This is a genomic window from Nocardia sp. NPDC046763, assembly GCF_040645495.1.
In the GTDB taxonomy this organism is placed as follows: Bacteria; Actinomycetota; Actinomycetes; order Mycobacteriales; family Mycobacteriaceae; genus Nocardia.
On the sequence record NZ_JBEYYI010000004.1, the window covers coordinates 53,316 to 110,986 of the forward strand.

56 protein-coding genes (2 of these 56 cut by a window edge) are annotated in these 57,671 nt (G+C 67.8%); 46 read left to right on the forward strand and 10 right to left on the reverse strand.

The window, feature by feature from the left end:
* The 32 genes from ABZ909_RS07730 to ABZ909_RS07885 form a co-directional block, all read left to right on the forward strand.
* On the forward strand, nt 1–191 hold the 3' portion of the coding sequence (locus tag ABZ909_RS07730; protein WP_356996924.1) for a hypothetical protein. It extends 595 nt beyond the left edge of the window; the window shows 191 of its 786 coding nt (coding positions 596–786); the start codon falls outside the window, past its left edge; it ends in the stop codon at nt 189–191.
* Between the two features lie 162 nt (nt 192–353).
* The gene (locus ABZ909_RS07735) at nt 354–1,148 is read left to right on the forward strand and encodes a site-specific DNA-methyltransferase (protein WP_356996925.1); all 795 of its coding nucleotides are present in this window, start codon (nt 354–356) and stop codon (nt 1,146–1,148) included.
* A gap of 210 nt (nt 1,149–1,358) precedes the next feature.
* The gene (locus ABZ909_RS07740; RefSeq protein ID WP_356996926.1) at nt 1,359–1,742 is read left to right on the forward strand and encodes a hypothetical protein; all 384 of its coding nucleotides are present in this window, start codon (nt 1,359–1,361) and stop codon (nt 1,740–1,742) included.
* Entirely contained in the window at nt 1,739–2,374 is a 636-nt protein-coding gene (locus tag ABZ909_RS07745; protein WP_356996927.1) for a hypothetical protein, read from the forward strand. Before ABZ909_RS07740 ends, ABZ909_RS07745 begins: the two co-directional genes overlap by 4 nt.
* A 23-nt stretch (nt 2,375–2,397) precedes the next feature.
* Nucleotides 2,398–2,718 carry a hypothetical protein gene (locus tag ABZ909_RS07750; protein ID WP_356996928.1) on the forward strand — a complete coding sequence of 107 codons (321 nt, stop codon included), beginning with the start codon at nt 2,398–2,400 and terminating at the stop codon, nt 2,716–2,718.
* A 150-nt stretch (nt 2,719–2,868) separates the two neighbouring features.
* Nucleotides 2,869–3,159 (forward strand): hypothetical protein, encoded by a 291-nt coding sequence (locus tag ABZ909_RS07755; protein ID WP_356996929.1) that lies wholly within the window; start codon nt 2,869–2,871, stop codon nt 3,157–3,159.
* Complete coding sequence (locus ABZ909_RS07760) at nt 3,071–4,591, forward strand: hypothetical protein (protein ID WP_356996930.1); 1,521 nt, start codon at nt 3,071–3,073, stop codon at nt 4,589–4,591. Before ABZ909_RS07755 ends, ABZ909_RS07760 begins: the two co-directional genes overlap by 89 nt.
* A gap of 17 nt (nt 4,592–4,608) precedes the next feature.
* Nucleotides 4,609–5,997: a DUF935 family protein gene (locus ABZ909_RS07765; protein WP_356996931.1), complete on the forward strand. Its 1,389-nt coding sequence runs from the start codon at nt 4,609–4,611 to the stop codon at nt 5,995–5,997.
* Nucleotides 5,994–7,214, forward strand: a complete 1,221-nt coding sequence (locus tag ABZ909_RS07770; RefSeq protein ID WP_356996932.1) for a head maturation protease, ClpP-related — start codon at nt 5,994–5,996, stop codon at nt 7,212–7,214. The genes ABZ909_RS07765 and ABZ909_RS07770 overlap by 4 nt, the downstream gene beginning before the upstream one ends.
* A 4-nt stretch (nt 7,215–7,218) precedes the next feature.
* Nucleotides 7,219–7,590, forward strand: a complete 372-nt coding sequence (locus ABZ909_RS07775) for a DUF2190 domain-containing protein (RefSeq protein WP_356996933.1) — start codon at nt 7,219–7,221, stop codon at nt 7,588–7,590.
* A gap of 128 nt (nt 7,591–7,718) precedes the next feature.
* Nucleotides 7,719–8,573, forward strand: a complete 855-nt coding sequence (locus ABZ909_RS07780; RefSeq protein ID WP_356997311.1) for a hypothetical protein — start codon at nt 7,719–7,721, stop codon at nt 8,571–8,573.
* Nucleotides 8,574–8,576: 3 nt separating this feature from the next.
* The gene (locus tag ABZ909_RS07785) at nt 8,577–8,924 is read left to right on the forward strand and encodes a hypothetical protein (RefSeq protein WP_356996934.1); all 348 of its coding nucleotides are present in this window, start codon (nt 8,577–8,579) and stop codon (nt 8,922–8,924) included.
* Nucleotides 8,925–8,927: 3 nt separating this feature from the next.
* Nucleotides 8,928–9,416, forward strand: coding sequence for a hypothetical protein (locus ABZ909_RS07790; RefSeq protein WP_356996935.1), 489 nt, complete (start codon nt 8,928–8,930; stop codon nt 9,414–9,416).
* Nucleotides 9,416–9,826: a hypothetical protein gene (locus ABZ909_RS07795; protein WP_356996936.1), complete on the forward strand. Its 411-nt coding sequence runs from the start codon at nt 9,416–9,418 to the stop codon at nt 9,824–9,826. The genes ABZ909_RS07790 and ABZ909_RS07795 overlap by 1 nt, the downstream gene beginning before the upstream one ends.
* A complete protein-coding gene (locus tag ABZ909_RS07800) occupies nt 9,826–10,197 on the forward strand; it encodes a hypothetical protein (RefSeq protein ID WP_356996937.1) in 372 nt (123 codons plus the stop codon). The genes ABZ909_RS07795 and ABZ909_RS07800 overlap by 1 nt, the downstream gene beginning before the upstream one ends.
* Before the next feature lie 4 nt (nt 10,198–10,201).
* The gene (locus ABZ909_RS07805) at nt 10,202–10,765 is read left to right on the forward strand and encodes a hypothetical protein (RefSeq protein WP_356996938.1); all 564 of its coding nucleotides are present in this window, start codon (nt 10,202–10,204) and stop codon (nt 10,763–10,765) included.
* A 9-nt stretch (nt 10,766–10,774) separates the two neighbouring features.
* Nucleotides 10,775–11,737 (forward strand): hypothetical protein, encoded by a 963-nt coding sequence (locus tag ABZ909_RS07810; protein ID WP_356996939.1) that lies wholly within the window; start codon nt 10,775–10,777, stop codon nt 11,735–11,737.
* A gap of 86 nt (nt 11,738–11,823) precedes the next feature.
* Nucleotides 11,824–12,258, forward strand: a complete 435-nt coding sequence (locus tag ABZ909_RS07815; protein ID WP_356996940.1) for a hypothetical protein — start codon at nt 11,824–11,826, stop codon at nt 12,256–12,258.
* 56 nt (nt 12,259–12,314) lie between these two features.
* Entirely contained in the window at nt 12,315–12,653 is a 339-nt protein-coding gene (locus ABZ909_RS07820) for a hypothetical protein (protein WP_356996941.1), read from the forward strand.
* Nucleotides 12,650–17,275 (forward strand): phage tail tape measure protein, encoded by a 4,626-nt coding sequence (locus tag ABZ909_RS07825; RefSeq protein ID WP_356996942.1) that lies wholly within the window; start codon nt 12,650–12,652, stop codon nt 17,273–17,275. The genes ABZ909_RS07820 and ABZ909_RS07825 overlap by 4 nt, the downstream gene beginning before the upstream one ends.
* Nucleotides 17,276–17,385: 110 nt before the next feature.
* Nucleotides 17,386–18,321, forward strand: coding sequence for a hypothetical protein (locus ABZ909_RS07830; RefSeq protein ID WP_356996943.1), 936 nt, complete (start codon nt 17,386–17,388; stop codon nt 18,319–18,321).
* Complete coding sequence (locus ABZ909_RS07835; protein ID WP_356996944.1) at nt 18,318–19,979, forward strand: hypothetical protein; 1,662 nt, start codon at nt 18,318–18,320, stop codon at nt 19,977–19,979. The genes ABZ909_RS07830 and ABZ909_RS07835 overlap by 4 nt, the downstream gene beginning before the upstream one ends.
* 103 nt (nt 19,980–20,082) lie before the next feature.
* Complete coding sequence (locus tag ABZ909_RS07840) at nt 20,083–20,907, forward strand: hypothetical protein (protein ID WP_356996945.1); 825 nt, start codon at nt 20,083–20,085, stop codon at nt 20,905–20,907.
* Nucleotides 20,907–21,767: a hypothetical protein gene (locus tag ABZ909_RS07845; protein WP_356996946.1), complete on the forward strand. Its 861-nt coding sequence runs from the start codon at nt 20,907–20,909 to the stop codon at nt 21,765–21,767. Before ABZ909_RS07840 ends, ABZ909_RS07845 begins: the two co-directional genes overlap by 1 nt.
* 29 nt (nt 21,768–21,796) lie before the next feature.
* Nucleotides 21,797–22,162, forward strand: coding sequence for a hypothetical protein (locus ABZ909_RS07850; protein ID WP_356996947.1), 366 nt, complete (start codon nt 21,797–21,799; stop codon nt 22,160–22,162).
* Complete coding sequence (locus ABZ909_RS07855; protein WP_356996948.1) at nt 22,159–23,037, forward strand: GH25 family lysozyme; 879 nt, start codon at nt 22,159–22,161, stop codon at nt 23,035–23,037. The genes ABZ909_RS07850 and ABZ909_RS07855 overlap by 4 nt, the downstream gene beginning before the upstream one ends.
* Nucleotides 23,034–23,303, forward strand: coding sequence for a hypothetical protein (locus ABZ909_RS07860; protein WP_356996949.1), 270 nt, complete (start codon nt 23,034–23,036; stop codon nt 23,301–23,303). Before ABZ909_RS07855 ends, ABZ909_RS07860 begins: the two co-directional genes overlap by 4 nt.
* Nucleotides 23,300–23,674: a hypothetical protein gene (locus ABZ909_RS07865; protein WP_356996950.1), complete on the forward strand. Its 375-nt coding sequence runs from the start codon at nt 23,300–23,302 to the stop codon at nt 23,672–23,674. The genes ABZ909_RS07860 and ABZ909_RS07865 overlap by 4 nt, the downstream gene beginning before the upstream one ends.
* A gap of 13 nt (nt 23,675–23,687) precedes the next feature.
* Complete coding sequence (locus ABZ909_RS07870; RefSeq protein ID WP_356996951.1) at nt 23,688–24,122, forward strand: hypothetical protein; 435 nt, start codon at nt 23,688–23,690, stop codon at nt 24,120–24,122.
* A gap of 44 nt (nt 24,123–24,166) precedes the next feature.
* Complete coding sequence (locus ABZ909_RS07875) at nt 24,167–24,436, forward strand: hypothetical protein (protein WP_356996952.1); 270 nt, start codon at nt 24,167–24,169, stop codon at nt 24,434–24,436.
* Between the two features lie 113 nt (nt 24,437–24,549).
* On the forward strand, nt 24,550–25,164 hold the full coding sequence (locus ABZ909_RS07880) for a hypothetical protein (protein WP_356996953.1): 615 nt from the start codon (nt 24,550–24,552) through the stop codon (nt 25,162–25,164).
* Nucleotides 25,165–25,220: 56 nt separating this feature from the next.
* Nucleotides 25,221–27,503 (forward strand): hypothetical protein, encoded by a 2,283-nt coding sequence (locus tag ABZ909_RS07885; RefSeq protein WP_356996954.1) that lies wholly within the window; start codon nt 25,221–25,223, stop codon nt 27,501–27,503.
* 183 nt (nt 27,504–27,686) lie between these two features.
* Here ABZ909_RS07885 and ABZ909_RS07890 read toward each other — a convergent pair whose 3' ends face one another.
* Together ABZ909_RS07890 and ABZ909_RS07895 are read right to left on the reverse strand one after the other, a co-directional pair.
* Nucleotides 27,687–28,154, reverse strand: a complete 468-nt coding sequence (locus ABZ909_RS07890; RefSeq protein WP_356996955.1) for a DUF732 domain-containing protein — start codon at nt 28,152–28,154, stop codon at nt 27,687–27,689.
* 382 nt (nt 28,155–28,536) lie between these two features.
* Nucleotides 28,537–29,004, reverse strand: coding sequence for a hypothetical protein (locus tag ABZ909_RS07895; protein WP_356996956.1), 468 nt, complete (start codon nt 29,002–29,004; stop codon nt 28,537–28,539).
* Nucleotides 29,005–29,231: 227 nt separating this feature from the next.
* On the opposite strand from ABZ909_RS07895, the gene ABZ909_RS07900 reads away from it, so the two are divergent.
* From ABZ909_RS07900 to ABZ909_RS07910, 3 genes are read left to right on the forward strand one after another with little or no spacing between them, the layout of a single operon-like run.
* A complete protein-coding gene (locus ABZ909_RS07900; RefSeq protein ID WP_356996957.1) occupies nt 29,232–29,570 on the forward strand; it encodes a hypothetical protein in 339 nt (112 codons plus the stop codon).
* On the forward strand, nt 29,542–30,066 hold the full coding sequence (locus ABZ909_RS07905; protein ID WP_356996958.1) for a DUF6879 family protein: 525 nt from the start codon (nt 29,542–29,544) through the stop codon (nt 30,064–30,066). Before ABZ909_RS07900 ends, ABZ909_RS07905 begins: the two co-directional genes overlap by 29 nt.
* A complete protein-coding gene (locus ABZ909_RS07910) occupies nt 30,063–30,908 on the forward strand; it encodes a helix-turn-helix transcriptional regulator (RefSeq protein ID WP_356996959.1) in 846 nt (281 codons plus the stop codon). The genes ABZ909_RS07905 and ABZ909_RS07910 overlap by 4 nt, the downstream gene beginning before the upstream one ends.
* Here the strand turns inward: ABZ909_RS07910 and ABZ909_RS07915 are convergent.
* From ABZ909_RS07915 to ABZ909_RS07930, 4 genes are all read right to left on the reverse strand, one after another.
* Nucleotides 30,902–31,132, reverse strand: coding sequence for a hypothetical protein (locus ABZ909_RS07915; RefSeq protein ID WP_356996960.1), 231 nt, complete (start codon nt 31,130–31,132; stop codon nt 30,902–30,904). The genes ABZ909_RS07910 and ABZ909_RS07915 overlap by 7 nt on opposite strands.
* A gap of 81 nt (nt 31,133–31,213) precedes the next feature.
* Complete coding sequence (locus ABZ909_RS07920) at nt 31,214–31,423, reverse strand: hypothetical protein (protein ID WP_356996961.1); 210 nt, start codon at nt 31,421–31,423, stop codon at nt 31,214–31,216.
* 992 nt (nt 31,424–32,415) lie between these two features.
* Nucleotides 32,416–33,180 carry a CPBP family intramembrane glutamic endopeptidase gene (locus tag ABZ909_RS07925; RefSeq protein WP_356996962.1) on the reverse strand — a complete coding sequence of 255 codons (765 nt, stop codon included), beginning with the start codon at nt 33,178–33,180 and terminating at the stop codon, nt 32,416–32,418.
* 46 nt (nt 33,181–33,226) lie between these two features.
* Entirely contained in the window at nt 33,227–34,177 is a 951-nt protein-coding gene (locus tag ABZ909_RS07930; RefSeq protein ID WP_356996963.1) for a pseudouridine synthase, read from the reverse strand.
* A gap of 79 nt (nt 34,178–34,256) precedes the next feature.
* Between ABZ909_RS07930 and ABZ909_RS07935 the strand changes: the two genes are divergently transcribed.
* Nucleotides 34,257–35,129 carry a DUF4190 domain-containing protein gene (locus tag ABZ909_RS07935; RefSeq protein WP_356996964.1) on the forward strand — a complete coding sequence of 291 codons (873 nt, stop codon included), beginning with the start codon at nt 34,257–34,259 and terminating at the stop codon, nt 35,127–35,129.
* 285 nt (nt 35,130–35,414) lie between these two features.
* Here ABZ909_RS07935 and ABZ909_RS07940 read toward each other — a convergent pair whose 3' ends face one another.
* A complete protein-coding gene (locus ABZ909_RS07940) occupies nt 35,415–35,879 on the reverse strand; it encodes a hypothetical protein (protein WP_356996965.1) in 465 nt (154 codons plus the stop codon).
* 136 nt (nt 35,880–36,015) lie between these two features.
* Here ABZ909_RS07940 and ABZ909_RS07945 point away from each other — a divergent pair, with 136 nt between their 5' ends.
* A complete protein-coding gene (locus ABZ909_RS07945; RefSeq protein WP_356996966.1) occupies nt 36,016–37,311 on the forward strand; it encodes a SidA/IucD/PvdA family monooxygenase in 1,296 nt (431 codons plus the stop codon).
* Here ABZ909_RS07945 and ABZ909_RS07950 read toward each other — a convergent pair.
* The gene (locus ABZ909_RS07950; protein WP_356996967.1) at nt 37,266–37,922 is read right to left on the reverse strand and encodes a GNAT family N-acetyltransferase; all 657 of its coding nucleotides are present in this window, start codon (nt 37,920–37,922) and stop codon (nt 37,266–37,268) included. The two genes, ABZ909_RS07945 and ABZ909_RS07950, sit on opposite strands and share 46 nt — an antisense overlap.
* A gap of 158 nt (nt 37,923–38,080) precedes the next feature.
* Here ABZ909_RS07950 and ABZ909_RS07955 point away from each other — a divergent pair, with 158 nt between their 5' ends.
* Genes ABZ909_RS07955 through ABZ909_RS07975 form a run of 5 tightly spaced genes read left to right on the forward strand, consistent with a single transcriptional unit; the run spans nt 38,081 to nt 53,079 of the window.
* A complete protein-coding gene (locus tag ABZ909_RS07955) occupies nt 38,081–38,836 on the forward strand; it encodes an alpha/beta fold hydrolase (protein ID WP_356996968.1) in 756 nt (251 codons plus the stop codon).
* A complete protein-coding gene (locus ABZ909_RS07960) occupies nt 38,833–40,149 on the forward strand; it encodes a polyketide synthase (protein WP_356996969.1) in 1,317 nt (438 codons plus the stop codon). The genes ABZ909_RS07955 and ABZ909_RS07960 overlap by 4 nt, the downstream gene beginning before the upstream one ends.
* Entirely contained in the window at nt 40,142–43,423 is a 3,282-nt protein-coding gene (locus ABZ909_RS07965; RefSeq protein ID WP_356996970.1) for an SDR family NAD(P)-dependent oxidoreductase, read from the forward strand. The genes ABZ909_RS07960 and ABZ909_RS07965 overlap by 8 nt, the downstream gene beginning before the upstream one ends.
* A 12-nt stretch (nt 43,424–43,435) precedes the next feature.
* Nucleotides 43,436–48,493, forward strand: a complete 5,058-nt coding sequence (locus ABZ909_RS07970; protein ID WP_356996971.1) for an amino acid adenylation domain-containing protein — start codon at nt 43,436–43,438, stop codon at nt 48,491–48,493.
* Nucleotides 48,490–53,079, forward strand: coding sequence for an amino acid adenylation domain-containing protein (locus ABZ909_RS07975; protein WP_356996972.1), 4,590 nt, complete (start codon nt 48,490–48,492; stop codon nt 53,077–53,079). The genes ABZ909_RS07970 and ABZ909_RS07975 overlap by 4 nt, the downstream gene beginning before the upstream one ends.
* 124 nt (nt 53,080–53,203) lie before the next feature.
* On the opposite strand, the gene ABZ909_RS07980 is transcribed toward ABZ909_RS07975, so the two are convergent.
* Entirely contained in the window at nt 53,204–54,298 is a 1,095-nt protein-coding gene (locus tag ABZ909_RS07980; protein WP_356996973.1) for an AMP-binding protein, read from the reverse strand.
* Nucleotides 54,299–54,488: 190 nt separating this feature from the next.
* Here ABZ909_RS07980 and ABZ909_RS07985 point away from each other — a divergent pair, with 190 nt between their 5' ends.
* The 4 genes from ABZ909_RS07985 to ABZ909_RS08000 all read left to right on the forward strand — a co-directional run bounded on the left by ABZ909_RS07985 (nt 54,489) and on the right by ABZ909_RS08000 (nt 57,559).
* Nucleotides 54,489–55,556, forward strand: coding sequence for an ABC transporter substrate-binding protein (locus ABZ909_RS07985; RefSeq protein ID WP_356996974.1), 1,068 nt, complete (start codon nt 54,489–54,491; stop codon nt 55,554–55,556).
* Nucleotides 55,553–56,929, forward strand: a complete 1,377-nt coding sequence (locus ABZ909_RS07990; RefSeq protein WP_356996975.1) for a SagB family peptide dehydrogenase — start codon at nt 55,553–55,555, stop codon at nt 56,927–56,929. Before ABZ909_RS07985 ends, ABZ909_RS07990 begins: the two co-directional genes overlap by 4 nt.
* A 127-nt stretch (nt 56,930–57,056) precedes the next feature.
* On the forward strand, nt 57,057–57,188 hold the full coding sequence (locus tag ABZ909_RS07995; RefSeq protein ID WP_356996976.1) for a hypothetical protein: 132 nt from the start codon (nt 57,057–57,059) through the stop codon (nt 57,186–57,188).
* 35 nt (nt 57,189–57,223) lie between these two features.
* Nucleotides 57,224–57,559, forward strand: coding sequence for an MmcQ/YjbR family DNA-binding protein (locus ABZ909_RS08000; RefSeq protein WP_356996977.1), 336 nt, complete (start codon nt 57,224–57,226; stop codon nt 57,557–57,559).
* Nucleotides 57,560–57,589: 30 nt separating this feature from the next.
* Here the strand turns inward: ABZ909_RS08000 and ABZ909_RS08005 are convergent, their stop codons facing one another.
* Nucleotides 57,590–57,671 carry the 3' end of a M13 family metallopeptidase gene (locus ABZ909_RS08005; protein ID WP_356996978.1) on the reverse strand. 1,973 nt of this gene lie beyond the right edge of the window, so the window shows 82 of its 2,055 coding nt (coding positions 1,974–2,055); its start codon lies beyond the right edge, outside the window; the stop codon is at nt 57,590–57,592.

The window sequence follows — 57,671 nt, forward strand, 5'->3', positions numbered from 1 at the left end:
TGACCTCGTCGCAACCAACGTCCCAGATCATGAACGATGGCGTCGTGATTACCAACCTCGCCAGACAGGTCACGACTGGCGCACTGAGCGTTACCCATGAGCAGGCCGACGATTTCGTGAATGCGGTCAGCGACAGCCTCGCAGCAATTCGTCAGGTCTTCAGCGAGCCGGTCAGCGACAGCCAGCGATGAGGCGGAGACGATCAGCAGCATGAACTCCGATAGGGGCGCCGCAGCACACTGATCTGCGAAAACGTCAAAGTCATGTATCGTGACACAGACAACCGCTGCTGACCGCACGCTCTTGGAGCCCGGTCAGCGGCGGTTTTTTCGTGCCACGAAAGGGGGTGTCGAATGCCATTCGACCCCATCGATCCGCTCGCCTTCACCACCCCGGAAGCCGCCATCGCCGGTGACCGCGTGATCCACGGCGAAGCCCTCAACACCATGCGTCAGCTCCCGGACGGTGCGTTCGACGCGCTGATCACAGATCCGCCGTACTGCTCCGGCGGCACCACAACCAGCGATCGGACGAGCCGGAGCGCCGTGCAGAAGTACGTCAGCTCGGATTCCAAGTCGGGCAAGGCGATGCCCGATTTCCCCGACCAGCGTGACCAGCGCAGCTTCACGATCTGGTCGTCTATCTGGCTCGGCGAAGCACTGCGCCTGGTCCGGCCCGGTGGCCAGGCGCTGGTGTTCACCGACTGGCGGCAACTTCCGGCGCTGTCGGATGCGATCCAGTGCGCTGGGTGGCGATGGCGTGGAATCGTGGTGTGGGCCAAGACAGGCGCGCGTCCGCAGCCTGGGTTCGCCAACGGCGCCGAGTACGTGTTGTGGGCCTCGCACGGCACCATTGACCGCGACCACAAGCCGCCATGCCTGCCCGGCGTCTACACCCTGGCCAGCCCCAGAGGTAAAGTGCGGCAACACATCACACAGAAGCCACTTGAGCTGATGCGTCACCTGGTGCGCACCGTCCCCGCCGATGGGTTGATCCTGGATCCGTTCGCCGGCAGCGGCACAACCGGTGCCGCTGCGCTCGCCGAGGGGAGGCGATTCCTCGGCATCGAGGGCACCTCCGCCTACGCACGCATCGCGGCCGAGCGGCTGGCAGGGCCGATGACCGCCGAGAATGGCACCTCCGTCTAATTCTGAGGTACGGTGGCACACGATCCCGCCGCTGACGACCCGACCCCGGAGTCGGATCGCGGCGGTTTTTTCATGCCCGGATATGGGCGTTCAGCCACTTATTCACCTCTGAAAGGGGTTGCTCATGCTCACCTCTCTGTCTGCCGCCGGGGGTGCCGCGCTCGCCGGTCTTGTGCCCGTCCTGACTGCCCTGTTCGCAACCCTGTTCGCGTGACCAATCCGGCCGACAAGCCGCGCCACCGGCTGCACCGCAGCAACGGCGCGGCTTTCGTTCGTCCCACTGGCGTCACGCGCCACGCCTGGATTGTCGCGCTGCTCCGGAAGTTCGTTCACGACTTCGAAGAGGACGCGGCCACCCAGATCGCGATTCACAAGTGGTTCCTGCGGTTCTGGCTCATCAACTTTATTGCCGTGACGCTGGTTTTCTTTCTGGCGCAAGGTATTTGGCTCCGGCTCAGCGTGTTCTACCTCGTCGCGATTTCGCTCTACGCCAACTTCGCGACGGACTATGACGCATTGAGCGCATCACAAGCCTCGCTGCACGCCAGCGAAGCGCGTGACGCCGCACAGCACAGCGACACCGAAACGGCATGAGCCACTTCGAACCCGAAGCGTGGCGCGAGTTCCTCGAAGGCGGCCACGTCCGCAAAGCCCACGACGGAGACATCCCGATCTGGGCCGGATTCCTCATCACGCAGATCGCCGATCTGCGCAACACGATTGGAGCACTCCTCATGACACAGGCCATCTCCCTGCACACCATGTTCCAGGGCGACATGACCCAGATCCAGAACGCGTTCAACCAGCTCGTCGCCGCCAACACCGCGGCGCAGCAGAACGCGCAGAAGCTGCTCGACCAGATCGCCGCCCTCCAGGCCAAGGTGACCACCCCGGATGCTGACCCGGTCACCAGCGACGATCTGGCGCAGATGAATGCTCTCGCCGCCCAGATCCAGCAGGCCGCGGCATCCACCATCACCACCATCACCCCCGCGCCCGCCACCCCGCCGGCCACCACTGCACCGGCCACCCCGGACAGTGGCACCACCACCGGCACCGATGCTGGTGCGGCTTCGCCCAGTGTCACCAGCCCGGCTACTGCGCCTGCCGCCGCTGCTGCGCCCGACACCACTGCACCGGCCACCACTGCACCGGCCGCGCCGACTGCCAACTCGTCGTCGCAGCCGTTCAAGGTCAACGCTGGCGACACCGGCGCTGGCGCGTAGCAGCACGGAACACATCACCACCCATGGCCGCGCAGCGTAAGAGCACGACGCAGAAGGGTCTCGGGTGGCGTCATCAGCAGGCCGTCGAGCAGCTCAAGCAGCGCCACGTCGACGGGTCTCCCTGCTGGTGGTGTGGCAAGCCCATGTATCTGTCACAGGCGCTGGACGGCGACCACTCCCAATCGCGCAGCCGCGGAGGGGTGCTCGCCGATCGGCTGCTACACGCCTCGTGCAACCGGTCGCGCGGGGATGGTCGCAGGGATCACGAACGGCCGGCACTCACCGGGATGGCCGTCGGATCGGCGCACGATGACCGCCGGGATTGGTGCCTGCTGCCATGGTGACCGTCAACGATGATGGTCGACCTGGGCGGGTAGAGACCCAGTTCAGGGGGCGGTTTGTCCGAAAAATACAACCCCCCGCCCTCCTGACCCCCTCCCTTGATCAGGCAGGCATCCCTCCCCACCGTTTTTCGCCAAAATGGGCGGCCCGAGGTGTCTGAACAGCGAAAACAGAGCTTTTCCAGCGTGATTCAGAGCGGAAATCGCCTGGATTCGCTGATTGCGTTGCGCGATCGGCTCGCTCGGGCGATCGAGAGGTGCTCGGCGCGCGATCTGTCGCCGTTGTCGCGGCAATTGACGGCGCTGCTGGCCGAGATCGAGAAGTTGCAGGCACCGGAGAAGGAGGGCAGCAAGCTTGACGACATTGCTGCCGCCCGCGCCAAGCGGCGTGCCGCTGTTGGGGTGCCAGACACCCCGGCTGCGGAGCGTTCCGCCAGCAGTTAGTTCGGCTGGCCAGGAAACGATCGAGCTGGCGGCTTCCGCCGGTCTCGATCTGGACCTGTGGCAGCAGCTATCGCTCATCGACGCGCTCGGCGAGACCGACCAGGGTCTGTGGGCGGCATTCGAGATGGTCGAGATCGTCGCCCGGCAGAACGGCAAGGGCGGCATCATCGAGGCGCGCGAGCTGGCGGGCCTGTTTCTGTTCGGCGAGCGCCGCATCGTCTACACCGCGCATCTCACGGAGACCGCGCTGGACGCGTTCTATCGGCTGCTGGAGCTGATCCAGTCGACGCCGGAACTGGACAGTCAGGTCAAGAGCGTCAACACGGCCAACGGCAAAGAGGGCATCGTCCTCAAGTCGGGCCAGAGGATCCGATTCAAGACGCGCATTGCGGCAGGCGGACGCGGGCTGCAGGGCGATTGCGTGTTTCTCGACGAGGCGATGTACGTGCAGCCGACGATGATCGGCTCGCTCGTCCCGACGATGGCATCTCGCCCGAACCCTCAGCTGTGGTGGGTCGGTAGTGCGGTCGACAAGCGGATCATGCCGCACGGTGCGTCGTTCTCGCGGGTGCGGCGCCGCGGCATCGCGGGCGATCCGAGGGTGTGCCTGAACGAGTGGAGCGCTCCGGACGATACCGACCGCAACGATCCGCCGATGGAGGCGATCGCCGCGGCGAATCCGGGCATGGGCATCCGCATCACGGTCGGATTCATCCGTGACGAGCAGGGCGCGATGGCGCCGGAGACGTGGGCGGTCGAGCGGCTGGGGATCGGCCTGTGGTTCGAAGAGGAAGACGTCCCGGATGTCATCGATCCGGAGGTGTGGCGAGCGTTGACCGGGCGGATGGCGTTGACCGGCGCTGTGGCACTGGGGTTGTCGATGACACCGCTGGCACCGAAGCGTCCACAGGTGTTGTCCATCGCCGCCGCTTCGCGCACGACGGACGGCAAGACGCACATCGAGGTTGGCTACCACGACACCGGCGTCGGCGCGGCGGCTGAGATCGCGCGTCTGGTCGCCGCGATGCAGCCGTGCGCGCTGGTGATCAACGGCAACGACCCGGCAATGAGTTTGAAGCCGGAGCTGCTGAAACTCGACATCGAGCCCGAAGCGATGTCGTCGTCGCAGATGGCGCAGGCGTGCGGCGCATTCCACCTGGATGCGATCGGCGCGTTGTTGCAGCACACCGGCGACCCGCTATTGAAGGGCTCGCTCAGCGTGGCCGGGCAGCGGGTGATGACCGGCGGCGGCTGGGCATGGACCGCGATCGAGCCGGGCGCGGACATCAGTCCGCTGGAGGCGGCGACCGCGGCGCACTGGGGGCTGGCGAACTTCGGCGACCGGGCGCTGCCCCCGGCGCTGCCGCCGGTCGCGGTGAAGGCGAGCGAGACCCCGATTGTCACGGGGGACCTGATGAGCATGGGTTTCTGAACGAAAGGAGGTGAGCGATGACGAAGGCGGATATCAAACCGGTACTGGCGAAGCGAGCACCGACCCGTGAAATGGGCTACGCCGTCCAGTACCCGGGCGACTACTGGTTCAACGACGTCGAGACGACGCCGGAGCTGCGGTGGCCGCTGTGCACACGCGTCTATGACAGGATGCGACGCCAGGACGCGCAGGTGGCCAGCATTCTGCGCGCGCTCACCCTCCCTATCCTCCGGACCGGCTGGCGGCTCGACCCGAACGGCGCCCGGCCCGAGGTGGTGCAGCACATCGCCGACGATCTGAGGCTGCCGATCGTCGGCCAGGACGCGCACCAGCAGACAACGGACGAGGATTCGCAGCGGAAGTCGAAGCCGCGGGCCCGGGGCCGGTTCAGTTGGACCGAGCATGCGCGGCTGGCGCTGCTGATGGTGCAGTACGGCCACATGTTCTTCGAGCAGGTGTACCGGATCTCGGACGACGGCCGTGCGCATCTGGCGAAGCTCGCCCCGCGTATGCCGCAGTCCATCGCCGCTATCACCGTGGCGGCCGATGGTGGCCTGGTGTCGATCAGCCAGTACGCCATGGGCACGGTCACCGGCGGATTCGTCGCGGGTGGTGCGGGCAACGCCAAGGAGATCCCGGTATCGCGGCTGGTCGGCTACATCTACGAGCGTGAGGGCGGCGTCTGGATCGGCTCGAGTGTCCTGCGGCCGGCCTACAAGAACTGGATGATCAAGGACCGCTTGCTCAGGGTCCAGGCGCAGACGATCGAGCGCAACGGCATGGGCATCCCGTCGTACAAGCTTGCACCGCAGGAGACCGATACCGCGGCGGGCCAGGCGATCGCCACCGGACTGCGTGCCGGTGACAGCTCAGGCGTTGCGATGCCGAACGGCGCGGATCTGCAACTGCTGGGCATCCAGGGCCAGATTCCCGATGCGAACACCCCGATCCGGTACCACGACGAGCAGATCGCCCGCAGCATCCTCGCTCACTTCTTGAACCTCGGAACGCAAACGGGCAGTTGGGCTTTGGGCTCGACGTTCGCGGATTTCTTCGTGATGTCGCTGCAGACGCTCGCCCAAGCGGTCGCCGACACCGCCAATCAGCACATCGTCGAGGACCTGGTCGATCTGAACTGGGGGCCCGACGAGCCCGCGCCGTTGATCGTGTTCGACGAGATCGGGAGCATGCACGACGCCACAGCTGAGGCGATCGCAACGCTGGTCGCGGCGGGTGTGCTGCTGCCGGACAGCGTCCTCGAGCGGGCGGTACGCGTCCAGTTCGGGCTGCCCGACAAGCAGCCGGGCGCGCCCGAGGCTGAGCCGAAACCGCCTGCGCCAGAACCTGTCCCGTCGCCCGGTCCAGCGATCGACGGGCCCGACGACCCGGAGGACGACGGTAAGTGAATCTGTCCCACTACCGCGAGCACATGCGTGCCGCGGCGAACAGTGCTGCCCCGAGCAGCTGGTACCGCATTCGAAACGCAGTCGACGGCAACGAATCCGTGGCACAGATCGACCTGTACGACGAGATCCACCCGTTCTTCGGCGTGTCTGCGCAGCAGTTCGTCGCGGACTTGCGCCAGCTCGACGCCAGCGAGATTCAGCTGCACGTCAATTCGCCGGGCGGGGTCGTGTACGACGGCATCGCGATCATGAATGCGCTGCGGCAGCACGATGCGCGGGTGGTCGCCACCGTGGACGGTCTCGCGGCGTCGGCGGCGGGGTTCATTGTCGTCGGTGCGGCCGACGAGCTCGTGATGGCCGAGAACGCAGAGCTCATGTTGCACAACGCGCGTGGTCTGGCGATCGGCGACGCCGACGACATGGCGAAGATGGCTGACGATCTGCGCCGCACCAACAGCAACATCGCATCCATCTACCAGCGCAAAGCTGGTGGCGAGCTTGACGACTGGCTCGGCGTGATGAGCGACGAGACCTGGTACAGCGCCGCCGAGGCGGTGAAAGCCGGTCTCGCCGATCGCGTCCTGAAGACCAGCAAGAAGGGCGACGACAAGGCGGCGACGAACCGCTGGGATCTGTCGATCTTCGCCCACGCCGGCCGCGCGAACGCGCCAGCACCCCGAATGTCCTTCGCACAAGCGAAGGTTCCACCCCCACGAAAGGACCAGGCCGTGCCTGCTCTCGACGATGGGCTCCGGAAGCTGCTCGGCGTCGGCGCCGACGCGGATGACGGCGCCCTGCTGAACAAGGTGAAGGCGCTCATCGGCGAGCGCGACGAGGCGCTCGAGGAAGCGACCAGCCCGCGGGCCTCGGCGACTCTGCCCGAGGGCGTGATGGCCATCGACGCCCAGGTGTTCGCCGATCTCAAGGCGCAGGCCGAGCAGGGCGCGGCGGCCCGGGTGCGTCAGGAGGAGGACGACCGCGCGCGGGTGATCAAGGCCGCGCTCGACGCGGGCAAGATCGCGCCGGCCAGTCGCGAGACCTGGGAAGAAGCGCTGAAGGAGAACTTCACGCGCGCCTCGGCGCTGCTCGATTCCCTCGCCGCCGGTGTCGTTCCGGTGGAGGGCACCGAGATCGGTACGAGCAAGGTCCCCGACGTGTCGGGCTTGTCCGATGACGAGTTCTACAACAACTTCTGGCCCGACGAAGTGAAGGGATAGCGAGATGGCCGACTACATCCCCATTTATAGCGGCGCGCTGCGGCTGACGCTGATCGCCGGGGCCGCGATCACGGGCGGCCAGCTCGTGTACATCTCGGCCTCGGGCCAGGTGTCGCCCACCACGGCGGCGACCGATGCCTGGGTGGGTGTCGCAGCGTTCGATCAGCCGATCGTCGGGCAGCCGGTCACCGTGCTGGCCGGCGGCGGTGTGCAGCTGCTGGCCGCCTCCGGGACGATCACCGCTGGTGCGGCCGTGTGTGCCGCAACGGGTGGCGCTGTCGCCGCGTTCGGTTCGGGCACCGATTACAACCAGGTCGTCGGGATCGCTGTCACCGCGCCGGCGAGCGGTCAGCTCCAAGTGTTGATGCGCCGGTGACGTTCTCCATCTCCAAATCCTTTCGAAGGGAGTGAATTCCGATGCCTGTGACTTATCCGCCGTCACCGCCTACTCTGTCCGGCGACATCATCTCCATCAGCCGGTTCCTCAACAACCCGGCGCTGGTGATGCGCAAGCTGCGCACCCTCGCGCAGCAGCGTTTCATCGCCGACTACCTGCTGTCGGGCCGCTACGAGGTGTCCGGTGGTGCCATCGTCTACGAGCAGACCGAAAGCATCTACTCTGACCGGCCGCCGGCCCCCGTTGCGCCGGGCTCCGCGTACTCGGAGACCACCACCGGCACGGGTCCCGCGCAGATGGCGAACACCGCCAAGTGGGGCGAGGACACGCTGATCACCGATGAAGCGATCAAGCGCCGCCGCATGGACCCGGTTCAGCGTGCCATGATCAAGGTTGTCAATCAGATGGTGAAAACCGTTGATGGCAACGCGCTTTCGGTCATCGCCTCGCAGGTGACCCAGACCAGCGTCGCGACCGGCGGCGCAGGCTCGGGCAACTGGGCCAACTCGTCGACCGCGACCATCTTCCGTGACTGCATGGTCGCGAAGGCGAAGGTGCGCAAGCTCAACCAGGGCTACGAGCTGGATACCCTCGCGGTGGACGACGTTACGTGGGCCAACATCATCTCCGACCCGGCGATCGCGCTGCTGCTGCGCCGCGAGTCGCCAGCCAGCCCGATCTACACCGGCGATCTGCCGGAGATCGGCCAGTTGCGTGTGCTGCCCACGCCGAACATCCCCACCCCGGGGACCGCGATTCTGGTCGACCACAGCCTGTTGGGTGGCATGGCCGACGAGGAGATCGGCGGTCCCGGCTATGTCCGTGCCCAGGACGGCATTCCGGGCCTCGAGGCGAAGATCATGCGCGAGGACAAGGAGGACCAGTGGCGCCTGCGCTGCCGCCGGTCCACCGTGCCGATCGTGATCGAGCCGAACGCGGCCTGGGTTATCACGGGGGTCTGACCGATGGCATATCTCGTAATCGCACCCCAGATCGTCGCCTACGACATGGGCGGCAACGCGCTGTACTACCTGCGCGATCAGCTCATTCCGTGGCTGAGCCCCAAGGCCAAGGCGCATCTGATCACGATGGGCCTCGTCGAGGAAGTCCCGGATCTGCTGCCGCCCGGTGTGGCTGAGGATGTCCCGCTTGCCGAAGTGCTGCCCGCAGCCCCATCCGACTCTCCGGACCGACCCGCCCCGACCGCTCCGAAGGACAAGTGGGTGGCGTACGTGGTGGGCACGCGCGCGGCGACGCAGGCCGAGGCCGAAGCGCTCACACGCGATCAGCTGATCCAGCTGGCGGCCGGCTAGTCCATGCCCGGCCCGTCGCCGAGTCAGGACGCGTTCGCGTTCGCCGCACCGTCGGATGTCTCGAACAACTGGTGCACGTTCAAATCCCAGGCGGACCAGCAGTGGTGTCAAACGCTGCTGGACGCCGCGGGCCTGTGGATCACCAATAGGTTCGCGGCGATCGGCCAGACGATCCCGCTCAGCGACCCGCGCGGCTTCATCGTCAGCATTGACGTGGTCCGGGCGGCGATGGAGCGGGCGAAGTACCCCGGCATCCACTCCGGAACACATCTCGTCGACGGGCGGTCGGATTCATGGTCCGGGCCGCGCACCGCGACCACGGACGATGCGGGCCGGACGCTGGTGTTCACGCCGTACCACGAACAGCTGCTGGGGCTGTTCAAACCAACGCAGCCGGTCGGCCAGTTCGGAAACGTCATGCGGCCGGTGGATCCGATCATTCTCGGCGGCGAGGACTGGCCGCTGGTCGACCGCTCACTGTGGTGGTCCTGATGAAGCCGTTCACCGCGCTGGGCGACGAGACTCTGATCGTCAATGCTCGTGTGCCGCTGTTGAATTCGGATGGTAGTCAGCAGCGGGACGGTTACAACAAGCCCCTGTACGAGTACGCGCCGGTGGCCGTTCCGGGCTGCTCGTTCCGCGAGCTCAGCAGCACCGAACACGATCTGGATGTCCATCCGACGGACGTGGTGGCGCGCGGCATGATGCCGCCGACCTATCCAGTGCCGAACGGCACTCTGGTGCCGACTCAGGCACCTACGCCGGTACCCGAAGCGGAAACGCCGGTGACGTGGCAGCGCAACGGCAAAACCTATGTGCTTCAAGGCCCCGCTCGTCTGGTGGAGGACCCGGCTGGCGACCTCGACCACATCGTGTTCATCACTCGATTGAGGAGTGGCTAGTGAGTGTCGATATCGCTGCTGTGCGAGCGGAATTGGAGCTGCTCGCAGGGGAATTCATGGCGACATCCGCCGAGGTGCGCGATGGGCTGAAGGAGGCCGCCGAGCATGGCGCGGAGATCGGGCGCGGTATCGCCGAGGCCGAGCTCACCCATTCCCGCCGCCACGTCACCAAGGGCGGCTACGTCAACGAGCCCGGCGACTATGCCCGCGCGTTCCGCGGCGAGCGGGTATTCGTCAACGGCGCATGGCATGGCCGTGTCGTCAACGACGACTGGAAATGCTGGTGGATCGAGGACGGCACCGAGAAGTGGCCCAAGCACGCGATCATGCTGCGCACCGCGGCGCAGATGCGCGGAAACGACACGGACTGAGCCGGTGAGTGATTCCGTCGACGCCGGTGCCGGTGCGGATGCTGGCATCGTCGCCGTTCCGATAGTCGATTCGGGCTGGAACGTCGACTTCGGACCGATCGCTGACACTGTGCCGCCCGACACCGGATCTAGTGTCGACTCGGCAGCGGAGGAGCCAACCGAATTCAGTTTCGCGAACCTGAGTGAGGTCGTGATCGCCTGGTTCCTGCAGGTGGACTGGCTCGGTGATCTCGGCATAGACATGCCGAATCCGCCGACGTTGCCATATCTGCTGGTGACCCAAATTCCGGGCGGCACCGACAACCGGGTGACCGCTCGGGGCCTCGTCTCCCTGGACTTGTTCGCAAACGACCTTGGTGTGGCGATCACCCTCGGCCGGCGCATGCATGCGCGGATGCTCGCGCTTCGCAATCAAGTCGTCGCGGTCGGTGGCTGGCCGGTGCCGATCGGCGAGATCAAGACGCTGCAGCTACCCGGCTACAGCCCCTATTCCGATGACCCTCTGCTGATGCATCGCGTCGTCGCCTCGTACGAGGTGCGCAGCGATTGGGATGCCCAACCCTTGTAAGGAGTTTCGATGACGACCGACCAATTGGCGCCGTGGGATAGCTTTTTCGGCGGCAACCTCGACCAAATGTTTCGCGGGCAGTTCGGTAGCTGTCTGGTCAAAGATTATGACGGAGTTACCAACTGGGCGAACTGGACACCGTTCGATCAGACTGGCGAGATCAAGTCCACGTTCTACCAGAACGGCGTTTTCTCTGACGGCTGGTCCGATCTCGGCTTCGGCGACAAGACCGGCGCCAAGTTCTCGCAGAACCTGACCGTGAACCAGTCCGACCCGTGGCAGTCGCGCCGCGAGGAGGACCCGAACATCACCAAGCAGTCGGAGACGGGCGTTTTCACTGCGCTGCAATCGAATCCGACGATCGACGCGCTGCAGGACGGCCTTCCGCTGGCCGCGATGCCGTCCGTAGGGACCGCTGGCTACGGCTATGCGATGCCCAGGTTTCCGGGGGTCACCTACCGGACGGTCGCGTTCATGGGCATGCGGCTCAATCGAGCTGGATTGCTGTGGATGAAGTGGCGGCTTTACCCCTGCTGCACCATGTTGAAGCCGAGCGAGACCGAGTGGTCGGCCGAGAATCCTGAGAAGACTGTGTTGACCTTCGAGGCGCACGAGTGCCAGATCTCCGGCTCGGCCCGGTTCGTCCTCGAGGACGGCCCCGGCTGGCGCTACTTGGGCGGTCCGACCGCCGCGCCCGGCACGCCGGTGGCGACCGCGACCGGTAGCGGCGGCGTCACCATCACCGTCCCGGCACCCGTGTCTGCGAACAGTCCGTTCACCTACAAGGTGTTCCGCACATCCGCGCCGACGACTCCGATCACCCCGACCTCGGTCGGCGGCACCGCGCTGAACCCGATCCTGACCCTGAGCGGGCAGGCCACCGGCACCGCGACCTACACCGTGCAGGCCATCGGCTCCAACGGCACGACCTCGCCGCAGTCGGTGGCGTCGGCGCAGATCACCGTCACCTAATTCCCGAATACCCCGGCGTGGCGGCTTGTGGCTGGACGCCGCGCCGGGACCAGCCACACAGCCACACCTTTTAGGAGGAAATTCCGATGATAGGCACGATCTACAACCTCGAGGATTGGCGCGCACAGGGATTGGAGGCACTGGGCGCGGATGCTGGCATCTCGTTCCAGCCGCGGCCCGGTGGCGAGGTGTTCACCGTCCCGCATCCTCTGACGCTCACCGATGACCAGCACGGCGCACTGGACCGGGCCTCGGGGTCGCTGTCCGTCGCGACTGTGCTGCTCGGCGGCGGCGATACCTATGCCCGGTTCGTGGCGGCGGGTGGCCGCGCATCGGACGTGATGATGGCGTGGCGCGTCATGCAGCAGAGCGTCGAGCTGGACCCTACTTTGACCGCGTTTTCGCCCTGGTCCGGCGGTGTGCGAAACAGCTCGAATCTGACCTCGAACATCACTATCCCGGCGAGCGCCGCCCCCTCCATCAATGGTGGCGCACCGTCGGAACAGGCTCCGGCGAGCTAACAAGCCGAAGGCTGCTCGTGCTTATCGAAGGGCTGCCACCCACATGCGCTACGCGGGTGAAGCTCGGCGCCGATCCGTGGACACCGACCGAGCATCTGCTGCGCGACATCGCGAACTCGGGCCGCTCGTCGGATGCGTTGCTGTTCAACGTCTATCGCGATCGCGAGAAGACCGAGCCGCGCACGTTCGAACCGATCCCGTCACCGAAGCGCGAGCTCACGCCCGAGCAGCAGGCGGCCGAGGAACAGCGGCGCGTCGAGGAGCAGCGCGAGCTGGAGATCGCAGAGAACTCTGCGGTAGTCACCCACGACATCGGCGAGCTGCTGTTCTCGGGGCAGCTGACCATGCTCGAGCTGTCACGGCGCATCCAGGCCGAGAGAGGGATTGAGCCGTGAAGGGCGTCTGGTTCGACATCCTTCCGAGGATGGTGGGCATGTCGGCGGAAGCCGACAAGATCGTCGCCGAATCAGAGAAGGCCGGATCCAAGGCGGGTAAGGCGTTCTCGGGCATGTTCTCTCGCGAGAGCGCCTCCGGCACTGCCGCGGCGATGAAGGCACAGGTCAACTCGGCCGTTACCGCGCTTGAGCAGGCATCGGCCCGGTCCGTCCAGGCGCACGACCGGACCGCGGACGCGGTCGGCCGTGTCCGCCTCGCCGAGCAGAAGCTCAACGATGTCCGCACGAAGTATGCCGAGGATTCGACGCAGTTCGTCCGGGCCGAAGAGGCTCTGGCGAAGGCCAAGCGCGACACGGCGACTGCGTCCGGCGTCGCCGAGACTGCGGCGACCCAGGAGGGTCGCGCCCTGGAAACGCTGGCCGCCAAACAGGATGCTCTGTCGAAATCCTCCGGCACCATGTCGACCGCGCTCAAGGGCGCGGCGACGGTCGGCGTTGGTGGCCTCGTCTTCGGCATGGGCGAAAGCATCAAGGCCGCAGGGGATTTCCAGGCCAGCCAGACGCGCTTGGTGACCACCGCGGGCGAGGATCAGAAGAACCTGGAGATGGTCTCCAAGGGCATCTTGGACATGGCCGGGCAGGTCGGTGTGTCGGCCGAGGAGCTGTCCAAGGGCATGTACACGATCGAATCTGCGGGCTATCACGGGCAGGACGGTCTCAACCTCTTGAAGGCCGCCAGCCAGGGGGCGCGTCAGGAGAACGCGGACCTGAAGGACGTCACGGATGCTCTGACGACGTCGATGCACGACTTCAACATCGCGCCCGACAAGTCCGCCGATGTCATGTCCAAGATGATCACTGCGGTCAGCAATGGCAAGACCACCCTGGGTGACTTCGCGGGCGCCCTGCATTCGGTGGAGCCCGCCGCGCATGCAGCCGGTATATCGCTGGAAGACACGTACGCGACATTGGCGATGATGACGCGCACCGGTGAGAGCGCCCAGCAGTCCACCGAAAACATGACCGACGCGATCCGGCATTTGTCGTCCCCGACGCAGCAGATGACCGAGGAGATGTCACAGTTCGGGATTTCCTCGGCGGATGTTCAGCAGCATCTCGGCGAGCGCGGGCTCACGGGCACGATGGACATGCTTGCCAAGTCCGTGCGCGACAAGATGAACCCGGCGCAGCAGATCGTCATCGATACGTTCAACAAGAACAACCAGGTCACCGCCGATGCAAAACGCATATTCGACAGCCTGCCGCCTGCGGCGCAATCGGTCGCGCAGGCGGTCAAGGACGGTTCGCTCTCGTTCGCGGAATTCCGCAAAACGGGCGGTGGTCTCGCTGTCGACCAGAAGAACCTGGTCGATCAATGGTGGTCTCTGGAAAAGAAGGCGGACGGATTCAACTCCGTTTTGAAGGCTGGAAAGTCGGATATCCAGACCTATCAGGAAGCCCTGAACAAGATGACCGGCACCGTTGCCGGGTCCACGGTGGCGATCGATGTGACCGGTGACAATTCCGAGGACACCGCGAAGGTTAAAGCCGACACCGAGGGCGCAAAGGGCGGCCCCAATGGCGATATCAAGGGATGGGACGAAGTCCAGGGCAATTTCAATCAGAAATTGGCTCAGACCAAGGCATCCGTCGGTGCAACTGCGATCGCGATCGGCACCGATCTGCTGCCTGCGGCGACGAAATTCCTCGGCTATCTCCAGAGTGCTGCGGGCTGGCTCGATAAGCACAAGACGGCCACGGAAGGGGTCGTCATCGCTATCGGCGGTCTCGCTACCGCCTGGGGAACGATCAAGGTCGCACAGGGCATCTGGGGTGGGCTGAGCACCGTGGTCGGCGGCGTGAAGTCGACGATCAGCGGTATCGGCACCGCGGCGAAGACGGGCGCCGACCTGATCTCGGCCGGCGCGAGTGGCGTGCAGAACGTCGCGACGAGCGCGCGGGACTGGTGGGCTTGGACCGGGTCGGCGAAGGCTGCCGCGGTCAAGGACTTCGTGGCCACGAAGACGAGCGCGGTCACCGAATCGATCGCGTCGGGCGCGGCCTGGGCGAAACAGGGCGTCGTCGCTGGTACCGCATGGGTCGGAATGCAAGCCAAGGCGGTCGGGGCGTTCGTGGCGACGAAGGCGTCGGCCGCGGTCTCCGCGGCGGAGACATCGGCCGCGTGGGTGGCATCAAATGCCAAGGTCGTGGCGGCTTTCGTAATGACCGAGGGCGCGGCGATCGCGGCCGGCGTGGCCGAGAAGGGCATGGCCGCAGCGACATGGCTGCTCGACGCTGCGATGGATGCGAATCCGATTGGCCTGGTAGTCGTCGCTCTGGGTGCCCTGACCGCCGGTGTGATCTACGCGTACAACCACGTCGGTTGGTTCCGAGACGCGGTGAACGACTGCTGGGACTGGCTGAAAAAGGCCGGCGCCTGGATCGGCCACGAATTCATGGACATCTGGCACAAAGCCGGTGACCTGGTCCACGACATTTCCGAGAAGATCGGCGCCGCCGGACATTTCGTCGGCGAGGCTTTCAAGCTGGGCGCCAAGGTCGCGACCGATGCATGGCACGACCTGGAAAAGGGTCTGGGCGAGCCGACGTATCTGGTGATGCGGTACGTGTACCAGGACGGTATCCGGAAGATGTGGGACTCGGCGTCCGATACGGTCGGTGGCGCGCTCGGTCACCTGCCGGACCTGTCGAACGAGATCGAGCGGATTCCTCATTTCCGCGACGGCGGTGTGTATTCCGGGCCCGGGATCGTCGGCCAGGGTTCGGGCTGGCCGAACGACGACGTGAACGCGAAACTGGCGAAAGACGAAGGTGTCGCGGTTCCCGGATTCGTGAAATGGTTCGGCATCGACAATTGGCACGCGGCGAATCGGTATTTCTCCGGTCGTTCCGGCGGTGACGGATTCCATTTCTCGCCCGGCGGGATCTTCGACGGCGTAGGCGATTTCTTCTCCGGCGCGAGCAACCCTGCGGAGTGGCTGCGTAGCAAGCTCACCGATGCCATCACGGGCGCCGAGGGGATGATCGGCGGAGAAAGCATGTGGAAGCGGCTGTTGTTCCAGCTGCCCGAGCACATGATCGACAAGCTGATCGACTGGGGCAAAGACAAGCTCGGGTCCGTGGTGCATGGTGCGAAGGACCTGGTCAGCGATGTCGGGCACGCGCTCGGATTCGCCGAGGGCGGCATCTACGACGACGCTGGCGGTGTGCAATCCGGCGGCACGACGGCCGCGCCCAAGAGCGGCTTGCAGGTGGCGCTGGACGCGATTCGCGATCACCTCTCCACGATGTACGACTGGGGCGGCACCGATCTCGCCGCTGGTGTCGACTGCTCAGGCCTTGTTGGCGATGCGCAGCTGCTCGCGACCGGGCAGCAGCCCGATCACCGGCTCGGCACCACGGACACACTGATGTCGGGTGGCTGGCCCGGAATGATCAAGGGCGCGACCAAGAACGACTACTTCGTTGCGGGCGTGAATGACCACCACATGGTCGGCAGCATCTTGAACACCCCCTTCGAGGCGCGTCAGACCGGCGAGCACCTCCGCATGGGCTCGGGCGCGGCGAGTCCATTCGATACCCAGTTCGTCGAGCAATGGCATCTGGATCCTTCGCTGATCGAGCCGGCGTATCACCCGGGCCTCAGCGACGACCCGCTCACCAGTGCGAGCCCGACTGACAAGGCCGGCAGATACAGGGAGGCGGCTCAGCGAGAGCTGGATCTGGCCAAGAAGCACGATGCCGATGCCGAGAAGTACCTCACCGAGGCCGCGAAGTACAAGGAGGGCTTGCCCGTCGAGAAGCAGCGGCATCTCGATGCGATGCAGCGCCACCTGGACGCGGCGGCCGAGGCCGACAAGCTCGCGAGCTTCACCACTGGCGCTGAGCAGCAGAAGCATCTGGACGCCGCGAAGCACGATCGGGAGTTGGCGCAGAAAGCTCAGGAGGCCGCGGGCAACGTCGGCGGCAAGGCGCAGAAGTACCTGGACGAGGCGGCGAAAGCGCGGCAGCAGGCCGCTGACGAGCGTAAGCGCGCCCAGGAGGATCTGGCGAAGGCGGACAAGGCTGCGACGTCGCCCGGCAAGAAGTCCAGCACTGATACCAACGGCGGTTGGATGACGTTCGAGCAGGCTGGAGAGAAGGCCGGCGGTTTGGCGGCCACCATGTTCCTCGACAGCACTGGCCTGGGCAACACGATCGTGGCCGACCCGAACAAATCGCCTCTGCTGCGCATCGGCAAGCAGCTGACCAACCTGAAAACCTCTGGGCAGGAACCGAATTGGGGTGCGAGCCCGTTCCTTTCGCCGCAGAAGACCGATGAGGATTTGTCGGACTTGTTGCCCGCCACTCATGACCTGGGTGGCCTCATCCCGCCCGGGCTGTCGCTGGTGAACAATCGGACCGGCGGCAATGAGGTGTTGGTGATCAATCCTCAGCTCGCGCAACAGCGTTCGCCCGAACCGGTTGGCGCACCTCGCGGCCGACGCGACAGCGGTAGCGGCCCGGTGGTCAGCATCAATACCTGGGTGGCCGCCAGCAATGACCAGGCGGAGGCGAATCGCCTCGGCCGCACCGTCAACCAGTACGCGAGCAAGCGGTGAGCTTCCCAATCACCGGCGCCGACACCGGTACCGGCGCGGACGCGCAGACCGCCGGGCCCCACGCTGCCGACACGGGCACGGGTGCGGACTCGGGCGGGATTCCGCGTCCGGTGACGCTGACACGGCCAGCACTGCAGGGTGTGTGCCAGTCGATCCTGTTCGACGATCTGGCCTGGGTGCGCGTCTGCGACGCCAACGGCAAGATTTGGCCCATCGACGGCCCGATGCGGCCGAGGCCGCCGTTGGGTGAGGGTGTCGTGCTCGACGAGATCGCCATCAAACCGATTTTCAAGCACCTCGACCAGGCGGGTGCGCACCAGGTCGGCGTGACGCATCTCGACGTCGTTTGGGACGCGACGGAATTCGAAATGTTGATCACGTTCCGGTCGCCTACGCGCGGCGGTGTGCGCAAGGTGTTCCGTGAATGGCTGATGGGCTGGGATCCACGCCGAACCTGTCAAATGGCTTGGTTCACTCCGCAATTGGGTAACTGGTGGATCGATGTGCGCCAGCTCGAGGTGATCAGCGACAAGGTCCCTCCCGGGGCGATGGAGTCGTTCCAGATGAGTTTCCATGCCCGCGCTGACTTCCCCTGGTTCCGGTCGTTCGACTCGCGCTCGCCGGTGATGACTGCCGACAGCAGCGGCAATCTCGTGGACCCGATCAAGGCGACACAACCGCACGTGGCCGCGCCAACCAACTTCCAGCGCGTCACGAACTGGGGCGACCAGCCGGCATTCCCGGTGCATTTGCTGCAGGGCCCGGGCACGTTCACCCTCGGCGACAACGGCGGTCCGGGCACGGTCACCATCCCTGTCAAGGCCGGACAGTTGGTGCACGTGACCACTGACCCGGCGGTGCAGACGGTCACCGAGATCAACACCGGCGCGAACCTGTATCCGCTGATCAAGGGCCGGTTTTCGCAGCCGGTCCCGGCCGCGCCGGGCGGCTACGAGATCCGTATCCCGATCTCGGTCACTGGATCTCAGTCGGGCGTCACCTCGGCGCTGACCAAGCTCACGCCGCTGCGTAGGTGGCCGCAATGACGCTGCCGGTGCCGGTCAATCTGACGGCCGCCAATCCTGCGCGGATCTTCGACCAGGCCGACGCCGCGATCGCCGCAGCGCAACCCGACTACAGCAGGCCCGCCTACGTGGTGGAGATCCTCGACCCCACCGGCGCACCGCTGGGCGTCGCGGACGACTACCTGGATTTGGAGTGGGAGGATAATCCCGAATTACCCACGGCGACACTAGTTCTGAAAGGAACAGATCCGTGGGCGCCGCTGTGCGTGGCCTGCGACTACACGGTGGTCACGGTCCTGATCTACGACAACCAGGGCAACAAGATCTGGACCGGGTTCGTCGATGACTGCGACGACATCGACGACAAGGGCGTCGAGACCGTCACCGTGCAGCTGCTCGGCCACGCGGCCTGGTTTCAGAACTTCTGCGTCTACCCGAATTTCATTCTGCCGCCGATCCTTCAGGAGCCGAAGGAAGCGATATACATCGGCCCGGCCTGCACGAACCTGAAAATGATGTGGGCGGAACAAATCGCCCGTTACGCGGTCACTCTGGGGCTGATCGAGCTGCTCGAGGACATCCTGAATCCGCTGGCGTGGCTGCAAGGAATCACCGAGGGCGCCGAGCTTCCGGCGGTGGTCGTGCCGGTGAACGCGCTCACCGATTCCTCGCCGTGGGTGGCGATTGTCGCCCGCATGGAGGACGCGGCGACCTTGCAGCAGCCAGCTATCAAAGGCACCGGCGTGCTGCCCACGGCGACGTTCTGGAAGGTCGGTGACCCGCAACCAGCACCGCAGTGGTTCACGCTGACCACGCCGTGCATCGTGTTCGACTGCCAGGACTATTCGAACGTCACGGGTTTCGATGCCGGGTTCTTGACCGGCCTGATCGGTGAGGCTGTCGCGCTCGCGGACACCGCTCTCGGCGAGATCATGCAGGTGGTTGGCGTGGCTGAGCAGCAGGACAACAACATGACCGACCCCTATGGAAATGGGCCGCTTGCAACGGCATTGGGGCTGCTGGCGAAACCGGCTTGGGTGGTGTTCGACGCGGACTCGAAGTATTCGGGTATCGAGAAGTGCAGGATCTCGAGCCATCATCCGCAAGCCTGGAGCCTCATCGTGGGCGGCAAGTCGCCGACCTGGGTGAACCGCGGCATCGATTTCCTACTCGAATTGTTTATCGGGGGATTGTTGTCGGTGTTCGGCGCGTCCGGGATCGCGCCCGACATCTTGAATGGGGTTTTCGATGATGTGGTTTTGGCGTTCGAACCCTTTTACGATCTCGCGCGCCAGAAGAGGTTGGGGAAGTTCGCGCGGCCGGAAAAGCTGGTAGCCGCAGGGTCGCAGGCATTCACGCCGTCCGCGATGGTCGCTGGTGCGCAAGGACTGTGGGACACAAGGGGCTTCCGTGCGATGGAGCTGACGATCACTGATCAGCGTCAGTACGTGTTCGGCCGCGATTACGGCATCTACACGCCGGTCAGCGTTATCAAACGCGGTGTCCTCTATACGGATTACGTCTACAAGGTCGTCGGCAAGGACGACCGCACCACCCGTGCATCGATCGTCACGTCCGTCGGCGACGGGAAAGGGCACGAACAGCCGATGGTGAAGGCCATGCGATTCATCGACGGAGCCCAAAAGGCTTTGAACGCAGCCATGTTGGCGCAGAACTAGAAAGGCGACGGCGATTACCAGTTTCGTCCAGAACTCTGATGGGTCCTACACGATCAATGCGCAGATCAACTGCCGCGACTTCGACAGCTTCCTCGAGACCGGCGTGCTGACGATCATGATCACCCCGCTCGGTGGCGCATCGAACCTGCCCTTGGGCCTCAACGGCCAGCCAGGACCGGCCCCGCAGCTGACATGCAGCGTGACAACGCTGGCGGCCGGATCCGCGCCGACGGCCACGCTCGTCGAGACTGACCCGGGTGCGCCGGGCGTCCCGTCGGCCTACCTCCTCACGCTGGGGCTGCCCCTCGGTAACCCAGGCGTGGCGGGCGCGGCGGGCAGCATCCTCAACAGCTCGTCGTTCTCGAATTCGCCCGCGAATGGTCAAGTGCCGGTATACAACTCGGCATCGCAGCTGTGCGCCTGGGCGACGCTGTATCCGCCGATCCCGCTGTATGTGGTGCCCGGGACGAACTTCACGCCGCTGTCGATGACGAGCGCGCAGTCCAGCGGCATCATCTGCGACTTCACCATTCCCGCACAGACTTTCCGCTACCGCCCGCGCGTCAACGGCGATTTGGAGGTGGTCGGCGCGTCCGGGATGCGCATCGACGCACAGGTGATGATGGGCCTGGCGACCAGCACGGATGCGACGATCGCCGCGTCCGGCACGCAGGTCGCCTACGGCCGCGGCCCCGACCCCTCTGTGTCAGGAACATCGAATCCGGTGCACCTCGGCATCAGTCCGCTCTACGGGGTGGCCATGGCCCCGACCGACACGAGCCCGGCCGTCACGGTGACCCCGACCGGATCGCCTGCGCAGACTCCGGCGATGAAGCTCGTGCTTTCGGCCGTCCGCCAGTACGGCTCGGCGGCGTGGACCACGAGCCAGACTCTCGGCGAGCTGCGCATCTACCTGGACGCCGTCTAATGCCCACACCGGAGTTCGTTTCGGGCGCGGGGTCGACCCTGCGCGATCTGGGCCTCGGCCATGTCCTCGAAGCCGTGACCGGTGTCCCCATGGATGCGCTGGGCTCGGACATCGCGCCGGCCGCCGGACTGCAGGCATGGTCGGCGAACCTGGAAAACCAGACGGCGACCGCGAACGCGGGCGTCGCGACCGTATCCGACGTCGCCACCGCCAATTCGGCAGCGATCGCGCACCTGACGGCCACGACCACCAGCACCGGTGCCACCGTCTCCGACCAGTTCGCGAGCGCGGGCGCCCTCAGCGGCTATAGCAACTGGAACCTTGGCGGCAGCAGTCTCGGCGCTGGTGTTCAGCTGTCGGTGAATCCCGCTGGCAGTTGTGGCATCGGCGGCTCACCTACCGGCACCAGCACCGGTGCCTTGTACGCGCTGAGCACGACCGCGATGACGACCGACAACCACACGGTGACGCTGGTGTGTGCGGCCACCGGCAATATCGCCGCCTACACGAGCGCCATCCTGCGCGCCGCGCCCGACATGTCGAGTTTCGTCTATCTGAACGTGTTTCAGAACGTTGCCCAGCTCGGGCGCGGCTCGTTCACCGGCGGCGCATGGACATTCACCCTCTGGAAGTTCGCCACGCTCTCGCAGGCGCAGGCGCAGACGATTGCGGTGAAGGCGTCGGGGACCACATACACCGTCTCCGTCGGCGGCGCGGAGCTGATGACCTACACCGATTCCGCCGGTACCGCCGCGACCGGAACCGGCCATCGCAGTGTGGGTTTCGCGGTCCAGGCCGAGTGGTCTTTCGCCTACTCCTATGGCTGGCCGCTGGCGAGCTTCACTGCCGTCGACTCCTGATCGGCGGATGAAAATGAAAGGGACACATCATGTCTGAACTGACTGATCTGGAGCAGCAGATGTTTACTGCCGTCCAGGACGCGCTGGACCAGTGGGCGCCGGAGCTGCATCTGTCGGTCGCGCCTGTCGAACCGGCGGTCGAGGCTCTGGCGAACGCTATCGTGACCAGCGCCGAGGACGCCCTGCAGTCGGGCGTGATCACCAAGGGCGCGGCCGATATCGGCACCACCCTCGGCGGTGCGGCGGGCGCTGCGCTGGGTACCGCGATCGGCGGCCCGGTCGGAACCGGCCTCGGCGGCACGGCGGGTGCGGCGCTGGGCACCCTCATCGGCAACACCCTCGGCGGCGCGTTCACCGCGATCGCCGAGCAGGCCCTCGCCGCGGCGACCCAGTGACGCTCTACGGCATCGATATCAGCAACAACAACGGGGCTGATATCGACATGAACGAGGTCAAGGCCGAGGGCTTCGACTTCGTGCTCGCGAAGGTGTCCGAGGGCGACTACTTCATCGACGAGACGTGGCCGATCTACCGCGACGCCGCCCGCGCGGCCGGTCTCGCCCTGGCCGGATACCACTATGTCCGCCGCGACTGCGACATCGACGCACAGGCTGACCTTTTCGTCCGCCACCTCGACGGCGCGGCGGCCATGCTCGACTTCGAATCCGACTCCGGTGGCATCGATACCTTCTGGGCCCTGGTGCGCGCGATCAACGCCCGCGGCGTCAAGGTCGCGCTGTCGTACGTGCCGCGCTGGTATTGGCAGGACATCGGGTGCCCGGACCTGTCCCAGGTGCCGGGCCTGATCCAGTCCGCCTATGTGACCAGCTCCGGCGCCGCGGCTTCGGCCATGTACCCCGGCGACGATTCGCCGTTCTGGGCCGCTTTCGGCGGCAAGAGCGTCGACATCCTCCAGTTCACCGACACCGCGCTGGTCGCCGGTCACACGGTGGACGCCAACGCATTCCGCGGCACACGCGCGGAACTCGACGAGCTTCTCGCCGTCCCCATCCCTCCAACAAATCCGGGAGTTCTCATGGCATTGACCGATGCTCAGCAGACCGACCTGTATCAGAAGGTCTGCGATATCTGGGACCAGACCCGCGGGCCCGGCGGGGCGGGCTGGCCGCAGCTCGGCACGAATGCCGCTGGCCAGAATCTGACCCCGGTCGACGGCGAGGCTGAGCTGATCACTGAGGCCGGTGTCGTCCTGTCCATGGTGCGCCAGATCGCGGCCGACGTTGCGGAGCTGAAGGGGCAGAAGTCGTGAAATCGGTAACCAGTTGGGCGCAGTCGCAGCCCGCGCGCCTGTATTTCTATCCGGCCGTCGTGGCGATCGTCGCCTATCTCGTCAGCCGGGGAATCCTGGATTCCGATACCGCCGACTGGATCACTGGCATCGTCGCGGCCGGGGTCGGCATCGGCGCCACCGAAACCGTGCACGCCTCTGTGTTCTCGCCCGCGACCGTGACGGCGCTGCTTGCCAAGGCCGCTGCCGCGCAGGTCGACAAGCCAACCGCGACGGGAGGCCAGTGATTCTGCCTCATTTCGCCGAGATCGCCAGTGGCATCGGCGGCACCGGCGTCGGCGGCCTGATCATAGGCGCGTTCGGGCACCGCAAGGCCAAGGCCGACGCCGCCGCGGTCCTCACCGCGACCGCGATGAGCCTCGTGGAGCCGCTGAAGGAAGAAATCGGCGACCTCACAAAGCAACTCGGCACTGTGCGCGGCGAACTCGGCACCGTGCGCGCCGAGCTGAGCGCGCACAAGGGGGCCACCGAGCGGCGCGAAGCGGCGCGCCAACAGGCGCTGTCCGCTCACACCGAATGGGACACCCAGATGGCCGACCGCCTGCGCGCCGCCGGCGTCGATGTCCCCGAGCCGCCGCCGCTGGACGTGGCCTCATGAGGTCCGGCAAGCCGTGACCGAAATCGCGGTGGTCCGTGACGTCTTCGACGCGCTCGGCCGCATGACCGTGTCGACGCCGAGATTCATCGACGATTCCCAGCTCGCCGAATTCGCGCTGTACGGGTGGCGGACGCTGTTCGGAGTTCCGGTCGCGCCGCTCACCGAGGGCCAGATTCCGACGATCACTATGTCGCCCACCGACATTCGGCCCTGGGGTCTGAACTGGGGCCCCTGGCTCAACGGGGATTCGATCGCCACATCGCTGTGGCTGCCCGGCAACTCGTCGCTGATCCTGGCGAACCCGTCGAAATACCCGACGACCACAAACGTGTGGTTGAGCATCGCTCCCGGCGTCACCAGCCTGACGTGCCTGCTCACCAATCGCATCACCACCAGCGGCGGCCGCGAAGACGACCAATCGGTCACTGTCATCGTCGCGCAGCGCTGAATTCCGTTGTAAAACACCATGAAACAGGAGAAGAGGAGAATCTTATGGCAGTCAGCACGTTCAACGCTTCCGGAGTTGCGCAGTCGGTCACATCGTCCGCAAATGCGGATGGCAGCCAGATCTATTCGGCGACCATTCCGGGACTCGCAGTGACTTGGGTAGACGCCGCGGGCAACATCTATCACTGCACGGCAACCGTGCAGGTGACGATCGACGCGCCGTCGGGCACGCCCGAACCGGGCCCCGGAAATATGTTCCGATTCGACCAAAATGGCGGTTACAACGTGCACATCACCGGCGCGGACTGGGGATAAACCCGCACGCCGACTGCCATTGATGGCCCCGACGCGCCGAACCGAACACTTCACCATCCATCAAACCCACCGGAACGCCGGTGGGTTTTTTCGTTGCACCACAAGGAGATTCCATGTCCACGCTTTTCACTCCGCGCCACTCCTGGCTGCACCTCGGCGACCGTCACATTGAAGCCGCCCGGTGGGACGGGACGATCAAGGTCGCGAAGTTCAATCCCGAGACCGTGCGCCAGGTCCAGCACGACCTCAACAATGGCGTCGAGCCGATCTGGGAGGACTTCGTACGCCACGAAGTGCAGCCCGACAGCTGGACCGACGAGCACCACAACCAGCTCGTCACGGTCGGACTCAACCTCCTCACGCAGCTTTTCGAGGGTGCCGGCGGAAATGCGTTCAATCACAGCAACGCCATCGTCGGCGTCGGAAGCTCGTCGACCGCATGGACCGCCGCTGACGTCCACCTCGGCGGCGACGGCTCGTCGGCCTCGGCCTACTACCAGCAGGCGGACACGGGCTACCCCACCCAGTCCAACGGCGTGATCACCTGCTATTGCACGTTCGGTTCCGGCAACGCCAATTTCGCGTGGAACGAGTGGTGCTTGGCCGACGGGACGAGCATCACCGGCGGCTCGACCCTGTCCACTGTCGCGACCGGTGTGGTGATGATCAACCACAAGATCGCCAGCCTCGGGACCAAGAGCTCGGGTGCGTCCTGGACAGCACACTGAGTCCTGATTGTCCTCTCGCACAACAGATTTCGGCGACAGGTTGAGGTGGTGGCCATATGACGATCGCGCTGCGTGGTACCGCAACGACGGGCACATCTACGGCCACCGCCCCCACCGGATCTACCACCGGCGATCTGCTCGTCGTCGTTGCCATCGCGCCGAGCGCGACGACGATCACTGTCCCGACCGGCTGGACTTCCGCACTCAACCAGACGGCCAGCACGTCGTTCGCGAACATGCGACTGGTGGTGGCGACCGCGCCGTGGTCGTCGGGTCTGGCGATGGGATTCTCGGGCGCGAGCCTGCTCACCTGCACCGCCTACAGCGGCGCGAACACGAGCAGCGCGTTCCAGGTCACCAACTACACGCTCGGCGGAAACGGCCCCACCACCATTGTCACACCGTCGGTATCCGACACGACCACGGGCGGATGGCGGCTGTGCGCCTGGGGCGCGGCCAGCGGCCTGTCATCACTCTCGGCCTGGTCCACGTTCTCGCCCGCCGACACCATCCATGGCGCGACGAACACCAGCGGTTACACGATCGCGCTCACCGACTCCAACACCGCCATCTCCACGGGATCGACCTCGGTCACCGGCACCATCCCGGACGGCACCTACTACGCATCCGACGCCGCGATCGCGTTCATCGGCGTCCTGGTGCCGGTCTCGGGCACCCCGGTATCCGACTCCGACACCGGTTCGGGCACCGATAGCGCCAGCGCTGCCCCGGCCGCACCGGACACCGACACCGGGGCAGGCACCGAGACCCAGACCGTCGCCGAGAAGCTGCCGACCGGCGACGCCGGCAGCGGTGCGGAGGGCCAGACGGCGAGTGTGGCCGCAGCCGACACCGGCGCTGGCGCGGACGGCCTGACCGTCGCAGCGCAGGCACCGCCCATCGCGGACACCGGCGCGGGCACCGACACCGAGGCCGTACGCCAGGCATTGGCCGACATCGGCGGCACCGCTGGCGCGGAGAGCTACGGCACGGTGGTCACCCCGGCCACTGACACCGGTTCGGGTGCTGAGGCTTCCGCCATCGTCGCGACCGTCCCGACCGCGGAGACCGGAAGCGGCACGGAGGGCCAGACGGTCCGCGTGCCCAGCGGTGACACCGGCAGCGGCGCGGACACCACACCCCAGAGCACCGTCGCGGACACCGACACTGGCAGCGGCGCTGATGTGCAGGTCATAAGTCAGGCACTGGCCGACACCGGCGGCACCGGCGGCGCGGAGAGCTACGGCACCGTAGTCACGCCAGCGGCTGACACCGGGTCGGGCGCGGAAGCGACCACAACCATCGTCGCCAGCGTCCCAGGCTCTGATACCGGCAGCGGTACCGAGGCCCAAGCGGTCCGCGTGCCCAGCGGCGACACCGGCAGCGGCGCGGATACCCAGGTATGGGGGCCGTCCTCCGCTGATACGGGCAGCGCAGTGGAAAGCGCCAGCACGACCGCGGCCGTCACCGCAGCCGAGACCGGCAGCGGCACGGACACGCAAACCCTCACTGTCCCATCGGGCGGTGACACCGGCAGCGCCGCTGAATCGGCAGTCGGGGCCGCACAGATCGCCATGCCGGACACCGGCACCGGCACCGACACCGCCGCGCAGGCCCAGAGCCAGGCGACAGACACCGGCAGCGGCGCGGAGTCGGCCACGATCACCACCCCCGCGGCCGACACCGGTAGCGCCACCGATGCGCAGGCCGTGCGCGCGGCAGCTGCCGATACGGGCACCGGTGCGGAGGCGACCACGATCACCACCGCGACCGCCGACACTGGCAGCGGAGCGGAATCGGCAGTCGGGGCTGCGCAGGTCTCAGCCCCCGACACCGGCGCGGGTACGGAAGGCCAGAGCATCGGCGCGCTGGCGGCCGAGACCGGATCGGGCGCGGAATCGGTCACGATGGCCGAGCGCCAGCCAGCCCCCGACACCGGCGCGGGTACGGACGCGGCGCTGGCCGCCGTGTCGCTGGCCGACGCAGGTACTGGCGCCGACACCCAGATGTCGGGCCCGGCCGCCAGCGACACCGGCACCGCGGCGGAGTCGGCGACGACGACCGCCAAGACGCCGGCCACCGACACCGGTGGTGGTTCGGAGGGCCAGGCCGTCGCCGCGCGGGGTACGGATACCGGCAGCGGGCTCGACGCGGTAATCGCCGCACTCCAAGTCCCGGCCTCCGACACGGGCACCGCCGCCGATGCAGGCGCCCCCGTCGTCGGTGCTGCCGACACCGGGACCGGGCTCGAAACCGCCATGAGCGAGCTTGTCGGCATCACGGTCGTGCCGGACATGCTGGTTTACGTCGTGCCGCCTGCCTATCGCGCCCCGGCCTGAGGGGAGGCGAAAATGTGGCTCCTGCAAATGATCCTGGCCTTCTACATGCTCAGCACGCACGCTGGCAGCGCGTGAGGCAGAACCAACGCACGTCGCGATAGAGAACAAAACAGCCGCCCCCATTCCGAGGGGCGGCTGTTTTGCGTTGTGGCAGTGTGGAATCGAGTCACACTGGGAGGCGCGTCAGTGCGTCGGGTCGCTGATCTTCGCCTGGAACTGCGGGCAGTAGACCTGGATCGCGTCATAGACGATCGCCTGTGACTGCTGGGTTGTGAACCTGGGCACCGGATAAGGATGCTGCACGGTCGTGGTCTTGTCTTCGCTCAGTCCCTCGACTTCGCCGAGGACCTGGTTGAGAGACATGGGCTTGTCCAAGTCCTTGCACACGGCTTGTCCCAGTTTCAGGATGTTGGAGAACATGCCGTGAGGCACATTGTCGCGGTCGAGGGCCATGAGGTACTGGGTGTCTTGAGAGGCCGAGTCATCGTGCGAACTGCCACAGCTGCTGAATGCGAAGATCAGCACGGCGACAACCACCCCGAGCGCGAGGAATCCGACGACCGGGTTGCCCTTCTTCTTCTTTTCGGGCGCAACCGGTTCCGGCGCGGCAGGTGTCACCGGTGCCATCTGCATCGTCATGGCCTCGTGCATGCTGGGCACCCCGGGCCCATTACCGCCGAACCGGGCCCTGAAGTCTGCGGTGGACGACCCGTGCGGCTGGTCGGGCGGCGCGGTGGGGAACTCCTGGCCGAGTCCAGAGTCGCCGGGGCCGTGGTGCGTCATGCTGTCCCTCTCGTTGGTGGAGCCGGGTACGAACACTGCTGCTGAGATATCACGGAATATCGCTGATTATTAGCTGTCTCGGTCGTGTTGGCACGCGTTGTCGGCGTGTCTGGCACGGACATAGAAAGGCCCCCGGTGCAAGGTGGGACTCCAGTAGGTTTGCGGCGCAACTGAAGACACCGGCCGGGGGCCTTCGCGATGTTCAACGGCAACCCGAGTGGGCTATCCCTGGTTGCCAAGTTCAGCGGTCCTAGACCACCTCCTCCCGAGGCTCCCGAGCACCGGAATGGTCTGTGGATTCCTGCGCCAGCGCTTCGTCCAACTCGTAGCGCGGGACGCGGGTACGCCAGTGGTGACACTGGGCCGGGTCTACCGTCTGGAGTTCCGCGAATGCCGTTACGCGCCTGGGATTTCCGCCCACGTGTGCCAAGGTGGGAGTGATCACTACAGCGCAATCGACTTGGCGGAGAAGCCGGTACAGCATTCCCATTCGATCCTGGTGCGAGTTGTCCACCGTGAGTACCCGCGAGACCCGCAGGCCCAACGTGTGGGCGCGCTGCCGAGCGTAGAACTCGGCCCAGTCCAGATCCGCTTTTGTGGTCAGCAGTGGACGGAAGATGTAGATCACGGCCTTGTCCGGCTGCGCGAGGGCCTTTGCCTGCTCCAGCGCTTCCACTAGCAGGTCCGGGTAGTCGTCTGGTTCCGGTGCGTCTGTCACGGTCCGCCCCTGGTCGTCGTCTCGTCGTCTGGGCGGCGGCTCGGGACCGGGACGACGATCACCGGCCCCGAGTGCCTACCAGGACGGTAGAAATCGAGCACGGTCCGCGGCGAGGAGTTTGCAAGAATTTGGAAGAACTACCCAATCTCCGACCAAGTTCTTGCACACGGCGGATGATGGGGAATGCGTGGGAACACTGCGCATTCCACAACTGAGGGGGCCGAATCATGCGGCTGACATTCCTTGGCAAGGGCGGGTCCGGCGATCGTGATTGCCCGACGCTGTACGCCACCGATCACGACAGTTTCCTCGTCCAGGGCTGGAAGACCGACCGACCCGACACCATCGAAATCCCGCACCTACTACCAGGTTTCGCGGACCCGGATACGTTCATCGGTGCGACCATGACCGACACTGGGCGCGGCACGTTCACGGTGTCGGGCCGACCGATCACCGACACCGAGACACTCGGTCAACTCACCTTGGCGACCGACGAGACCGCGGTCGAGGTGCCGAAACTGGAGAGGACGTTCTACGGTGCTGATAGTCCACGGACCCGCCGGTGACGACCTGTTCCGTGAGGCGCAGCGCGAGGCGTTTCACCTCGAGGTGCGCGACTCGTACGCGGTCGCATCGGAATCCGAAGGGCTGAGGCGATTTCTTGCGGGTGAGCCCGAATCGACCGATTACGACCGGCGACCGTGGGCGCAGTTCATGCGGGAGACGACCGGGCGCGGTGTCGCGGTACGGAGGGTGCGGGTCGTGACCGTCCCGCATTCGGACTATCAGCGGTGGCTGTTGTCGATCACAGGCAGCAATGTCGCTGCCGGCGAAGACATCCGGTACGTCCCGAGGCACCTTGCCGGGGACGTCCCGCCGGATGACTGGTGGCTGTTCGACGGCCAGCTCGTCGCCTACAACGTGGTCGACGCCGACGGCCGGCCCGCCGGAATGGCGGTCACCAGCGACCCGCAGATCGCACAGTACTGCCGCGGCGTGCGGGATCGGCTCTGGTCCATCGCGACGCCGTACGCCGATTACGTCAGCACCGTCCCCAGGTGACGAACGCTGCCCAGGACGCTCGGGAAGCCCTCGGCCAGCGCTTGCGTGAGATCAGGCGCAGGGCAGGCCTTTCCGGGCGTCAGCTCGCCACACTGGCGGGCTGGCACGAGTCCAAGGTGTCCAAGCTCGAATACGGCAAATTGCGCGTGTCCGACGCCGATGCGCGCGCCTACTGCACACACGCCCTCGCCGAGGACCAGCTCGACGACCTGCTTGCCACGCTCCACAACATCGACGCCGCATACATGGAAATGCGACGCTTGCTCAGCGTCGGTACCGGACGCAGCCAAGATGTATTGGTCCGGCTCGCCGAACGGACCAGACTCACCCGCATCTATCAAAACGTGCTGATCCCAGGCATATTGCAGACACCCGAGTACGCACGCGCAATCCTGGAACGGTCCATCGCCCGGCACGGATTGACCGACGACATCGACGCCGGCGTCACCAAACGTATGGAGCGTCAGCAGTTCCTCTACCGCGGCGACCGGCTGTTTCATATCGTGCTGGCCGAGCAGGCCCTATTGACCACCATCGGTGGCGACTCAGTGATGATCGGACAACTCGATCGGCTGCTCGTTGCGATCGGACTGCCTCGGGTCACGGTCGGAATCGTCCCGGCAACCGCTGAGATTCCGCAGCAAACAACGAATTTCGTCATGTTCGACGACCGCATGACCACCGTCGAGACCATCACGGCCGAGCTGACGATCACCCAGCCACGCGAGATCGCAGTGTATGGACGAACATTCGACATGCTCGCCGAGCTCTCGACCACCGGTGACGCAGCACGTGCGCTCATTCTGGCCGCAGCCGAACGCCGCCGCGCCGTCGTTCAGTAGCGGTCGTCCGGTTCCTCGTCGTACTCGACCTCACGCATCGCATCGGCGAGGCTGCGCAGCCGGGCCAGAACAACGCTCGGCTCGGCCCCGGTCCGATACACGCCGTCGCACACCGCGACGACACCGCCGAGCATTGGCAGTGTGAGAAGAGCGAGCACCTCGTCCGCCCCGGCGTCGGGTCGACCCGGAAACGTACCGGTAGTCACATTTTGGCCAGATTTCATCAATTCATTGGATCCGATGGCATGATGGTGCCCCTGGAGATGCTGTCGCCAAACGTTCTCTCCAGGGGCGCCGATGTACCCTTACGCGGTCGCTTCGCCTTCGTTGATCAACCGCCGCCGATAGGCGACCTCGCCTTTCCGTCCGATGCAGGGCGGGAAGGCACGGTAGATCTCATGGAAGGAGACGAAGCCGTACTGATCGACGTAGTCGCCGTCCTCCGGAACCCTCTGGCCGGTCTTCCAGGTGCCGTTGGGACCCTTGGGGTAGTGACGAAGGGAATTATTTTTCATGGCTGATGGCCAATCTGTTGTGGATTTGCGCAGCCGTCGACGCGAGTCCGCTGCGCAGCTTGACGATGATCTGCGTTGCCACGCGTGTGGAAGCGCGTGGTTCGTCCTCGACGGGAGGGGCGCGGGGTTGGATCAGGACGCTGGCGCCGTAACGCTCAGTCACACGGGACGGGTTACCGGCTACTGCGGGGTCCCGCGGTGCATGGAGTGCGGCGCGGCCGCGAGCGTCTGATCGTCCCCTAGACGGGGGCGCCGGTGGAGGCACCGGGGTAGTGGGGGAGGGCCATGGGGGTCGTGTCGCGTCCTTCCGAACTCGATGATTGCTGGGTTGGCGTGGTGTGTCCCAAGACGCTACACCTAGTGGCCGACAGATTCATACAACACGACATGTTGTGACTCACAAGCGTGGAATTCAGTTGCCGAAAGCACGCCGAAGGTCCATGCCCCTCCGCTGTGAAATGTGGCGAATGCCACGCTGTGGATTTCGTGCGGCACCTCGATGGCCGCACCTGTGCATAAGCGAAAAAGCCGACCGCGGTTCCGCGGTCGGCTTTTGCTTCGGGGGGCCCTGAATAAGTCACCACACTCAACCCAACGCCCCAGGCACCGGCCAGTCTCGTCTCGAACCATTGGCATGTCAACTTTGAAACAGACTCGCAGGTCGTTGCCGTGTCGAACTGTGGATGCCAACCACCGACCCTGTGGACTACCTGTGCATAACATCTGGTGGTCCTCTGTCCAAATATGGCGCGGGGGATCTGAGCCTATGGGTCCGGCATGGACGCGCCGTGCCGTGAACTCGTTCTGCACGGGCCGGGCCCAGGTGCGCCAGTAAGCTACAGTCCAAGCTACAGCGGAAATGGTGCGGACCAACTGATCTGAATGAATGCGCTAGTAATAGTGCTATTTCTTAGATCACTGGCGCTGGATTGGCTGCAAACCCTCTGTTCCCAGGTCAGTCGGCCCCTCTGCGTTCGCGCGCCCGGCCGCGGTCAGTGCGCCGTCACGTGCCAGACCACGGCCGCGGCCAGCGCGCCCGCACCGTTCACCGCCCAGTGCAGGGCGATGGGCGCGAGCAGGCTGCCGCTGCGCCGCCGCAGCCAGGTGAAGACCACGCCCGCCCCGGCGGTCGCGAGGACCGCGAGTCCGATGCCGAGGAGCTGTCCGGCCGGGCCGCTGCCGAGGAATCCGGTCAATCCCTTGTTCCCGCTGGTCAATCCCAGTGACGAGGCAATGTGCCAGAGCCCGAACAGCATTGATCCCGCCGCGAACACTCCGCGCGCCCCGGCGACCCGGTCCAGGGTGCCGTGCAGCACGCCGCGGAAGGCGAGCTCCTCCGGTATCGCGGTCTGCAGTGGGATCACGATCATGGACGCGATGAGCGCGCCCGAGACCGCGGCGTAGCGGTCGTTGAGGAAGAAGGGCCGGGTGATCGGCAGTGCCGCGCCGATGGCCACGGCCGCGAGCACCACGCCCACCGCCGCGAGTGCCCACAGCGACCCGCGCCGCCACTGTCGCGGCGACAGGCCGAGGTCCTCCCAGCCCAGCCCGCGGCGGCGCACCAGGGCAACGAGCACCAATGCGGCAATCGGAACCGTGAAGATGCTGGCCCACCGATTGGTGAAGTGCGCGATGAGATTCGTGCAGATCAGGACGACAACAACGACGGCCACATCCACGTAGGCGTGCAGCTTGTGGCCGGGCGGCGGGGGCGGGCCAGGGAGTACAGCGACCACACCGTTATCGTTTGGAGACATCCCGGCCAGTGTACGAGCGGATTCTTGCCATGGCCTTCGATTGTGCTCAACCCCGCACCGGCGCTCGTCCGCTCGCCCAGCCCTCGGGATCGTCCCAGGCCTGTAGCGTGCGCGTGGTGTCGAAGCGGCGCGGCTCCCGGGTGATCGGATCGGTGAATTCCAGTGCCGAGGCCAGTAGTTGCAGCGGCCGGGTGTAGTCGTCGACCGGTTTGTCGGTGAGTTCGGGATAGAAGTCGTCACCGAGGATCGGGATCCCGAGGCTGTTCATGTGCAGCCGGATCTGATGTGTCCGCCCGGTCCGCGGCCGGAGCCGGTAGCGCCCCAATCCGTCCCGCTGCTCGGCCAATTCGACGAGGGTCTCCGCATTCGGTTCACCCGCGGTCTCGTAGGCGCGCAGCACCTGCCGCTCCTTGACGATCCGGCTGATGATCGTGCGCGGCAGTGCGAGCTCCGGGTCGACGCGCGCGACGGCCTCGTACTCCTTGTGCACCAGCCGCTCGTGGAACATGGTCTGATACGCCCCGCGCACCGCCGGATTCACGATGAACAGCACCAGCCCGGCGGTGACCCGGTCGAGCCGGTGCGCGGGCACCAGTTCGGGCAGGTCCAGGTCGCGGCGCAGTTTCACCAGGGCGGTCTGCAGAATGTGCTGCCCGCGCGGGATGGTCGAGAGGAAGTGCGGTTTGTCAGCGACGAGGATGTCGTCGTCGCGATAGACGATGCCGATCGGGAACGGAACCTCGGTCTCGTCCGGCAGATCTCGGTGGAACCACACCGCGCCGCCGGGCGCGTAGGGCGTGTCGAGGGTGATCGGGCCGTCCAGGTCCACGATGCCGCCGGTGGACAGCAGTTCGTCGATGCGTTCGGGGCGCACCCGGGGCAATCGCTCCACGAGGTGGTCGCGAATGGTCGCCCAGTCGCCGTCTTCGGGTAGCCGCAACCGGGCCGGGTCCAGCCCGTGCCGCTTCGGTAGCGGTGGTTGCTGCCTGCGTCTCACGTGCCAAACCCTAGTCCCCGAGTTTGCCCGGACCAGGGGGTACGGTTGGCCAACGCCCGGAATGTCCGGGGCGGAACGAGTGATCGGGGGTCTCGTGTACCCGAACGACCAACAGCCGCAAGGGTTACCGGGCCAGCCCGGTCAGCCGGACTACGGCCAGATTCCACAACCCCCGCAACCGGAATACGGCCAGCCGCAGCCGGGATACGCGCAGCCCGCCTACGGCCTGCCGGGTCAGTGGGATTACAGCCAGGGTGGTCAGCCCGGCTACCCGCCCGGGTACCAGCCGATGCCGCCCGGCTATCCGATGGCTCCGCCGCCTCCGCAGGGCACCAATGGCCTGGCCATCGCCGCCCTGATCCTCGGTCTGCTGGGCGCCTGTCTGCTCGCCGTCCCGTTCGGCATCATCGCGCTGACCCAGATCAAGCAGCGCAATCAGAACGGCAAGGGGCTGGCGATCGGCGGCCTGGTCGCGTCCGGCGTGTGGGCGCTGATCGTCGTGATCCTGTTCGCCGTGGGCGCGGTGAACGGCTCGGATACCTCGGCGTCGCAGGACAATACGACCCGAGCCTCGGCCCTGCCGGATTCGCCCACCTCCATCTCGGTCGACGAGGTGAAGGTCGGCGACTGCCTGCAGACCGTCGAGGAGAACAACCACATCCGCAAGGTGACCGTGCTGCCATGCGATTCCGCGCACGATGCCGAGGTGATCGCCCAGGTGCATCTGACCGGCTCCTGGCCGGGTTCGCTGGATGCCTCGTTCCAGCAGGCCAATGACGCCTGCCTGGATGAGATCGACAAGCAGCTGAGCAAGAGTTCGATGTACGACCAGCTGGAGACCTTCATTCTCTACCCGGCCAGCGAGACCCAGTGGAACAAGCTCAATGGCCGCGCGACATGCATGGTCCACGACGCGGGCGGCAAGAAGCTGACCGGAAAGGTGCCGCGCTGACCGACGGTATGGCCGTTCGGTAAAAGTTGGCCCTCCCGATCTTCTCGTCGGTGTTCGTGGGAGCGCCGGATGGAGGAAGGTGGGAGGCCACGAGCGCCCTCGACCCGCATCACGAGGCGGCGGTGGCGCGCGGTGTGCACGAACTGACCTGTGGCAGAACCGTTCTCGTGGTGGCGCATCGTCTCGCGACCATCGCGCACGCCGACACCGGTACCCGCGTAGCCGGACGGCCCCGGATTCCGCCGCGCGAGTCCGGGGCCGTCCGGGTGGGCGATTCTCGAATTGTCAGAGGCTGCAGGGCAGCATGGCGACGCTCGCGACGGTGCACTCGCCCTCGCGGGACAGCTTCCAGTCGCCGTCGACGAGCTTCCAGGTCAGCGGGAAGGTGAACGGATCGAAGCCGTCCACGGCCGTCTGCAGGGTGGCCGAGAGGGTGTCGCCGTTCTCGGCGACCGGGCCCAGGATGGTCCAGCGGAAGCTCGGCGGGGCGGCGTTCATGGCGGTGCCGATCTGGTCCAGCAGCGGCAGTCCGGCCTCGCCGGCCTCGAGCTCGGCGGCCCGGGTGGCGGCCGGGGCGCCGGTGTTGAGGGCGGTCTGCAGCTTGGCCTTCAGGTCGCCGGTGCTCGGGGCGGCGGCGCGCACGGGAGTGAAAGCCGGTGCGGCCGTGGCCGCGACCGCGCTGACGCCGGTCCCGGCCAGCAGGGCGGCGGTGGCGAGGGCGGCACCGAGGAGGCGCGAGGTAGGGGGCATCGTTTCCAGTCCAATCGTTTTCGTCTCGAGCGCTTCGCAAGCGCTGCCAAGCAATATAAGGTAAGGCTATGCAAACCTAAAGTGATTGGTGGGTTGTGCGAGGCAGGCAACAGTGAGCAACTGGGACGGAGAACCGGTGGAGACACTTCTGGTGGTCGGTGCGGGGCCGAAAGCCCTGGCGGTAGCGGCCAAGTCGCATGTGCTTCGGGAACTCGGTCTGCCCGCACCGCGGGTGACCGTGGTCGAGGCGCAGGCGGTCGGTGGCAACTGGCTACCCACCGGCGGCTGGACCGACGGCAGACACCGCCTGGGCACCAGCCCCGAGAAGGACGTCGGCTTCCCCTACCACTCGACCTGGGCGCGCGGCCACAACCGCGAGATCGACACGGCCATGCGGGCTTTCAGCTGGACGGCCTTCCTGGTCGAGCACGGCACCTACGCCGAGTGGATCGATCGCGGCCGGCCCAGCCCGCAGCATCACGTGTGGGCCAAATACCTGCAGTGGGTGGCCCGGCGCACCGACCTGGATCTGGTGCGGGGCGCGGTGACGGGCATCGCCGCCGCGGCCGACGGCTGGCTGGTGTCGGTCGCCGGCGCGGCCGGCCACGTGGACGAGATCGATTGCGACGCAGTCATGATCACCGGACCCGGCCGCAGCGACCGGGCCCTGGCCGAGCACCCGAAGGTGCTCAGCATCTCCGAATTCTGGGAGCTGGCGGGCCGCCGCGAACTGCCCCCGTCCTCGCGGGTGGCCGTGATCGGCGGCGGCGAGACCGCGGGGTCGGCGCTGGACGAATTGGTCCGCCACGAGATGCTCACCGTCTCGGTGATCTCGCCCAAGGCGACGCTGTACACGCGCGGTGAAAGCTATTTCGAGAACTCGCTCTACAGCGATCCGACCAAGTGGGCGGGCCTGGGCATGGCAGAGCGCCGTGATGTCATCCGGCGTACCGATCGCGGGGTGTTCTCGGTGCGGGTGCAGGAAAGCCTGTTGGGGGACAATCGGGTTCACCATCTGCAGGGCCGGGTGGTGAACCTCGCCGATCAGGACGACCGGGTCGCCCTCACCCTGCGCAACGACCTGCGCGCCGATCAGGTGCACACCTTCGATCTGGTGGTGGACGCCACCGGCGGCCAGCCGCTGTGGTTCCTGGATCTGTTCGATTCGGCCGCAACCGATCTGCTCGAACTGGCGGTCGGCGGCCCGTTGGAGCCCGCGCGCATCGAGGCGGCCATCGGCTTCGACCTGGCGGTGTCCGGTCTGGACGCCAAGCTGTACCTGCCGAATATGGCCGCCATGGCGCAGGGTCCGGGCTTCCCGAATCTCAGCTGCCTGGGCGAGCTTTCGGACCGGATCCTGCAACCGGCGGTGAATCCTGGTCCGCGTTACCGGATCTCGGGCAGGTCGGCCGTGCTGCGCGGCAGCGCGTAGAGCGAGATGCGCCGATCCGGCCGGATGTCGAAGTCGCCCAGGTGCTGCCAACCGATCTTCTCCAACGCTTTCCGCATGGGGGTGTTGCGATGATCGGGTTCGCACAGCAGCCGGCGGCATTCGGGTTCGGCCGCCAGGATCGCCTCCCCCAGCAGGCGCATCCAGCCCGACATGACGCCGCGGCCCAGCAGGGTCGTGTCCGCGGTGGCGATGTGGAAGCCCATGTCGCGGGCGTCGGCGTCGTAGAGGCGCGCGATCTCGTCCTTGGCGGGGCGGTACAACTCCACATAGGCCACCTCGCGGTGGCCCAGGTCTGGGCGGTCCAGGGCGGCGAAGTCGTATTCGAGAATGCAAGGGCGGGAGAAGGTTCCGGCCAGCTGCGTCTCGCAGTCGGCGCGGCGGCGATCGGCGTCCCAGGCCTGTTCCCAGGTCTCGAGCAGGTGCGGCCGGTGCATCCACTCGGTGATGGTCTCCGGATCGCGGGAGTCGACGTCGACCGGCCGCAGCGTGAACGGTGCGGCGAACTCGGGCAGCACCGGTGCGGGCGCGCGGCGGATGTGGTCGGGAAGGTCCGTGAGTTCGCGCGCGAGGACGTGGGTCGTCCGGTTCATCGCTGTGGCGCTCCGTTCGTCGGTTAGCTTGATCACCCTATCAAGTAAGGCTAGCCTATACTAAGTAGGTGGTGTTACGGTTGCCCGGACATTGCAAGGGGGACAAGCGGAACCGACGCCGAATGCGGTCGGGCAGTTGCGTAGGAGAGATGCGGGAAATGCCACGGGAACTCGGCTGGATCAGGCAATTTCAGGCTCCGAGCGCGGAATCCGCGCCACCGCTGCTGATCTTCCCGCACGCCGGTGCGGGCGCCTCCGCCTATCGGGTTTTCGCCAGGGCGCTGGCTGCCGAATTCGATGTCGTGGTGTTCCAGTACCCGGGCCGCCAGGACCGGGCGCGCGAGGCGGCCCTGGAAACGCTGTCCGAAATCGCGGCCGGGGCCTTCGCCGAATTCCGGGAATCCGCGCATGAAACCGGTGTTCCTCTCACGATTTTCGGGCACAGCATGGGCGCGGTGATCGCGTTCGAATTCGCCCGCCTGGCCGAGGCCGCGGGGCTGAACGTGCGACTGCTGATCGCGTCCTCGGCCGCCGCACCCGCCCGGATCGCCGCGCTGCCGGGGCATCCCACCGAGGACGAGGCCCTGCTCGACCACATGTCGGCGCTCAATGGCACCGGTGCGGAGGTGCTGGGCAGCCGCGACGTGCTGCGCCTGGCGCTGCCGGTCATGAAGGCCGACTACCGCGCCTTCGACGCGTATTCGTGCGCGGCCGACACTGCTGTGGCCGCGCCGATTCTGGTGCTGGGCGGCGACGAGGACGAATTCGTCGCACCGCGTGATCTGTACGCATGGGAGAGCCACGGCCACGGTGGAATTCGGGTCACCCTCTTCTCGGGCGGGCATTTCTATCTCAACGACCATGTCGACGGCATTGCCGAACTGCTGGCCGCGGAGAAGAGCGTCCTCGCATGAGCGTGCTGGATTTCGGCGATCCCATTGTGATCGTCGGCATGGGTATCGAGGCGCCCGGTGGCATCGACACGCTGCCGGAATTCTGGGCGGCCCTGGCGTCCGGACGGGAATTACTCGGCCCCTTTCCCCGTGATCGGGAATGGCCGCTGGCGGAATTGCTGACCCTGGACCGGCACGAGGGCTGGGGCGCGGTGCCGGACGCCGGCGGGTTCCTCACCGGCGCCACCGACTTCGATGCACTGTTCTTCGGCATCACCCCGCGCGAGGCCGTGGCCATGGATCCGCAGCAGCGGGTCGGCCTGCGGGTGGCCTGGCGGGCACTCGAGCAGGCCGGGATCAATCCCGGTGCGGTGGATGGTGATTCGGCCGGTTGCTGGATGGGCGCCTCGGTCATGGAGTACGGGCCGCGGGCAGCCTCGGTCAACGAGTACAGCGGGTACCGGGCCACCGGCGCCGCGCTGGGCGCGGTGGCCGGGCGGATCTCGCACGGGCTGGGCCTGATCGGGCCGTCGGTCACCGTCGACACCGCGTGCGCGTCCGCGCTCACCGCCGTGCATCAGGCGGCCGCCGCCATTCGAGCGGGGGAGTGCGAGTGGGCGTTGGCGGGCGGGGTGTGCGTTATGGGTTCGCCGGGCGCGTTCTACGAGTTCTCCAAGAACAATGCGCTGGCCGCCGACGGCCACTGCCGGTCCTATTCCGCCGACGCCACCGGCACGCTCTGGGGTGAGGGCGCGGGAGTCATTGTGCTGGAACGGGAGTCGCGTGCGCGTGCGCTCGGTCATCGGGTGTACGGGCGGCTGCTGGGTTCGCGGGTGAACCACAATGGCAAGGGCGCGCCGATCGCCGTGCCGAGTGCGGCGGCGCAGGAGCGGCTCATCCGCGACACCCTGGCCGTGTCCGGGATTTCCGCCGGACAGGTCGGGCTCGTCGAGGGCCACGGCACCGGCACTCCGGTGGGTGACCCGCTCGAATTGGCCGCGCTCGCAGCCACTTACGGTCTCCCGGGCACTTCCGGGCCGCGGTTGGGCTCGGTGAAGTCCAATGCCGGTCACGCGCAGGCCGCATCCGGGCTGCTGGGCCTGATCAAGGTGCTGCTGGCGGGAGTGCACGGGCAGATCCCGCCCACCCTGCACGCCGAGCGGCCGACCGCCGAAATCGATTGGGCCGAAACCACCCTGCGGCTCGCCACCGAACTCGAACCCTGGCCGGCCGCGGACGGCATGCGATACGCGGCCGTGTCCTCGTTCGGTGTCGCGGGCACGAATGCCCACGCCCTCGTGGGCCTGCCCGAGCTGGAGGAAAGCGATGTGTAGCCACTGGCTGCCCGATGGCAGCATCCCGGTCCTGCTCTCGTCCGACACCGCGGACGGCGTGCGCGCCGAGGCCGCGTGCATCCTGGCCTACCTGGAGCAGCGTCCCGCGGTCGCCCCGGATCGGTTGGCGGACATGCTGTTCCGCACCCGTGCGGCGCGCCGGTACCGGGCGCTGGCCATGGTCACCGGGCGTGCGGACCTGCTCGATGCCCTGCGCGCCGTCGCCGACGGGACCTCGCATCCCGCGGTGGTGCTGGGTGACGGTCCCGCCACCGCGCGCCGGATCGGCTTCGTGTTCCCCGGTCAGGGTAGTCAGCGTCCCGGTATGGGCGCGCTGTACTACAACCTGTCCGCGGACTACCGGGCCACCGTCGACGAGTGCGCGGCCCTGCACGCCGAGCGCTTCGGCCACGATCAGCCGCTGCACTATCTGCTCGGCACCGCGGGTGCGTACCAGGACACGGTGTGGGAGGTGCAGCCCGCCTTGATGTTCCACATGGCCGGTCTGGCCGCCATGTGGCAGGCCAAGGGTGTGCGCCCGGCCGCCACCATCGGCCACAGCCAGGGAGAGCTGGCCGCGGGCGCGGTCTCGCGGGTCATGTCGGTGCGCGACGCGGTGCTGGTGGTGACCCACCGCGCGCGCCTGGTGGAGCGCCTCTCGCCGCGTGGCTACGCCATGGCCGTGCTGGCCATGAACCGCGAGGACTGTGAGGCGCTGCTGGCCCGCCACTCGGGCTGGGCCGAGCTGTCGGTGGTGAACGCTCCGCACATCATGGCCATCTCCGGCGACCGCGACACCATCGCCGACATGGTCGCCGCCGCCACCGAACGCGGCCACTTCGCCCGCGAGATCGGCGTCGCCTACCCTGCGCACACCTCGATCGTGGCGGAACTGCGCGCCGAATTCGAAGGCTTCCTCGGCGGCGAGCTGAGCGATCCGACCTTCACCGATACCGAGATCCCTTGCTACGGTGCGACTCTCGGTGCACGAATCACCGCAGGCATGATCCAGGAACAGTACTGGTACTGGAACCTGCGCAACCGGGTCCGCTTCGACCGCGCCGTGGTCGCCGCCGCCACCGACGGCATCGACACCCTCATCGAGGTCGCCGAACACCCGGTCCTGCAATTGGCCCTCCAGGAAAACCTCTCCCTGGTCCCGGGCGACCCGTCCCGCGGCCCCCGTGATTTCAAGGTCCTCGGCACCTCACTACGGACCGCCACCTCCCTGCGCGAATTCACCCGCAACCTGGCCACTATCGCCGTCCAGGACCTCGCCTACGACTGGACCGCCCTGCGCACCGACGCGCCCTCGGCCCTCCCACTGCGCGACTTCCCCCACATGGTCATGAACCCCAGACGCCTGTGGGCCAACCCGGGCTACGCCCCCGAAGCCGTGCACCCACCGACCCCGGCCGTCCCCAAACCCCTACGCCTGTTGGAGAAGTGGATCCCCTGGGATCGTCGCTCCCTGACCCCGCCCCGCCGCCTGGCCTTCGTCGATCCGACCGGCCGTTGCGCGGGACAGGTGTCCGCCCTGCTCGCCGCCGCAGACCGATACGGCGCCACCGCGCTCACGATCTCCACACCAAAGTCGTTGGTCGACAGGGTTTCCGGTCGATTCGATGTGGGCGCGGTCCTCGACCTGGCCGAAATGGCCGCTGTAGTCGCCGAGAACGGCGGGCCGGATGTCACGGACGGCACGCTCAGCGAGATTCTCGCCGCCCAAGCCACCACGGTGCTGTCGGCGGAGTCCTTCGACAGCGCCGTGATCCTGTGGCCCGCACTGCCACCGGGCGGGAGCGCCGATGCCATAGCTGAGCTGAGCGAATTCTTCGCCGGGCGAGCGTGGTTGCCCGGTCTGTCCGGCCTACGGCCGGGTGGTGAGGTCTGGCTGGTGACGGTCGGGGGTGAGGTGGTGGTGCCGGAGGATGCGGTGCCGCAGTTGTTCCACGGTGCCGTGGCGTCCGGGTTCCGGTGTGTCGGGGTGGAGAAGCCCGGGGTGTTGCTCCGGCATCTGGATCTTGCGGCCGATGCCGGGGCGGGGGAAGCGAATCGGGTTGTCGCGGCGCTGCATACGGCGGGTGAGCCGGAGGTGGCGCTGCGTGGGGGGAAGGTGTTCGTCAAGCGGTTGGTCGCGGACGAGTCGGTGCCGGGGGAGGCCGCTGAGCTCGATCATGTGCTGATCGTGGGTGGTACCGGCAAGCTCGGGCTGTCGTTCGCCGGACACTTCGCGCGGCAGGGCGCGGGGCGGATCACGCTGGTGAGCCGGTCCGGCGAATCTGGTTCGGCTGCCGCGGAAGTGGCGCGACTGCGGGCGCTCGGTGATACCGAGATCGTGGTCACGGCCTGTGATGTCGGCGATGCCGACGCTGTTGCGCGCCTAGCGGCAGGGCTGGGGGAGCCGGTGAGCCTGCTCGTCCATGCGGCGGTCAACTATGTGGACGCCGGGATCGAGGAGATCACCGCCGAGATGGTCGCCACCGCTGCGGCGTCGAAGGTGCTGGGCCTGGAGGCGGTGCTCGACGCGGTGCGGTTGCGTCCGAATGGCCGGGTGCTGCTGTGCTCGTCCACGGCCGCGACACTCGGTGGGCGCGGGCAGATTCTGTATGCCGTCACCAACCGGATGCTGGATATTCTCGCCCGCCGCCTGCGCGAGCGCGGGATCGATTGCTCCGCACTGGAGTGGGGCCTGTGGAGTGTCGCGGGACCGCTCGATGCGGCCGGTATGGCGCGGGTCGAGGGCGCCGGGGTGTACCCCATGAATCCGGCCGACGCCATCGCCGCGGGATTCACCGGGCAGCCGACCGACGCGATGGTGATCTCCGCCGACTGGCCGTTTCTGCGCGATGTCATGGGAGCCTTCGGCCAGGCTGCGGTGCTGTCGGAGGTGCCTGAGCCGGAGACGATCACGCCGCTGCCATCCCACATCGCGGACGCGGCGGCTGTTGATGGGAGCGCGAATCAGGCTGCCGCAGATCAGCATCCGGCACGGCGTGCCGTCGCTCGCCAGCCGGCGGCATTCGCACCGGACCGCCCGCTGGCGGACCAGGTGCTCGCCGAACTCGAGCGGGTCATGGGCATCGACTCCGGCGACACCATCGACCGCTCCACGCCGCTGGTCGCACTGGGCCTGGATTCTTTGCAGGCCTTGGACTTCCGCAAGCGGGTCCAGGCGTCGCTCGACCGGGAGCTGCCGGTCGCGGCGATCCTGGGCGGCGCATCGCTGGACGATGTCGTGCTGCTGATGGCAGCGAACACCAACCAGGGCTAGGGGCCAGATTTCATGTCAGACACCGATGCCACCGTGTCCGTGGCCGGATCCTCCGTCGCCGACCGCCGCCGGGAACTGCTGCGGCGCAGGCTCACCGAGCAGGGCCTGGCCGCCGCCACCGCCGCACCGGTGCGCCGCACCCGGGCCGGCGAGCGGCGTCCGCTGTCGGCCGGGCAGCGCCGCATGTGGTTCCTGCAGACGCGCGACCCCGAGGACACCACACTGAATATCTGTGTGGCGTACCGGCTCACCGGCGCGCTCGACGAGCGGCGTCTGCGGGCCGCGGTGGCGGCGGTGTTCGCCCGGCACGACGTACTGCGCACTACCTTCGGTGTGGACGCGGACGGCGAGCCGTTCCAGGTGTTCGCCGGCGACATCACGCTGCCGTGGCAATCGCACGATCTGACCGACCTGGCCGAGTCCGCCCGCCCGGTGCGGGTGGAGGTGCTGGCCCGCCGGGAATTCGGCCGCCCCTTCGACCTCGCCACCGAGCTTCCCCTGCGAATCACGCTGGTGCGTACCGGAACAGCGGAGTGGGTGCTGCTGCTGGCCGCGCACCACAGCTGCTGGGACGATGACGCCTGGGGCGTATTCTTCGCCGACCTCAATGCCGCCTACAACGGAGCCCGGACCGCCGCCCCGGCCGCGCAGTTCGTCGATCTCGAGGTCCTGGACGCCCCGGCCGAGGACGAGGCGGACATCGCCTACTGGCGGAACACCCTGCGCCCCTTGCCGGAACCCCTCGAACTCCCCGGCTCGGCCGTGGTCGCGCCGTCGAAGCGCGCCGACCGCTGCTCCATCGCGCTGCCCGCCGATCTCCTGAACCGGGTGGACGTCTTCGCCCGCGAGCATGCGGCCAGCCCGTTCATGGTGCTGCTCGCCGGCTACGCCGCCCTGATCCAGCGCTACACCGCCGCCGACGATTTCCTGGTCGCCATTCCGGTCACCAATCGCCGATCGGCGGCCGCCGAACAGTTGATCGGCTACTTCGGCAACACCCTGCTGCTGCGCGAAACCTTCGACCGCGCCGAGACTTTCACCGGCCTGGTCGCGGCCACCAGGCGCGCCTGCCTGGACGCCTTCGCCCATCGGGCCGTCGGCATCGACCGCGTGGTGTGCGAGGTGAACCCGGAGCGTGTCGCTGGACGGGACGGCATGGATCAGCTGGTGCGCCTGGGTTTCAGCGTCCGCAGGGGCGCCGACGGTTTCGCGCTCGACGGCGTCACCTCGACCCAGCTGGACGAACTGGGCGCCCCCACCGCGCAGGTCCCGCTGGCCGTCGCGGTCGTGACCGAGAGCGCACACGGCGCGGTGCTCGAGGCCGAGTACCAGGTGGACGTGCTGCCGCGGCCGCTGGTGCAGCGCATGCTGGAACACTATGTGCGGCTGCTGGATCGGGCGCTGAGCACCCCTGGCGGCCGGCTCGCCGACCTCGACATGCTGGGCGGGGACGACCGCCTCGCCATCCTGGAACAGTCGCGCGGCGCGGACGTGCCGGCCGACCCGGCCACCATGGTCGAGCTGTTCGAGGCCAGTACCGCCGCCGGCCCCGGCGCCCTGGCCCTGGTGTCCGACGACATCGAACTCACCTACGCCGACCTGAACCGCCGCGCGAACCGCCTGGCGCACTGGCTGATTCGCGAGGGCATCGGCAGCGAGGACATCGTCGCCCTGCGCATGGGCAACTCGGTCGAGTTCATCGTGGCCGTCTACGGCGTGCTCAAGGCGGGCGCGGCCTACCTGCCCATCGACCCGGCCTACCCGGACGACCGCATCAACTACCTGATCGCCGACGCGGGCCCGCGGCTGGTGCTGGGCCGCGTCGAACTCGACGCCGCCGAGGAGGCCGCCGCCGGCCTGCCGGACACCGATCCCGCCGACGCCGACCGCGTCCGCCCGCTGCTCCCGGCGAACCTGGCCTACGTCATCTACACCTCGGGTTCGACCGGCGAGCCCAAGGGCGTCCCGGTCTCGCACGCCGCCATCGCCGAGCACGTGGTGAGCTTCACCGCCGAATGGGGCATGACCGCCGACGACCGGCTGCTGCAATCGTCCTCGGTGAGCTTCGACGCCTCCCTGCTGGACATCTTCGTCACCCTGGCGCTGGGCGCGCGGCTGATCGTGCCGAAACCCGATGCCTTCCGCGACATCCGTTATGTCGCCGATCTGATCACCCGCCGCGGCGTGACCGTGCTGCACATGGTGCCGTCCATGCTCGGCACCTTCCTGCTGCTGCCGGAGGTGAGCGAATGGCGTGCGCTGCGCCATGTCCCGGTGGGCGGGGAGGCGCTGCCGGGCGAGGTGGCCGACCGGTTCGCCACCGTCTTCGACGCCGAACTGCGCAATCACTACGGGCCGACCGAGGCCGTGGTGTGCGCCACCCATCAGCCGGTGGCGGGACCGCAGGGCACCGGGATCGTGCCCATCGGCGTACCCAATCAGAACGTGCACGCCTACGTGCTCGACGAGGCCCTGCAGCTGGTGCCCGCCGGGGTGGTCGGCGAGATCTACCTGGGCGGTGCGCAATTGGCGCGCGGTTACCTCGGCCGGGCCGCGCTCACCGCGAGCCGCTTCGTCGCCGACCCGTTCACCACCGGCGCGCGGCTCTACCGCACCGGAGACCTGGCCCGCCGCAACGAGTTCGGGGAACTGGACTTCGTCGGTCGCGCCGACGAGCAGGTCAAGGTGCGCGGCTTCCGCATCGAACTCGGCGAGGTGGAATCGGCGCTGACCGTACACCCGAGCGTCGGGCACTGCGTGGTGATCGTGGCCGAGGATCCGGCCGTGGGCGCACAGCTCGCCGCCTACCTGGTGCCGGCGGCCGGTGCGACGGTCGAGGTCGACCAGGTGCGCGCCCACGTCGCCGCCGCGCTCCCGGAGTACCTGGTGCCCAGCGCTTTCGCCGTCATCGACGAGATTCCGCTGACCGTCAACGGCAAGCTGGACAGGCGGGCGCTCCCCGCGCCGACGCCCGCGATCGAGCGGGTGCACCGCGCGCCCGCCACCGCCACCGAACGCCGACTGTGCGCGATCTACACCCAGCTGTTCGGGATTCCGACGGTGGGCGCGGACGATTCGTTCTTCGAGCTGGGCGGGCATTCACTGCTGGCCGCGCGCCTGGTCGCGCAGATCCGCGCCGAATTCGGTGTGGAGCTGGATGTGCGGATCGTGTTCGACACCCCGACCCCGGCCGGGCTGGCCGCCGGTCTGGTCGCGCGGTTCCGCGACGAGTTCGGCATCGACCTGGATGCCATGGACGACGACGTGGAGACGGCCGAGACCGCCGTCACCGCATCGGCTTCCGGGCGTCCGGCCGTCACCGCGCGCCCGCGTCCGGACCGACTGCCGCTGTCCTACTCGCAGCTGGCCATGTGGTTCCAGTACCGCATGGAGGGCCCGAGCGCGGTCGGCAATCTGCCCTTCGCCGTCCGGTTCGACGGCGGCATCGATATCGCCGCGCTGCGGGCGGCGCTCGCCGATGTGGTGGCGCGGCACGAGGCGTTGCGCACCGGTTTCGATGAGCAGGACGGCGTTCCGTACCAGGTGGTGCGAGCCGCCGAGGAGGTCGAGCTCGAGATCACCGGCATCGCTGCCGACCGGTTGGCGGCCGAGCTCGCCGAGATCGGCCGCTACCCTTTCACGGTCGAAGCCGAGCCGCTGCTGCGGGCGCGCCTGCTGGTCCTCGACCCGGGCACGCACGTGCTGTCGCTGCTGGTGCACCACATCGTGGCCGACCACGCGTCGCTGGGCATCCTGCTCGCGGACCTGGTCGCCGCCTACCGTGCGCGGGTCGAGGGGCGGTCGCCACAGTGGACCCCGCTTGCCGTGCAGTACCCGGATTACGTGCTGTGGCAGCACGATGCGTTCGCCGCCGGCGCGGATGGCCTGCCCGGCGACTACGGCCGGGCGCAGCTGGACTTCTGGCGCGCCGCCCTCGCCGGAGTGCCGGACCAGATCGATGTCGCTCCCGACCGGCCGCGGCCCGCGGTTCTCGGCAAGCGCGGCGAGGTCGCCACCTTCGCGGCGCCCGCCGCCCTGCGCTCCGGACTGGCCGCGCTCGCCGAAGCCTGCGGCGCAACGGAATTCATGGTGTACGAGGCGGCCGTCGCGACCCTGCTGCACAAGCTGGGCGGCGGCACGGACATCACCCTGGGCACGCCGGTGGCCTGCCGCGTCGACGACGCGATCGCACCGCTGATCGGCCTGTTCGCCAATATGGCGGTGCTACGCAACGATCTGTCCGGCACCCCGACCCTGCGCGACACCGTGCTGCGCGGCCGCGATATGGCCCTGGATGCGCAAGCGCACCAGGAACTTCCGATCGAACGCCTGGTGGAGGCGCTCAACCCGCCACGCTCACGCTCCCGGAACCCGCTGTTCCAGAGCATGCTGCACTTCCGCGGCGCGGACTGGGCGCCGACCACCCTGGCCGTGGCGGGCACCACCACCGCCACCGTGCTGCCGGTCGACTTCGACGTCTCCTTCCTGGACCTCAATGTCTCCGTGAACGTCACCGGCGACGGCGGCCTGGCCGTGCGGGTGGTCGCCAATGCCGACCTGTACGACCCGGAGACCGTGCAGCACATCGCGACCGCGCTGGCCACCACCCTGGAGGCGTACGCCACCGCGCCCGACCGCACCGTCGTCGAGCTCGAGGTGCTGCCCGTCGACCGGCTGGAGCGGCTGCTCGCCCCGCCAGCGCCCGCCGCGGCGACCCGCGCCGCCGCCATCGGCGACCACGCCCGCACCGAACGCGCGCTCATCGAACTACTCGAAGAGCTGCTGGACATCAGCGGGGTCGAGGCCGACGACAACTTCTTCGCCCTCGGCGGCGACAGCGTCATCTCCATCCAGTGGTCGGCCCGCGCCACCGCGCTCGGCCTGCCGCTCAGCCCGCAGCTGGTATTCGAGCACCTCACTATCGCCGAACTCGCCGCCGCGGTCGACGCCGCCGAACCCGCTGCCGCGCAAGCGGAGTCGAACCCACCGGAGGAATCCGCCCCCATGAGCGCCTCCGGCCTCGACGCCGCCGCCCTCGCCGCCCTCACCTCGTCCTGGCAGGCCCGATGACCACCACCGGAAACCGCACCGCGCCACCGCAGATCGAGGACGTGCTGGCACTGAGCCCGCTGCAGGAGGGGCTGTTCTCGCTGTCGCGCCTCAGCGGCGACGGCCTCGACCTGTACACCATGCAGTTCGTGGTGGACATCGACGGACCGCTGGACACCGAGCTGCTGCGGCGCAGCGCCCAGGCCATGCTGGACCGGCATCCCAACCTGCGCGCGGCCTTCTGGGACGAGAACGTGCCGCGGCCGGTGCAGATCGTGCCCGCCCAGGCCCTACTGCCCTGGACCGAAAAGCAGGCGCGGCCGGCGGAATTCGACACCATCGCCGCGGCCGAACGACACGCGCCGTTCGACCTGAGCCGCGGCCCGGCCTTGCGCATCCTGCTGCTCACCGTGCCGGACACCGGCAGCCGGCGCATGATCCTCACCGCCCACCACATCCTGATGGACGGCTGGGCGGTGGCGGTGTTCTTCACCGAACTGCTCGCCGTCTACCGGTCCGGCGGATCCGTTGCGGCACTGCCGAAACCGCGTCCCTACCGCGACTACATCGCGTGGCTGGGCGCCCAGGACACCGCCGCCGTCACCCGGCGCTGGGTCGACTACCTCGCGGGGGTGAGCGGTCCGCTCATGCTGGCGGACGGCGCGCCGGTCGGCTCGAACACCGTGCCGGAGAAGACCCGCCTGCTGTTGTCCGCTGCCGACACCGACCGGGTCCGTACCTGGGCCGGTGCGCACGGGCTGACCCTCAACACCGCCGTGCAGTTCGCCTGGACGGTGCTGCTCGGGCGGCTCACCGATCGCCGCGACATCGTGTACGGCACCACCATCTCCGGTCGGCCCGACCAGCTTCCGGGCGTGGAGGGCATGGTCGGGTTGTTCGTCAACACCGTGCCCGTCGCCCACCAACTGGACTCCGGCACCTCGATCGCCGACCAGTGCGCCCGCCTGCAGCGCGAGTGCGCCGCCATGCGGGACATCGGCTTCCTGAGCCTCTCGGCGGTGCAGCGCGCCGCGGGGCACGGCACCCTCTTCGACACGCTGTTCGTCTTCGAGAACGCCCCCATCGACGACGCCATCCGCACCGTCACCGCCCCCGACGGCGCCCGCTTCCGTCCGATCGAGATGGAAAGCCTCGCGCACTACCCGCTCACGGTGGTCGCGCACATGAGCGGCGACGAGCTGCTGATCCAGCTCGAGGTGATGCCCGCCGCATTGCCGTACTTCCCGGCCGCAGAGCTGGGCGAGCGGCTGCTCGCGCTGCTGCGGCAACTACCGGAAACCGGCACGGCCACAACCGATTCGCTCAGCGTGCTCACCGCGTCCGAGCAGGAGATGTCCGCGGCGCCGATCAGCCCCTTCCCACCCGCCGCGATGGCAGCAGGTTCCACGACCGCAGTCGCCGGCGCCGCCTCGGCCTGGGAATTGTTCGAGCGACAGGTGGCCGCCGCGCCGGAAGCCGTTGCACTCCAGGACAGCTCCGGCTCGCGGTACACCTACCGCGCCCTGCATGACGCGGCCGTCCGGCTCGGCGCCGAGTTCGCCGCACAGGGTGTCGTGCCGGAAACTGTTGTAGCGCTGGTGCTTCCGCGCACGGTGCGATCGATTGTCGGGGTGCTGGCGGCCCTTGCCGCAGGCGGAGCCTACGTACCGGTGGATATCACGCTGCCCGCCGCACGCATCGAGTCGATTCTCCGGCAGGCGCGGCCGACGCTGGTGGTCGCCGACGACACCACCCGCGACCTGCTCGAAACCGCCGGTTCTCCGCAGTCCGGCGCAGGTGTCGTAGCCGTCGGCAAGCAGTGGGTGCCGCTGCTGCTCCTCGGCGATTCCCTTGTCGCCGAACATCCCTCGGCCGTCCCTGTCGCACTCCCGCGCGTCGTCCGCCACCCGGACCAGCTCGCGTACCTCATCTTCACTTCCGGCTCGACGGGCGAACCCAAGGGCGTCGCCGGGACCAACGCCGCGCTCATGGCGTACTTCGCCGACCACCGCGACCGGGTCTATCGGCCCGCCACGGCCCGCCTGGGCCGGCCACTGCGCATCGCGCACGCCTGGTCGCTGAGCTTCGACGCCTCCTGGCAGCCCATGGTGGGCCTGCTCGCCGGGCAGACGATCCACCTGTTCGACGCCACCGAAATGCGTGACGCGCAGCGCTTGTGCGCGGGCATGATCGCCCACGACATCGACTTGATCGACACCACCCCGTCGATGTTCGCGCAGCTCAACGCCGCCGGACTGGTGGACCGCGAGCTGCCCGTGCTGGCGTTGGGCGGTGAGGCCATCGACGCCGCGCTGTGGGCACGGCTGCGCGCGCTGGCCCCGTCCGAAGGCCGGTCCGGCACCGCGGTCTACAACTGCTACGGACCCACCGAGGCCACCGTCGAGGCCGTGGTGGCCCCGGTCGCGGACTTCGACACCCCGACCATAGGCACGCCGAACGCCGGAATGTCCGGCTATGTCCTGGATTCCAGGCTGCGCCCGGTACCCGGCGGCGTCGTAGGCGAGCTGTACCTGTCCGGGCCGCAGCTGGCCCGAGGTTATATCGGCCGTGCCGCAACCACATCCGACCGTTTCGTCGCCGACCCCTTCCGGCCCGGCCGCCGCATGTACCGCACCGGTGATCTGGTTCGCCGCCTGCCCCACGGCGGCTTCGGCTACCTGGGCCGCGCCGACGCGCAGGTGAAGGTGCGCGGCTACCGCATCGAGATCGGCGAGATCGAGACCGCCCTGCGGCGACTGCCCGGCGTGGACACCGCCGCCGTCACGGTGGTACGCCGCGCGGGCGGGGCGAGCCTGGTCGGTTTCGCCGTGGGGAAGCGGGGCGAGCCCGTCGACCCCGCGCGCGCCCGCGCCGCGCTCGCGGAACGCCTGCCCGCCTACATGATTCCGGCCCGCGTGCTCGTCCTGCCGCGGCTGCCGGTGAACGCCAACGGCAAACTCGACGGCCCCGAGCTGACGCGGCTCGCCGAAGCGGCCCTCGCCGATACCGGATCGGGCGCCGCGCCCGGCACCGCCACCGAGCAGGAACTCGCCGAGGTCCTCGCCGAACTCTTCGACGGCCACACTCCCGGCGTCGACGACGACTTCTTCGCCCTCGGCGTGGACAGCATCGTCGCCATCTCCCTGGTCAACAAGGCCCGCCGCCGCGGCCTCACCCTCACCCCGCGCATGGTCCTGGCCACCCCGACCCTGCGCGAACTCGCCGCCGCCCTCGACGCCGCGGACTCGACCAACCCCGAGCGGGTTGCGGATCACGGTGCGGTGCAGCCGCTTCCGGTCGTCTCGTGGATGAACGAGTACGGCAATTACCGCCGTTTCACCCAGACCGCGCTGCTCCGGCTGCCCGAGGGCATCGACCGCGACACCGTCGAGGCATCGCTGCAGGCCGTCCTCGACGGCTACGACACTCTGCGCGCACGCCTCGTCGACACCGACGACGGCCCGCGGCTGGTCACCGCCGCGCCGGGCACCGTCCGCGCGGCCGACATCCTCACGCACACAGCCGATCCCGCCGACGCCGCCGCCGTCCACGCCGCGGCCCGGACGGTGATGGACCAGATCGACCCGCGTACCGGCGATATGGTGCGGGCCGTCTGGTTCTCCGGCATCGAGCGCGGCAATGTCCTGCTGCTCACCATCCACCACCTGGCGGTGGACGTGGTCTCCTGGCACCTGCTCATCGCCGCCCTGAACGAGGGTGCCGCCCTGCCCGAATCCACCTCGTACCGCGAATTCTCGCGCCGCATGGCGGAGCGGGCTGGGTCCGCGGAAGTCTGCGCGCAGCACGACTATTGGCGCAACCAGCTCGCTGCACCCGATCCCGCCATCGGCCGCCGCATGCCGTATCCGCACACCGACACCTGGTCCTCTCTGCGCGTCGCCACCGCGCTGACCCCGGTCGAGGTCACCGCCCGCCTGCTCGCCGCGCTCACCCGCGACGAGGGTGTGCGCGAACTGCTCCTCACCGCCCTCACCATCACCCTGGCGAGCTGGCGGCGCGAACGCGCCCAGGATCCCGCCCACGGCGCCCTCCTCGCCCTGGAGGGCCACGGCCGCGCCGACGACCTGCTCGGCACCGACACCAGCAACACCCTCGGCTGGTTCACCACCGTGTTCCCGATCCGCCTCGGCGCGGGCGAGACCGTAGATGCCGGACGGGCGGAACAGGATCCGGCCGTGGCCCGTGCCCTCCTGGAGTCGGTGACCGCGCACCTGTCCGCCATCCCCAACCAGGGCCTGGACTACGGCCTGCTCCGCTACACCACCCGCGTCCCGGAGCTGGCCACCGCGCGGCACCCCCAGATCGAGTTCAACTACCTCGGCCGAGTCGACCTCAGCGGCCACGACACCCGATCCTGGTCCCTGCTCACCGGCCCGCTCAACGAGGCACTGCCCCTGGACCCGGAACCCGACCTACCCCTGCGCTACGCACTGGATGTCATCGCGGGCATCGGCTCGGCCCCGGAGGGCCCGCAGCTCACCACCAATTGGCGCTGGAGCGAAACCCTGTTCACGGAATCGGAAGCCCATCGTCTGACCGAACTCTGGCAGCGCAGCCTGGCAGCCCTGGCAGTCGCCTTGTCCTGACCACCAGGCGGTAAGGGCCGTCCGCCGCGGGAGAGTGGGCGGCGGCCGGTACCACGGGAGAAGTTCGCCGATCAGCCCACCGCGGGAGAAGCCGCGCGGTCGGCCGAGGATACGGGCTGGGCGGTCAGGCGGCGGCGTAGCCGGTGGTGTCGTCCCGACCCGGGGCGGGGATCGGCTCGGTGGCCGAAGGCGCTGCGGGAGACACGGATTCGACCATGTCCAGCAGCAGCCAGCCATCGGCCGTCCAGCCGCCGTGCGTGTCGGTGTGCACCAGCCGGCCGCCCGGCACGAAGGGGTCGTCCACGAAACCCTCGGCGGCACCGTCCAATTCCAGCGCCAGCGCCGAACCACCCACGTACACCCGGCCGGAGCGTCCCGGCGGCACCAGCCGCAGCGATTCGTCCAGCACCAGCAGCCGCGCGCCCGGAATCGGCCGCACCCGGCCGGAGCCGTCCAGCGGTCCGCGCGCCGCGACGCCCGCGTATTCCGGTGTGGTGTAGGCGAATCCGGTGCACGACCCGGGGGCGAGTTCACGCAGCAGGGCGGAAAGGGCGGCCGGGCAGTCGTTTCCGAACACATCCCAGCGGCGCACGGTCGGCAGCGCGGGGGAGGGCAGGAAGGCCAGGTTCGCGAGAGTCCCGGCGTCGGCCACCACATGGGTCGAGGCGGTCAGGGCGATCAGCTCGGCCAGGGCGGCCGCGTCCGTGCGCTGGACGGCGGTGGCCAGCACCAGGGTCGCGCCGTCGGCCAGCGTGGCCAGCAGTTCCACCGCCGCGGCGGTGGTATCCCAGCGGGTGGCCAGCAACCGCACATCCGGCGAGCCGTAGGCCCGGTCGATCGGGCAGGAGCGCTGATCCGCGGCAACCGCGCGGCGATCGTCGGCGGCCGCGGCCACCGCGACCGGCTTCATGCCGGTGCCATTCGGCCCCAGTTCGGCCAGTACCGCGCCGAACTCGGCGGCTGCGGCGATATCGCACAGCACGCGGGCCAGATCGTCGAGCGTGGGCCCGGCGGTCCTGGTGACGCCGCCGTCGAGGCGTTCGAAGAGTTCGGCATAGGTGAGAATGTGATCGCCGCAGCGCACGGCGGTCCGCAGGGAGGGCACGCGGCGACCGCACTCGATGAGCATGGGGACCGACGGCACGTCGTACAGTTCGACGCCATTGGCCCATTCGTCCACGAGCCGATGACGCTCGACCGCGGACAAGATTTCCGGCACCGCTCGCTCCATCTTTCCAAACCCCCCGGTTCTAACTTATGCAACCCTAACCTAATCGATCGAGGGCACGATCGGCCACCTCTTAGGGGATCGAATCGGCGACAACGGTCCCCGCCCGGCGAAAAAATTAGGCTAGGCTCACCTACTGCTCGCGCCGATCGGCTGGGCATCGGCAGACAGGAGAGTCACGATGAAGTCGGCGTTCACCGCGCGTAGCGGGCGATCGATCACCGCGCGAGGCGCCATTGCGGCCGTGGTGAGCCTGCTCGCCCTCGGGCTCGCGGCCTGCGGATCGAAGTCCGGCGACGCCGCCGCGGGCGGCGGGTTCCCCGGGGCCGCGGGCGGCGGGTTCCCCGGGGCCGCGGGCGGCGGGTTCCCCGGGGCCGCGGGCGGCGGGGAACCGGTCACCATCGCCCATGCGCTCGGCCAGACCACCGTGAACGGGACCCCGGCCCGCGTCGTGGCGCTGGGCAATCAGTGGCTCGACACCGCGCAGGCGCTCGGCGTCACGCCGGTCGGCTACATCGACAACATCGCGGTGCTCAGCAAGGGCGCACCGCCGTGGGAGCCGACCGCGCTGGCGCAGTCCACCGCGCTGCAGACCACCGGCAACCTCGCCGAACAGGTGGCCGCGCTGAACCCGGACCTGATCCTGGCCGACCCGTTCATCGCCGACGCCAAGACCTACGGCGACCTGTCCAAGGTCGCGCCCACCCTGCCCGGGCTCACCAAGGAGGCCGTCACGCCCTGGGCCGACCAGGTGCGCGCACTCGGCCAGGTGCTGCACAAGACCGACGCCGCCGGCAAGCTCATCGCCGACCTGAACGGCCGCATCGACGGTATCGCGCAACGCAATCCGGGCCTGAAGAACAAGACCTTCATCAGCTCCTGGCTGGCCGGGCCGTCGCAGCTCATGGTCCTCACCGACCCCGGGGACGGGTCCAGCCGCCTGTTCACCCAACTCGGCATGACCATCCCGCAGCACCTGGTGGACCAGGGTGGCTCCGGAGGCCGCCTGGCCCTTTCGCCCGAACGCCTCGACGAACTCGACGCCGACCTGCTGCTGGCCGGCTACTCGCCCGGCATGGACGAGAAGTACCGCGGCCTGCCGGGATTCGGCGCGCTGCCCTCGGTCGAGAAGAACTCTGCGGTCTTCCTCACGGTCCAGGAGATCAGCGCCATCAACCAGCCCACCCCGCTGGCCCTGCCCTACCTGCTCGACAAGCTCGAACCGGCTCTCGCCAACGCCGCCAAATGATCCGCACCGACGACACCCGCTACGCCCTCCGCCCCGGCGTCACCTGCCTGACCGTCCCCGGCGGCGCGGTCCTGTTGAACCCGCCGCACAACGAGAAGCTGGCCGGGCTCACCCCGGCCCAGAGCCAGGCGCTGAAGACCCTCAATCAGGGTCCGGCGACGGCGAGCGCGCTCGCGGCCGAATCCGACTCGGTGACAACCCTTCTCGACCGGCTGGCCGGGGCGGGCTGGCTGGAGGTCACCGTCCGCGACGGCGATCGGGACCTCTACACCCTGCGCCCCTTCAGCACCCCGCCCGCACGTCCGAGCACGGGCGACGGGCCGCGCACGGTCCTGTCGAAATTCACTGTCATCCACCGTGATCCGGACGGCCTGGTGCTGGAACACCCCACCTCGTGGTGCGACTTCCGCGTCCACGACCCCCGCCTGCTGGCCCTCGCCGCGGGCGCGGATCCCACCGAACTCGGCCTGCCCGAGTCCCTTTCGGCCCGCATCGCCGCCGACCTGCGCTGGGGCGGCTTCACCGCCGACCCCGCCGCCGAGGACCTCGACTTCACCACCCGCAGCTGGAGCGCCCCCGACCTCTGGTTCCACCGGCGCAGCACCCTCGGCTCCCGCACCGTCACCTGGGACAACTTCGGCCCCACGGCATGGGCGAAAGACGAATTCCCGCAACGCCCGGCGCATCGTCCGGCCTATCCCGGCGCCCCGATCGCCCTCACCGCGCCGGACCTCGGCGCCCTCCGCGCCACGGACCCGGCGCTCACCGCCGTCCTCGAGGACCGCCGCTCCTGCCGCTCCTTCGACGACGCCCGGCCGATCACCCTCACCCAGCTGGCCGAACTGCTCTACCGCAGCGCCCGCACCCGGTCGGTCGAGACCAGCCCCGACGGCGCCGAACTCCCTTCCCGCCCTTATCCTTCCGGCGGCGGCGTCCACGAACTCGAGCTCTACCCCGTGGTCCGAACGGTGGAGGGCCTGGCCGCGGGCATGTACCACTACGACTCCTTCGAGCATGCCCTGCGCCTGGTCGCCCCCGCCGATTCCATCGCGGTCCAGCGACTCCTGCGCACCACCACCGCCACCCTCGCCAATGGCGCGGAACCCCAACTGCTGCTGTTGATCTCGGCCCGGGCGGGCCGCGTCATGTGGTCCTACAAGTCGGTCGCCTACGCCAATATCCTCAAACACGTCGGCGTCCTCATGCAGACCCTCTACCTCACCGCCACCGCCATGCGCCTCGGCGTGGTCGCCCAGGGCTTCTCCGACACCGCCGCCTTCACCGCCGCCACCGGCGCCGACGAACTGGAGGAATGCAATGTGGGCAGCATGATCCTCGGCACCCCCGGGGATAGGCCGCGCACGACTGATTGACACCGAGCGCGCCCGGTGTCTGGCTATGCTGGCACCTGTCTCACCGAGGGAATTGAGAGATCTATCTCCGAGCCGGGACAAGGACCACCAGACGTAGATACACAGCTTGCGACACTCAGGAGGAGCTGTGAGCGCTGCACTCGATTACGGCACGCCGTTCGGTCACGGGCCATGCGTCACCGGCGACGAACTCCTCGTCGTGGAGCGACCCTTCGAGATCTCGGTGACCCCGGAAAAGGTGTACTTGCTCGGTCGTTGACCCAGTTGTCGTACCGGGCTGGGAGCATCGAGATCATGACGGCGACCGGGGATCAGGTGCGGGCGGTGGCGCTTGCGCTGGCGCGCACCACCGAACAGTTCGAATGGCAGATGCCCACGTTCCGGGTGGCCGGGAAGTTGTTCCTGACCCTGCCCGAGAACGAGACCTCCATGGCGGTCCGGTGCCCCATCGTGGATCGGGACGAACTGGTGCAGGCCGAGCCGGAGAAATTCTGGATCGCCCCGCACGAGGCCGGGAACGCGTGGGTGCGGGTGCGACTCGCGGCCCTGGACGACCACGATGAACTGACGGCCATCGTGACCGACTCCTGGCGGCTGGCCGCACCTCGGGAACTGCTGGATCCGGCCTGAACCGCCGGATCCCGCCGCGATCAGGGTGCGTCAGAAGGTGACGCGCTGGTCCTCGGTCAGGAAGAGTTTGTCGCCGTCCTTGGTGGCGAAGGCCGCGTGGTACTCGGCCTGG

What these genes read in the sequence shown, in the direction of transcription:
- ABZ909_RS07735 (WP_356996925.1), top strand. Translation starts at nt 354, where the DNA reads ATGCCATTCGACCCCATCGATCCGCTCGCCTTCACCACCCCGGAAGCC.
- ABZ909_RS07745 (WP_356996927.1), top strand. Translation starts at nt 1,739, where the DNA reads ATGAGCCACTTCGAACCCGAAGCGTGGCGCGAGTTCCTCGAAGGCGGC.
- ABZ909_RS07750 (WP_356996928.1), top strand. Translation starts at nt 2,398, where the DNA reads ATGGCCGCGCAGCGTAAGAGCACGACGCAGAAGGGTCTCGGGTGGCGT.
- ABZ909_RS07765 (WP_356996931.1), top strand. Translation starts at nt 4,609, where the DNA reads ATGACGAAGGCGGATATCAAACCGGTACTGGCGAAGCGAGCACCGACC.
- ABZ909_RS07775 (WP_356996933.1), top strand. Translation starts at nt 7,219, where the DNA reads ATGGCCGACTACATCCCCATTTATAGCGGCGCGCTGCGGCTGACGCTG.
- ABZ909_RS07780 (WP_356997311.1), top strand. Translation starts at nt 7,719, where the DNA reads ATGCGCAAGCTGCGCACCCTCGCGCAGCAGCGTTTCATCGCCGACTAC.
- ABZ909_RS07785 (WP_356996934.1), top strand. Translation starts at nt 8,577, where the DNA reads ATGGCATATCTCGTAATCGCACCCCAGATCGTCGCCTACGACATGGGC.
- ABZ909_RS07790 (WP_356996935.1), top strand. Translation starts at nt 8,928, where the DNA reads ATGCCCGGCCCGTCGCCGAGTCAGGACGCGTTCGCGTTCGCCGCACCG.
- ABZ909_RS07795 (WP_356996936.1), top strand. Translation starts at nt 9,416, where the DNA reads ATGAAGCCGTTCACCGCGCTGGGCGACGAGACTCTGATCGTCAATGCT.
- ABZ909_RS07810 (WP_356996939.1), top strand. Translation starts at nt 10,775, where the DNA reads ATGACGACCGACCAATTGGCGCCGTGGGATAGCTTTTTCGGCGGCAAC.
- ABZ909_RS07815 (WP_356996940.1), top strand. Translation starts at nt 11,824, where the DNA reads ATGATAGGCACGATCTACAACCTCGAGGATTGGCGCGCACAGGGATTG.
- ABZ909_RS07835 (WP_356996944.1), top strand. Translation starts at nt 18,318, where the DNA reads ATGACGCTGCCGGTGCCGGTCAATCTGACGGCCGCCAATCCTGCGCGG.
- ABZ909_RS07845 (WP_356996946.1), top strand. Translation starts at nt 20,907, where the DNA reads ATGCCCACACCGGAGTTCGTTTCGGGCGCGGGGTCGACCCTGCGCGAT.
- ABZ909_RS07850 (WP_356996947.1), top strand. Translation starts at nt 21,797, where the DNA reads ATGTCTGAACTGACTGATCTGGAGCAGCAGATGTTTACTGCCGTCCAG.
- ABZ909_RS07875 (WP_356996952.1), top strand. Translation starts at nt 24,167, where the DNA reads ATGGCAGTCAGCACGTTCAACGCTTCCGGAGTTGCGCAGTCGGTCACA.
- ABZ909_RS07880 (WP_356996953.1), top strand. Translation starts at nt 24,550, where the DNA reads ATGTCCACGCTTTTCACTCCGCGCCACTCCTGGCTGCACCTCGGCGAC.
- ABZ909_RS07885 (WP_356996954.1), top strand. Translation starts at nt 25,221, where the DNA reads ATGACGATCGCGCTGCGTGGTACCGCAACGACGGGCACATCTACGGCC.
- ABZ909_RS07890 (WP_356996955.1), bottom strand. Translation starts at nt 28,154, where the DNA reads ATGCACGAGGCCATGACGATGCAGATGGCACCGGTGACACCTGCCGCG.
- ABZ909_RS07900 (WP_356996957.1), top strand. Translation starts at nt 29,232, where the DNA reads ATGCGGCTGACATTCCTTGGCAAGGGCGGGTCCGGCGATCGTGATTGC.
- ABZ909_RS07915 (WP_356996960.1), bottom strand. Translation starts at nt 31,132, where the DNA reads ATGAAATCTGGCCAAAATGTGACTACCGGTACGTTTCCGGGTCGACCC.
- ABZ909_RS07920 (WP_356996961.1), bottom strand. Translation starts at nt 31,423, where the DNA reads ATGAAAAATAATTCCCTTCGTCACTACCCCAAGGGTCCCAACGGCACC.
- ABZ909_RS07925 (WP_356996962.1), bottom strand. Translation starts at nt 33,180, where the DNA reads ATGTCTCCAAACGATAACGGTGTGGTCGCTGTACTCCCTGGCCCGCCC.
- ABZ909_RS07940 (WP_356996965.1), bottom strand. Translation starts at nt 35,879, where the DNA reads ATGCCCCCTACCTCGCGCCTCCTCGGTGCCGCCCTCGCCACCGCCGCC.
- ABZ909_RS07950 (WP_356996967.1), bottom strand. Translation starts at nt 37,922, where the DNA reads ATGAACCGGACGACCCACGTCCTCGCGCGCGAACTCACGGACCTTCCC.
- ABZ909_RS07955 (WP_356996968.1), top strand. Translation starts at nt 38,081, where the DNA reads ATGCCACGGGAACTCGGCTGGATCAGGCAATTTCAGGCTCCGAGCGCG.
- ABZ909_RS07960 (WP_356996969.1), top strand. Translation starts at nt 38,833, where the DNA reads ATGAGCGTGCTGGATTTCGGCGATCCCATTGTGATCGTCGGCATGGGT.
- ABZ909_RS07965 (WP_356996970.1), top strand. Translation starts at nt 40,142, where the DNA reads ATGTGTAGCCACTGGCTGCCCGATGGCAGCATCCCGGTCCTGCTCTCG.
- ABZ909_RS07970 (WP_356996971.1), top strand. Translation starts at nt 43,436, where the DNA reads ATGTCAGACACCGATGCCACCGTGTCCGTGGCCGGATCCTCCGTCGCC.
- ABZ909_RS07975 (WP_356996972.1), top strand. Translation starts at nt 48,490, where the DNA reads ATGACCACCACCGGAAACCGCACCGCGCCACCGCAGATCGAGGACGTG.
- ABZ909_RS07985 (WP_356996974.1), top strand. Translation starts at nt 54,489, where the DNA reads ATGAAGTCGGCGTTCACCGCGCGTAGCGGGCGATCGATCACCGCGCGA.
- ABZ909_RS07990 (WP_356996975.1), top strand. Translation starts at nt 55,553, where the DNA reads ATGATCCGCACCGACGACACCCGCTACGCCCTCCGCCCCGGCGTCACC.
- ABZ909_RS08000 (WP_356996977.1), top strand. Translation starts at nt 57,224, where the DNA reads ATGACGGCGACCGGGGATCAGGTGCGGGCGGTGGCGCTTGCGCTGGCG.